Source organism: Blastococcus saxobsidens DD2 (assembly GCF_000284015.1).
GTDB classification, from domain to species: domain Bacteria; phylum Actinomycetota; class Actinomycetes; order Mycobacteriales; family Geodermatophilaceae; genus Blastococcus; species Blastococcus saxobsidens_A.
Genome location: NC_016943.1, coordinates 1,598,828 through 1,655,693, shown reverse-complemented (window position 1 = coordinate 1,655,693; position 56,866 = coordinate 1,598,828). Strand labels below are relative to the sequence as shown.

Below are 56,866 nucleotides of genomic sequence, written 5' to 3'. Positions count from 1 at the left end.
GACCGTGGCCGTCGCGGTGGCGCTGCTGCTCACCGCGCTGGTCCAGCCGATCACCCGCTGGCTGCACCGCCGAGGGCTCGGCCAGGGAGTCTCCGCCCTCCTGTCGGTGCTGCTCCTCCTCGCCGTCATGACCGGTATCGGATTCCTGTTCGGGTTCCGAGCCGCCGCGAAGCTCCGGGGCCTGACGCGCCCGCTGACCGCGGGCATCGACCGCATCCGCGTGTGGCTGACCGAGGGGCCGCTCGGTTTGGATCCCCAGCAGGTCACCGAGATCCGGAACACCGTGGTCGACCGCCTCTACGCGCTGGCCCCGCAACCGGCCGCGGCCGCCCGGATGGCCGTCTACGTGCTCGCCGCCGTGATCCTGGTGGCCTTCCTGACCTTCTTCCTGCTGAAGGACGGTGCCGCCATGTGGTCCTGGCTGCTCGGCTGGGTCCCCGGCCGGCGGAGGGAGCAGGTCGACGGGGCGGGGCACGCCGCTTGGACGGTCCTGTCGCAGTACGTGCGGGGCGTCGTCGTCGTCGCCCTGATCGATGCGGTGGGCATCGGTGCGGTGCTGCTCATCCTCGGGGTGCCGCTGTGGGTCTCGCTGACCCTCCTGACGTTCATCGGCGCCTTCATCCCGCTCTTCGGCGCGACCGTCAGCGGGGCCGTGGCGGTACTGGTCACCCTCGTGACCAACGGCCTCACCGACGCCATCATCGTGCTCGTCGCGGTCCTCGTCGTGCAGCAGGTGGAGGGCAACCTGCTGCAGCCGATCATCGTCGGCCGCACGATCCGCCTGCACCCGGTGGTCATCCTCGTCGCGGTCACGGCCGGCAGCCTGCTCTGGGGGATCGCCGGCGCCCTGCTCGCGGTGCCGCTGGTGGCGGTCACCTACCGGATCCTCGGATTCCTCAGGGAGCACCCGGTGCCCCGTGCGGCGGCTCCGGAACCCGCCGGGTCCGACTCTCTGCCCGTGCCGGAACACGCGGCCTGAGGCGCGCCGGGTAGGCAGGCCGGCCGCCCCCGAGACGTCAGTCCGCCTGGTCCTGCACGATGTCCATGCCGTCCGCCGAGATGGCGACCTCTCCCCCGAAGTCGGCGAAGAAGGCAGCGGGGTCCCCGAACAGCTGGTCCGCCGCGATGCCGAAGTCGATCTCGAAGCTGTCCTCGGCGATCCGGACGACCGTGCCCGAGACCTGGACCGCGTCGCCGGTCGCAAGCTCGGCCGGCGGCGTCGCCATGACGACCAGGACGGACTCACCGCTGTCGCCCGCGATGCGGAAGGAGGCCCCGACGTCGGCCACCGTGACCGGCTCGGTGACCTCACCGCTGACCATGACGCGCTCGCCGATCAGCCCCTCGGCGTCCCCGAGGACCCCGGTCTCGTCCTCACCGGCCAGCTCCTCCTCCGGCTCGTCACCGGCAGCGCCCTCGTCATCGGCAGCCGGCTCGTCCTCGAGGAGGCCGACCCGGTCTTCGAGCGTGGTGAGACGGTCCTCGACCCCGCCGAGACGGTCCTCGAGCGCCCGCACCTCCGTGGCCGCCGGGCCGGTTCTCGGGCCGACCGGGTCGTCGCTGCACGCAGCGAGGAGGCCCACCCCGACGGCCGTGGCGAGAACCGCGGCCGCGGCCCGCCCCGCTCGTCGGGGACCGGTCCGGGCAACTCCCCCAGCACTGGCGCTCATGGCATCTCCTCTGCTCGACGCGGGCCGCAGCCGTCGCACGCGTCGCCTGCGACGGGACCTGAGTGCCCGCGCCTGGCAACCGGATGCCTGCCCGGGCCGTTCGACACGAGGCCGCAACACCACGAGCGCGTCACCCACCCCAGGCAAAGGAGGCTATGCATACGGATCGGCGCCCGAAACCGCGTGCATAGCCTCCTATGCCGTGGTCAGCCGCGCAGCACCTGGCCGAACCGGGCGCAGCTCTCCTCGATCGCCGCCTGGGCGACCGGCGAGATCGTCCCCATGTCGAAGAAGCCGTGGATCATGCCGTCGTAGCGGCGGACGTCGGCGGACACCCCCGCGGCGCGCAGCGCCTCGCCGTAGGCTTCGCCCTCGTCGCGCAGCGGGTCGAACTCGGCCGTGACGATCACCGCCGGCGGCAGACCCGAGAGGTCCGAGCCGTGCAGGGGCGATAGTCGGGGGTCCTTCGCGTCGTCCCAGGCACCGGCGTAGTGCCCGTAGAACCAGTCCATCGTGTCCTTCTCCAGGAAGTAGCCCTTGGCGTTCTCCACGCGGGACGGGTACTCCCCCTCGGCGTCCACGGCGGGGTAGATCAGGAACTGCCCGGCCAGCGGCGTGCCGTCGGCCTGCAGGACCTGCGCCACGACGGCGGAGAGGTTGCCGCCGGCGCTGTCGCCGGCGACGCCCAGCCGCTGGTCCCCGCCGAACTCGTCGAGGTGCCCGGCGATCCAGCGGGCGGCAGCGACCGCGTCGTCGGCCGCCGCCGGAAACGGGTGCTCGGGGGCGAGCCGGTAGTCGACGGCCACGACCACCGCACCGCTCCCCCGGCAGATGTTGCGGGCCATGTTGTCGTGGGTGTCGAGGTCACCGATCACCCAGCCGCCGCCGTGGAAGAAGATGACGGTCGGGAAGGGGCCCTCGCCCTCCGGGCGGTAGACCCGCGCCCGGAGGTCTCCCCCGTCGCCGGGAACCGAGCGGTCCTCCGTGCCGGCGACCGGGACCAGCTGCTCGGAGGTCCGCGCGCCGTGCGTCAGGGCCAGGTAGAGGCCGCGTCCGGCCTCGGGGGTGCCTTCGTACATCGGCGGCATCCCCGCCTCGTCCATCATGGTCAGCATCGCGGCGATGTGCGGGTCGACGGGCACAGGTCTTCTCCTTGGTGTCTGCGGAACGGAACGGAACGGAACGGAACGGAACGGAACGGCTCGCGGCGCGCGGGCGCGCCGGTCAGCGGTAGGCGAGGGACTCCTCGTCGAGGTCGAGCGCAGGCAGCGCGGTCCGTTCCTCCGCGTACTCCAGCAGGTGCGTCCACGGCTCCCGGTCGCCCCGCTTGAACATCCGGTCCGCCGAGCGCATGACGTAGCCGGAGTTGAAGTTCTCCGGCACGGCCCACGGAAGCAGGGGCATGTCCGCATCCTGCGGGCGGAGCGTCGGGACGACCGACGTCACGCCCCGCTTCTCCATGTGTGCCAGGAGCCGGCAGACGAACTCGCTGACCAGGTCGGCGCGGAGGGTCCAGCTGGCGCGGAAGTAGCCGAACACGTAGGCCATGTTGGGCACTCCGCTCATCATGATCCCGCGCCAGGTGACCCGAGAGGTGAAGTCGACCGGCTCACCGTCGACGGTGAACGCGACGCCACCGAAGAGGCTGAGGTCGAAGCCGGTCGCCGTCACGACGATGTCGGCCGCCAGCTCCTCGTCGGAGGACGTGCGGATCCCGGTCTCGGTGAAGGTCTCGATGGTGTCGGTGACGACCGACGCCCGTCCCTCGCGGATGGCGGTGAACATGTCGCCGTCGGGTAGCAGTGCCAACCGCTGTTGCCACGGCCGGTAGCTGGGGTTGAAGTGCCGGTCGATGTCGAAGCCCTCGGGCAGCTGCGGGCGCATGGACTCGATCAGCAGCTCGCGGAGCTCGTCGGGTGACTCGAAGGACATCCGGGCGATCATGTCGCCCTCGGCGATGTAGGCCCGTCGGAGGATCTCGTGCGTCCAGTCGTCGGGCACGTCCAGGGCGCGCAGCGTCTCGGCGAGCTCGTGGGTCCTGGGCCGGGCGAAGAAGAACGTCGGGGAGCGCTGCAGCATCGTGACGTGCGCGGCGGTGTCGGCGAGCGCAGGGATCAGGGTGGCGGCGGTCGCGCCCGAACCGATGACGACGACGCGCTTGCCGGCGGTGTCCAGGTCGGCCGGCCACTGCTGCGGGTGCACGACCACGCCACCGAACCGGTCGAGCCCCTCCCACCGCGGCTGGTAGGGCTGGTCGTGGTCGTAGTAGCCCTGGCACATCCAGAGGAAGCCGGTGGTGAAGCGGACCGGTTCAGCGGTGTCCTCGCGGGCGACGTCGACGGTCCAGCGCTGCTCCGCGGACGACCAGGTGGCGCTCGAGACCCGGTGCCGGTACCGGATGCGCTCACCCAACTGGTCCTCCTCGATGACCTCGTCGAGGTAGGAGAGGATCTCCTCCGACGAGGCGATCGAGGCCCCGCGCCAGGGCTTGAACTTGTAGCCGAACGTGAACAGGTCGCTGTCGGAGCGGACACCGGGATAGCGGTGGGTCCACCACGTGCCACCACGGCTGTCGAGGGCGTCGAGGATGACGAAGGATTTCCCGGGGAACTGTTCTCGCAGGTGATGGGCGGCCCCGATGCCCGAGATCCCGGCACCGACGATGAGCACGTCGACGTGCTCGGTCTCCGTGTCGGTGGTGGTGGCGGTCGTGCGCTCCGCGGTCGACGTCATGCGTGTGTGCTCCCAGGTGTCGGCTGATTCCCTCCCTTCCGGACGCTAGAGGCGGACCCTGCTGTGAGCCATGGCACAATCGGCCGCGAGTTGATGAATTCGGCCAACCCCCTGCACGCCGCTGCCCGTGGCACGGGTAGCGCGGCGCTGATGTGCGCGCTCGCCGATGAGCACGGCCTGTCCCCGACGCGGGCGATCGCCGGCACCGGCATCGACGAGGCCGCACTGAGCGATCCCGACGCGGAGATCACGGCCGAGCAGGAGGCGCGGCTGGTCGCCACGCTCGCCGCCGAGCTCCCCGAGACGGCCGGCCTCCTGGCCGGGACCCGGTACCGGCTGGCCACGTACGGGATCTGGGGCTTCGCCCTGTTGTCCAGCCGCACCCTCCGGGAGGGCCACCAGGTCGCGATGCGCTTCGTCGACCTGACCTACGCACTCACCCGCATCAGCGCGGAGGAGACCACCGACGAGGTCTCCGTCTTCTTCGACGACCTGGACGTACCGGAGCCGGTCCGCCGCTTCGTGCTGCTGCGGGACACGGCGGCAGCACTGCAGCTCTGGCGGGAGTCGCTCGGCCAGGCCGTGGTGCCCCGGCACGTCGCGCTCAGCCTTCCCGAGCCCGCCGACCCCGAGCCGTACGAAGCGACCTTCGGGGTGCGACCCCGTTTCGCCGCACCTCGTTCGGTTCTCGCGTTCGACGCGGCGCTGCTCGACCGGCCGCTCCCCCAGGCCGCTCCGCTGACCGCTGCCCTGTGCGAGGCCCAGTGCCGGGTGCTCCTGGAGCGCCGTCAGTCCCGCCGCGGGGTCAGCGGCCAGGTACGGGACCTGCTCCTGCGCGGACCGCAGCGGATGCCCCGCCAGGAGGAGGTGGCCGTGGCGCTGCACATGAGCGTGCGGACGCTGCGCCGGCACCTGGACGGCGAGGGCACGAGCTTCCGGGCCGTCGTCGACCAGACCCGCAGGCACCTGGCCGAGGAGTTGCTGGTGACCGTGGGGCTGAGCGTCGAGCAGGTCGCGGAGCGCATCGGCTACTCCGAGGCCTCGGCCTTCGTGCACGCGTTCCAGCGTTGGAACGGCGTCAGCCCGCGGCGATGGGCCCAGTCGGCCGGTGCAGCCGAACGGGGATGACGGGGACGCCGACCGGCGTCCGGCCGCGTGCACCGCTGGTGGTCGACTTCCCGCCAGTTCATGTGTAGCAGTTTCCGCCGGCACTCATGAGGACAATTTTCTCGTTCTAAGGTCGCGGGCCTCAGATCGGAGCTGATGCCATGACCGCTCGGAGCACCGGCGCGTTCGCCCTTCCCGACCACCTCGTCGCCAAGGCCGATCCGGCGCTGATCGCCGGCGACGAGCATCACCTCACGACCATCGCCGAGAGCCTCGGGCAGTCGGTGGCCGACCTGTCCGATCGCCTCGACACCCTGCGCCGGGCATCCGGCGGAACCGGCCAGGAGGCGCTCGACCGGGACCTGGAGATCCACTACCTGACCGCGCGGCTGCGCACCCTGCACCGCTTCGGCCTGGACCTCTGCCTTGGGCGCATCGTGTACGCGGCGGATCCCGACCCCGTCTACGTCGGACGCCTCGGCCTGACCGACAGCGCAGGGCGCCGGCTGCTGGTCGACTGGCGCTCCCCGGCGGCCGAGCCGTTCTTCGCGGCGACCCACGCCGACCCGATGGGCCTGGTGAGCCGCCGCAGGTACCGCTGGACCCGCGGCCGGGTCACCGACTTCTGGGACGAGGTCTTCACCGCGGACGGGATGAAGGGACATGCCGCGCTCGACGACCAGTCAGCCTTCATCGCCAGCCTCGGCGGCAACCGCTCGGCCCGGATGCGTGACGTGCTCGGCACCATCCAGGCCGATCAGGACGCCATCATCCGCGCGGGATCCGGGGGCGCCCTCGTCGTCGACGGCGGCCCGGGGACCGGGAAGACCGTCGTCGCGTTGCACCGCACCGCCTACCTGCTCCACTCCGACTCCCGCCTCGCGCAGCGCCGGGGCGGCGCGCTCTTCGTCGGTCCGCACCGGCCATACCTGGCCTACGTCTCCGACGTCCTACCGAGCCTCGGGGAGAAGAGCGTGCGGACGTGCACGCTGCGGGACCTGGTTCCCGAAGGAACCGCGGCAGTGGCCGAGTCCGACCCGGAGGTGGCCCGGCTGAAGGCCTCCATGGACGTGGGAGCGGTGATCGAGGCGGCGGTCCGGTTCTACGAGGAGTCGCCGCGCACAGGGATCACGGTCGAGACCGACTCGGCCGACATCTGGCTGAACGCGGACGACTGGGCCGCGGCGTTCGAGGCGCCGGATCCCGGCACCCCGCACAACGAGGCGCGGGACCAGGTCTGGGACGAGCTGCTCACGATCCTGATGGACGGGTACGACGGCGAAGAGCCGGCCGAGCTGCTCCGGCAGTCGCTGTCGCAGAACGCAGGACTGCTCCGGGCTTTCGACCGGTCGTGGCCGTTGCTCGACGCGGCGGACCTCGTCGGGGACCTGTGGTCGGTACCCGCCTACCTGCGCAGGTGCGGGCCCTGGCTCGGTGCGGAGGGCATCCGGAAGCTGCAGCGCGCCGACGCCCGGGCGTGGACGGTGTCGGACCTGCCGTTCCTCGACGCGGCGCGGCAGCGACTCGGCGATCCGGAGGCGTCGCGGCGCAGGCGCCGGCAGGAGGCCGCCGTCGCCGCCGACCGCGCGCGCATGGCCGATGTCATCGACCGGCTCATCGAGGCCGACGACGACGGTGTCGGCCTGGTGCAGAGCCTGCGCCACGGGGACCTCCGGGACGCCCTCGTTGACGAGGCCGCGCAGCCCCGCACCGATCCTGACGTGCTCGCCGGCCCGTTCGCGCACGTCGTCGTCGACGAGGCCCAGGAATTGACCGACGCGGAGTGGCAGATGCTGCTGCTGCGCTGCCCGTCCCGCAGCTTCACGATCGTCGGGGACCGTGCTCAGGCACGGCACGGGTTCCCCGAGTCCTGGCGGGAACGGCTCGACCGGATCGGGCTCGACCGGGTCACCGTCGCCTCGCTGACCCTCAACTACCGGACACCGGCGGAGGTCATGGCGGCGGCCGAGCCGGTCATCCGGTCCGCGCTCCCGGACGCCAACGTGCCGACCTCCATCCGGAGCAGCGGTGTCCCCGTCGTCCACGGATCGAGCGCGGAGCTCGGTCCGGTCCTCGACACCTGGCTCGCCGAGCACGCCGAGGGGACCGCCTGCGTGATCGGCGATCCCACGTTCCGGCCGACGTCCCGCGTCCGATCGCTGACACCGGTGCTCGCGAAGGGGCTGGAGTTCGACCTGGTCGTCCTCGTCGACCCGCAGACGTTCGGCTCGGGCATCGAAGGAGCGGTCGACCGCTACGTCGCGATGACGCGGGCGACCCAGCGGCTCGTCGTCCTGACCAGTTCCTGACCGCCGGCCCCGGCGCGGGGACCGTCCGCATGGCTGCTCAGGGTCCGCGACTCAGTCGTCCCCGGGCGGCGGTGCGGCCGCGAGGACGATCAGCTGACGGAGGCACTGGTCCCGGACACGCTCCGGGAAGCCCCTCGCGAGGCGGTGTACACGATGCGCTCCTGCTCCGATAGGTCATCAGGCCTCCTCCGGTCGGAGTGGACGCGCTGATGATCTGGCTGCGGGCCTGGCTGGTGCCAGCGGGCCCGGCACCTCCGTGCGCGCGCTTCCCTCACTGCTCCGGCCCGACGGTGCCGGCCGCGCGGGCGGCGGCGAAGCCGATGACGGCGGCGAGGAGGAGCAGAACCCCGCCGAAGTAGTAGACGGCGCGAACTCCCAGCGTGTCGGCGACCAGCCCGCCGACGCCCAGGCTGACCAGGCGCCCGGCCTGCCAGAGCAGATCCATCAGTGCGAACACCCGGCCCCGGGTGCGTTCGGTGACGTGCGACTGGAGCAGGCTGTTGAACGTGACCGCGCCGGTGGAGGTGCCCAGTCCGTACACGGCGAGCGCGGCGGCGGCGACGGGCAGGGAGCGGACCGAGGCGAGCACCAGGTCGATGAGACCCCGGAGGACGTACGGGCCGAACACGAACAGCGGCCGGCGCGGATCGGGGATCAGCCGCAGCAACAGGGTGGGCCCCAGGGCGGCGCCCACCCCGATCGCTCCCACCAGGATGCCGTAGGCGTTCGGCGGCGCCCCCAGGTGTTCGGCGGCGAGGACGACCAGCAGCGCGCTGGTCGCGCCGGCCGACAGCGCGGCGAGCAGCTGCCCGATGGCCAGGGCACGCAGCAGGCGGTCGCCACCGACCAGGGCGACCCCCTCGCGGGCATCGGCCAGCAGCCGGCGGCGGCCGACCTCGCGCGGTGGCTCGGCCGGTCGCAGCCCGTGCAGCGCCAGCGCCGACACGACGAAGCTGGCGGAATTGAGGCCGAACGCCCAGCCCGGGCCGACGAGCGCGACCAGGCCCCCCGACAGCGGGGCCAGCACGATCTGCGACAGCACCGCCGCGGTCCACGTCGCACTGTTGGCCGCAACGACCTCCCGGTCGGAGACGATCGAGGGCAGCACGCTGTTGGCGGCCGGATTGAAGAACACAGCCCCGGCCGACAGACCGAACGCGACCGCGTACAGGACGAGCGGGTCGTCGTGCCAGACCACGAGCACGCCGGCGAAGAATGCGCGGACGAGGTCGGCGGCGACCATCACCTGGACGCGGGGCAGCCGGTCGACGACCACACCGGCGAGCGGGGCGAGCAGCAGGACGGGGACGATCTCGGCGACGACGACGCCCGCCACACCCAGCCCCGAGCCGGTCAGCCGGTAGATCAGGATCGCCAGCGCGACGAAGCTGAAGACATCACCCCACTGGCTGACGGTGCGCGCCGTCCACAGCCGTCGGAAGTCCGGCTGCGCCAGCACGGCACGCATCCCCGGCCGTCGTCGGCCCTCCGCCGCCACGTGCCCGCCCTTCCGGGTCAGATCTGCAGCTGCCGCTCGTCCCCGGTTCGCCATTCGAGCATGACGATGCTGGCGTCGTCCTGGAGGTGGTCGGCCTGATGGGTGAGCACGCGGCGCATCAGCCGACGCAGGGTCTCCGGTGCGGGATCGCCATCGGCACTGGCCCGGTGGATGAAGTCCGCGAGCCGCTCGTCGCCGAAGAACTCGCCGTCCGGGGAGCGGGCCTCCACGATCCCGTCGGTGTAGAGGACGACCCTGTCCCCGGCGTGCAGGGATGCCTCGCAGACATCGGGCTTCCTGGTCTGCAGCCCGAGTGGTGGATGTGGCTTGCAGGGACCCGGCCGCAGCAGCGCGCCGTCCCGGACGATCAGCGGGTCAGGATGGCCGGCGTTGACCCATCGCAGCTGGCCGGTGTCCAGATGCAGGCGCGCGATGGCGGCGGTGGCGAACCGGCTGCCGGTGAACTGACCGGCGAGAACGTCGTTCATCGCCGCCGCGATGTCGGGCAGATCCCACATGTTGCGGCGCGCGTGGCGGTAGGCGCCCACGGCCGCCGAAGCCAGCAGCGCGGCGGGAAGCCCGTGGCCGACGGCGTCGAGGACCATCAGGTCGGCCGTGGGGCCGTTGACGGCGTAGTCGAAGGTGTCACCGCCGATGTCGTAGGCCGGCTCGAGGGCGCCGGCGATCACGACCCGGTCGGAGCCGAAGCTGAGCGGGGGCAGCAGTTCCCACTGGATCTCGGCCGCCAGGCTGAGCGTCTTGCGTCGCCGGAGCTGGGCGAAGATGTCGGTGTACTGGTCGTTCACCACGAAGAGCTCGCTGGCCAGCGAGACCAAGGCGCGAAGCCGTGCCTCGAGCGTCGGGGTGAGGTCCCGGACGAGCATCTCGACCACGCCGAGCCGTTCCACCCCGTTGAGCAGCGGCATCCACAAGCGCCTGGTGCGGATGTCCACCCGGGTGGAGAGCACCTCCACCCGGCGGAACGCCCGCCCCCCGACGGACCCCTCGACGCTGAGCTCCTGCCGAGGTGGCACGCCCTCGCCACGCACGGGTTGCAGCAGGAGCTGCTCGTAGTCCGTGAGGTACACGACGGTCTCCTCGGCACCGAGCTGGCGGCCGCGGCTGGCCACCGCCGCGGACAGCCGGTCGGGGGCCAGCAGGTGCACGTCGTCCAGGAAGGCCTGCAGCGGGTCATCGTCGGTCACAGCGCACAACCCTCGCAGGTGCGACGGCGCACCACATCGTGGCGTGCGACTCAGCCGCCCATTCGCGCACCCACCTGGTCCCCGGGCGCGAGCGCCCCGAGACGGAAGAAGACGCCGGGGCCGAGCTCCGCGGAGTCGACGTGCCCGAGCAGCACGGAGGGACCGACGGCTCCCGGGGGCGGCGAGTCGCGGTACCAGCCGGCCTGGTCGACCGCCGACAGGGGCGGCACCTCCACCGTGCCGTCGTCCTGCAGGCCCAGCGAGACCGGTTCGGCCACGTCGGCGGCCGGCGGTGGAGACGCCGGGGCGGGTGCGGCGGCAAATGACCCGGCCGGTGGCCCGGACGGTGCGACGGCAGTCGACCCGGTCGGAGCGGCGGTCTGCTCCATGGCGACGACGCCCACGTCTGCGGCCGGTTGCGGAGCACTCTGCTGACCGCTCACGGCCACGACCAGGGCGACCGCGCCGACCAGTGCGAGGAGCACGGCGAGCATCGTCCAGCTGCGGGCGCTCCCGCTGCCCGATCCTCCGGCCATGGTCTGTCCTCCGAGTGGCGGGCTGAGCGGACCGCCGCGCCGCACGGGTGGTCCCGTGCGGCGCGGCGGTGTGCTCACTGCGGGTCGATCAGGCCTGGTCGGCGGCCTGACGACGGCGGTACGCAACCGCACCGGCGGCAGCCGCACCGGCGACGGCGACCGCGCCGACACCCATCGCGGCCTCGTGCTCGATGCCGGCGGTGCTGCCCGCGCCGGTCTCGGCGCCACCGGTGGGCATCTGACCCATCTGGGAGGCGGTGAAGGCACCACAGGCGGCCGGGGCGGTGGCCTCCAGCGGCAGCTCGGGGTTGAGCTCGCTCATTGCCTCACCGTCGTAGGCGCCGCTGTTGTCGGGGTCGATGCCGTGCACGACCAGGACGGCGGTGCCGGCCTCGAATGAGTCCACCACGCTCGGGTCGACGGTGAAGGTCCGCTCGTAGGTGAACGAGCCGCCCTCTGCGGTCGGGAAGCGCTCGACGGCCAGGGCGCTGTCCGCGCTGGTGTCACCCGTCGTGGTCAGCGAGGTGCCGATGGAGCCGTAGAACGGCTGCCCCTCGACGGTGCTGATGATCCCGTCGCCGTTCTCGTCCGCGGACGCCGGCGGGCACACCCCCTCCGCTCCGATGTGGAAGTGCTGCGCGTGCGGCGCACCGGCCAGCAGTCCGGAGGCCTCGACGGTGACGGTGGCCTGGTCGCCCTGGAAGGTCACCATGCCCATGCCGGTGGCGCCCGAGTCGTTCAGGGCACCGAGCTCGGCCTGGTAGCTGCCATCGGCGGCCGAGGCAGCGCTCATGGTCAGCAGCGGGAAGGCGGCGGCCGCGATCGCGACGGCGGGCATTGCGAGGGTCTTGCGCATGGAGACTCCCTTGTCTGGGGCGCCACCATCCGGGAGGACGGCGGCGTCGAAGGCGGTCGGGAACCGGCTCCGGGATGGGTGGAGGGGCGCTTGTTGCACCATCCGCTCGTTCAGGCGTGCAGCCCCAACGTGACGGGCAGGTCCCCCCGGCTGCGGATGCAGCGCCAGATCCCGCACCTCCGTCTGACGCTTGATCACATGCCCGCGTCGGTCCAGCCAGCAAACGGGCTACGACCGGATTGCCCGTTACGGTTTCATGACGGGCATGACCCTCTCCGGGCGCCTGCTCACTGCGAGTAGTCGGCCGACCCTCGCCGGCTGCCCGCAGAAGCGTGATCCGTCCTCGTTCCCCGCACGCTCCCCCATCGAATGGCCTGTGCCACGAGTGGATGTGCCGGTTCGGCGCCGTCAGTCCCGACGTCGGTCGGCCCTGGGCACGGCGCCGGTGTCGGTCAGCTCCCGTGCGATGTCGACCAGCTTGCGGTTCATCTCCTGGGAGACGCGGGTCAGGACGCCGAACGCCTGATCGGCCGTGATCCTGTGCCGCTCCATGAGGATGCCCTTCGCCTGCCCGATGACGTCCCGGTTGCTCAGCCCGGCGCGCAGGTTCGATTCGTGCTCAGCGCCGGCCAGTGCCACTGCGGCGTGGCTGGCGAAGATCAGTGCGATGTCCTGGCTGTCGTCGTCGAACGCGCCCGGCGTCCGTGCGTACAGGTTCAACGCGCCGAGCTGGTCGCCCACGACGAAGAGCTGGAAGCACATCATGCTGCCGACACCGAGGTCGGACGCCTCCCGCGCGAACTCCGGCCAGCGTTCGTCGGAAGCGACGTCGTCCACGCGGACGACCTCCTCCTCCCACACCGCGTCCAGACATGGGCCTTGCTCCAGGCGCTCCTGCAGCGAGTCCACGCCCTTGGGCAGGTCGCTGGTCCAGGCGCGCGGCTCCACCTTTTTGCGGCCGATCACGTAGGTGATCCCGCAGTCCTCCGCGTTGGGCACGGTGCCGACGGCCGCCGCAGCGATCGCCTGCAGCGTCGCCTCCACGTCGCCGTGCTCCTCCTGGAGCCGCCGCGCCACCCGGCTCATCCTCTCGCCCAGGTGGTCCGTGGTTGCGTTCCCACCCTCGTTGTCGTCCACGGCGACCGTCATGGTCCAAAACTACTGGGTCGCTCCGCTGCCACGGTGCTCGGAACTGATCCGACTCGTGGATCGAGCCGTCGCCATGCACGGTGTGCCGCCCGGGCCCTGGTATCGCCGGAGCTCCGGCGACTGCCTCAGGAGACCGTGTAGCCCTCGGGACCGACGGTGAGCTCGCCGTCGCGCGGATCGGCCGAGAAGACCAGCACCGCCTCCCGCCGGCTCTCCGGGGGGACGTACGCGATCGTCGCCGACGCCTGTTCCACCTGGCGGCCGTCCCGGACGATCTGACCGCTGACCTGCACCGCCTCGGCCGTGGTGCCACCGTCGTTGCGCACCCGGAGGCGGACCTCGTATCCGGCGCCCACCTGCTCCACCGCGGTGACCTCGACGGCCAGCTGCGGGCCGCTCTCCCGGACGGCCAGGGCCTGGTAGCCGAGGAAGGCGATCAGGAGCAGCACCAGTAGCCCGCCCAGCCCACCCACGGCGTACTCGGCCGCTGACGTACCACCGGAGCCCTGGTCCTGGCTGTCCTCGTCGGATCCAGACATGCGTGTCCCTCTCGTCACAGGATGAGCCGGGCCGCCGCAGCGCCCAGGCTCGCGGGAAGGGCCAGGACCACCGACTCGGTGACCACCATGAGCAGCCCGATGTCCTCGAAGCGGCCGAGCGTCCACAGCAGATAGGCAGCGACGCACAAGGCGAGCGCGTACCCCACGATCGTGAAGGTCGCGAAGGACTGGACCGGCCCTTCGTACTCCTCCTCCCCGCCGAAGCCGACCCCGTAGACGAAGGCGTGCATCAGCGCGAGGCTGAGGGCGACGAGGACCAGCGTGTGCCAGGGGGTCATCGTCGCCGCGAGGAGCACGATCTCCTCCGTCGGCGCCACGTTGGCCGCGAAGACCACCGCCCCGGCCACCATCAGGGAGAGCTCGTGGCCGTACCCGGACTTGCTCGGGAAGGCGCTGCCCTCCCCGAGCTGGGCCCGGGCGTAGGAAGCGCCGACGGCGGCCGGCAGCATGGCCAGCAGGAGGATGGAGACCGCGTCCCGCCAGTCCCGCAGCCAGTCGAGGACGTCGAGCGTCGTGAGGATGACCGCGGCAGCGAGGGCGGCCGCGAGGAAGGCCACCCCGGCGTCGACCAGGCTGGCCCGCCAGCCGGATCGTCCGGAGCCTCCGAGGTTGCGAGCGAGGCCGATCACCAGCAGGACCGTGCCGACGGTGAGGGCGGCCACCCGGTAGCGGTCGACGGCCAGGCCCAGCCGCCACACCTCCATCGTCATCAACAGGGGCATGGCGAAGAGCAGCGCGCCTCCGATGCCGCGACCGAAGCCCTTGACCAGTTGGCGCGCGTCGGTCGGCTGCGGCATCGCGCTCCCAGTCAGGTCAGGCAGGGTCCGCAGGGGCTGAACGCGGTCGGTCGGTCGGGGCGGTCGTCCGGCCGACACCGACCTGTCCCTATCACGGGCGAGACGCTCCCGAGAGGTCCTGGAACCCGGCGGAGGACGCTGCCATGTCCCCCGCGGCTCACCGGCGATACGACTGTGCCAGGCGTGTCCGAGGCTCGATGGAATGCTCACCAGCGCTCGCTGCGGAACGGATGCGGACGGGCCCCCGCCCATCAGCATGTGCACGGGGGCCGGCCGGGAGATCGGTGGCCGGTCAGGCCCAGCGACTGGTCAGTCGGACGCTCGCGCCGTGCTCGTCGCGACGGAGGACGACGTGGTCGCACAACTGGCGGGCCAGCCACAGGCCCATGCCGCCGCGGGAGAGATCTTCCCCGTGTGCGGGCCCGTACCCGGCGAACGGGTCCGCCCAGCCGGCTCCGGCATCCCTGATGGTGCAGACCACGGTGCCCGGAGCGGTCCACAGCGACAGCGCGACGGGTGGGGCACCGTGCCGCAGAGCGTTGGACGTCATCTCGTCCACGGCCAGGAGGAAGTCCTCCAGCAGGTCCGCCGGGCCGCCGGTCTCGGCCAAGCGCGCCTGCACGGTGTGCCGCAGCGCCACGAAGTCGGACACGTCCTCGGCGACCAGCCGCGGCGCGGTGGCCTCCAGCGGTTCGACCGGCACGGGCAGGGCGCCCAGGTAACGAGCCGGGTCCACGAAGGCGGGGTTGGCGCGACGTCCGGCCGCGTCCACCAGCTGCGGGTGGGTGTGCCGGGCGCAGCTGAGGACCGGCTCGGCGCACCGGCGGGTATCGAACACGCACAGTCCCCACAACGGGGTGGCGGCGAACGCGTGGTTGATCACCGCCTCGTACCGCTGCCACTCCAGCTGCTCGGCGGTCGTGCTCCCGAAGTCCACCTCGCCGATCACACGCAGTCGGCCGAAGCCCTCTGCGGCGCGTCGGGCCGCCAGCCGGCGCCAGCTGGCGATGGTCGCAGCTGCCCGGCTGTGGTAACTGCCGCCGCCGTCGAGGATGACGACCCGCGGATCGTCGCCGACCGCCTTCCGCAGATGGCCGGAGTTCTGCGAGCTGACCGCGATGGCGACGGCGTCGCCGGCGGCCAGGCCGTCGAGGATGAACGGCGCCGCGACGGCGACGAGCTCGTCCGGGGAGTCGAAGAACAGGCCGTCATGCACGAATCCGGACACGGCGGCGGAGCCGGCCGCGCCGTCGCTGTCCTCGCGCGTCCACGCAACCACTGCTCGCCCCCTCCTGCTCGACTCCGATGTCCCTCGCGGGCCACGACCCTCGACGGTAGACGGAGGGTCGGCATCCAGTCACTCTGCCGTCGCACAGGACACAGCCGGCGGCACCCGTGGGGTGACCACTCTGCGGCCGGCGGACAGGGGCGCGTAGCCGGGCCGGACCGGACCGCCGCGGCATCCGGCGCATACGAGAGACCGTCCCGCACACGATGGGGTCAGGCAGCGAGAGGGGAGCCTGCCGCTCGAGCAGGGGGGTCGGCATGGCAGAGCAGTTGTGGCATCCCGAGCACGAAGCGCAACCGGAGCTGGCGGCTGCCCTGGGGCGCGTGACTCAACTCGAGCAGGCCGTGCTGAGCAACCGCAGGATCGGGATGGCGATCGGCATCCTCATGGCATCCCTGAAGATCACCGAGGACCAGGCGTTCGACCTGCTCCGCACGGCGAGCAGCCGCCGGAACGAGAAGCTCCGTGACATCGCCGAGGAGGTCCTGCTGACCGGCGAGCTGGGCACCGTGCCGTCCGGCGTCTGACCGACCGGCGACGCCGAAGCCTCGATCGGCGCAGCCGCGTACCCGCGACCGCAGTGCGCCAGCCGCCACCGGGACTTCCGACGGTGGCGGTGACGTACTGTTCCAGGGTTCCGCCGGTGGCACCGTGTCACCGGACGAATCCCCGGGGGAGTCGTGGTGAGTGAGTCCGCCGCAGCCCGGCTCGGCCTGGGAACGCTGGCATCGGTCGTCGACGCCGCGCCCGACGGGGTGGCCATCTTCGACGGCGACTGGACCATCCGCTACGTCAATCCGGCCGGGGCGGAACTGCTGCAACGCAGTCCGTCAGAGCTGGTGGACCGCAACATCTGGATCGCGCTACCCGAGCTGGGCGGAACGATTTTCCACAGCTTCCTGCTGCACGCCCGCAGCGTCGACAGCTCCGTGGCGTGGCAGGGCTACTACGCGCCGGCCGACCGCTGGCTGTCGGCCACCGCGGCCCGCGATGGTGACCTGCTGCGGCTGCATTTCCGGCCGCGCACCGCCCACCTGACCGAGCTCCCCGTGGACCCGGCCGGGAACGGCGACCACCTCGAGTCGGACGACGACGTCGACCGCGACCGGCTGCGCTTCCTGGCCGAGGTCAGCGAGGCCCTGATCAGCACGCTGGACACCGGCGAGACCGCTGCCCAGCTCGCCGAGCTGGTGGTGCCGCGACTCTGCGACTGGGCGTTCGTGGCGATGCTGGGCGACGACGGCCGGCCCACCGGTGAGGAAGCTCGCGCCCACCGCGATCCGGCCTGCCACGCCGACCTGGACGCCTACCTGACCGGCCGGGTCCGCGGCACCGGAGACGACTCGCCGCTGATGGCCGCACTGCTCACCGGCGAGCCGGTGCAGCTGCCCACCATCGACCCGGAGCTCATCGACCCGTCCCTGGGCACCGAACAGGTCCGGGAGGCGTGGCGGCGGCTGGACACCACCTCCTGCACGATCGTGCCGCTGCGGGCCCGCACCGGGACGATCGGCGCCCTGGCGCTGATGAACACCGGCGACCGCCCGCCGCACACCGAGATGCTGATCGCGACCGCGGTCGAGGTCGCGCGCCGCGCGTCGCTGGCCCTGGACAACGCCCGGCTGTACGAGCGGCAGCTGAAGGTCGCCGAGACGCTCCAGCACAGCCTGCTCACCCCGCCCCCGCAGCCCGAGGACCTGCAGATCGCGGTCCGCTACCAGCCGGCCGCCAGCCACATGCACGTCGGCGGCGACTGGTACGACGCCTCCGGTCAGCCGGACGGCGCCATCCTGCTGGTCATCGGCGACGTCGTCGGTCACAACGTCGACGCCGCCGCGGCGATGGGTCAGATCCGCAGCATCCTCCGCGGCATCGCCTACGACCGCCCCGAAGGCCCCGCCGGGATCCTCGCCCGGGTCGACGACGTGCTCACCGGCCTACACGTCGGCACCCTGGCCACCGCGCTCGTCGCCCGCCTCGAGCTGCCATCCGACCAGGCCGGCGCCGGGCAACGCATCCTGCGCTGGTCCTCGGCCGGGCACCTGCCGCCGGTGCTCCTGCGCGCCGATGGTCGGGTGCAGTTGCTGCGGAGCACCCCGGAGCGGCTGCTCGGCTCCGGAACGGTCAGCCCGCGCAATGACCACGAGGCCGTGCTCGACTGCGATGACACCGTCCTCTTCTACACCGACGGCATCGTCGAGCACGGCCGCAGCGACATCGACCAGGGCATCGAGCGCCTCGTGCACGTGCTCCGGCAGGTCCACCACCTGCCGCTGGAAGAGCTCTGCGACGAGGTCCTCACCCGGATAGTCCCCGGCCGAACTGACGACGACATCGCTCTCCTCGCCGTCCGCAATCGTCCGCAGGTCAGGCAGTCGCCGGCGACCTGACCGCTGGCTGCCGAGCCCTGCTCGGCGTCCACCGGCGGCCTCGGCGCTGCGCGGGTGGGCGACGTCCCCGGTGTGGTGCCCGGGATCGCGGCCCTGCCTGCCCGGTCGAGCAGCTACGCCCCGGAGGCGTCCGGCCGGTTCGCTCTCCGCTGCCGTCGCAACGTGACCACACCCATGGCCAGATTGGCGACGGCGATGAACGTGAAGCCGACCTTCGCGACCACGCTGTCGGACACGCCCCACTGACCGACGGCGAGCACCGACCACATGGCCCCGAGGACGAAGTACCAGGTGGGGTTCGGTTGTCGTCGACGAGGCGTAGTCACCCGCCGTTGGTAGCCGACCGGTCCCCGATGGGCAAGCTCGACCACTTCCGGCCTGCACAGGGGGCACGCGTCGACTGGCGCCCTCGGCACCACGGCCACCGCTGGAACCGCCGGCTCCTCCCGATCTCCACTCCTCGTCCATCTCGAGGACGGTGGCTGGACACGGTGTCGACAGGAGGAGTCGGTGACGCTCACGGTGAACCGGCTACCTGCCGACCCGCGACTCGGGCTGACCCTCGTCGGCGGTGCTGCCGGCGCGGACCGGCCGATCACGCGGTCCCACGCCATCGAGCTCGAGGACCCCACCCCGTGGCTCAGCGGCGGTGAGCTGGTGATGACCACGGGGCCCGCGTTGTCCGCGGTCGCCGACGACCCTCCGGCCGTGGGGTCGCGACTGGCAGTGGTGGACGGCGATGCGCATCTCGGAACGCCTACTCGGGGAGCGCTATCGGGCCGAGATCGGCGAACACGTCACCGGGGCCGGGGTTGTCGGCGTGCGTTCGCCCGCCGAAGTGCCGCAGGATCCCCCAGACCGCGTTGAGGGACGTCTGCACGGCGCCTTCCACCCAGGCCGGCGTCCACGACACGTCGTCACCCGCCAGGAAGATCCCGCGCTGCTCGGGTGGGAAGTCGTCCTGCACGAAGTGCGCGTACATCCGCTGGTTGTACCGGTAGTGCCCGGGCAGGGCGCCCTTGAAGGCGCCGAGGAAGTTCTCGTCCGCCTCCCACGAGACCGTGATGGGGTCACCGATGATGTGCTGCGCGATGTCGAGGTCGGGGTAGATCTTCTTCAGTGCGCCGAGGGCGAGACGCACGCGCTGGTCCACCGGGTACGGCAGCATCTTCAGCGCGTCGCTCATCCAGGAGTACGTCAGGCAGATGACGCCGGGCCGGTCGTCGCCGTGGTCGAACAGGTAGGTGCCGCGGGTCAGCCGGTCGGTGAGCGTCATGCTCATGACGTCGCGGCCGGTCTCCGGGTTCTTGTCCTTCCAGAACGGGCGATCGACCATCACGAACGTCTTCGACGACTGCATGTACCGCGTGCGGTCCAGCGCCGTCCACATCTTCTGCGAGAACAGGTGCTCCTCGCAGTCGATCTGCGTCGTCAGCAGCCAGCTCTGGCAGGTGACGAGCACCGCGGGGTAGCGGGCGGCGTGCCCCCAGGCGTCGGTGACGGTGAAGCTGCCGTCGTCGTTCCGGGCGATGGCGGCCACACCGGCACGCGCGCCGCCGGAATGGAGCTTCGCGAGCGTCGTCCCGGCCGGCCAGTGCGCGAGCTCGGAGGGTGCGTGGTTCCACAGGCCCCACGGCACCTGCTCCACCCCGCCCACGACGAAGCGCTGGTCCTCGTCGCAGTTGGTCATCACGACCCGGAAGATCTCGAGCATCGAGTTCGGGAAGTCGGAGTCCCACCCGCCGGTGCCGAACCCGACCTGGCCGAAGACCTCCCGGTGGTGGAACGACAGCCGGGAGAACGCATCCGAGCTGGCGATGAAGTCGTAGAAGGTGCGGTCGTCCCACAGCGGGACCAGCTCGTTCCAGAGCGACTTCAGCCGCCGGACGTCGCGGGCCCGGATCACGTCCTGGATGTCGGTGAAGTGGACGGGCTCCAGGGCGGCAGCCCACGCCGCCGCGACCTCCCGGAAGAGCGGCGGCAGCGTCTCGGAGGATTCGGCGTAGTGGGTCTCGCCCTCGATGTCGATGACCGTGCTGCCGGACGCAGGAGTCAGCGGGTTGGGGAACGGCTTCGTCTCCAGGCCCAGCATGTCGACGTAGCGGTAGAAGGCGGTCGACGACACCGGGAAGCGCATGCCACCCAGCTCGGCGACGATCTCGGCAGGGGCTCCCTCGAACCGCGCCGAGCGCAACCGTCCGCCCATCTGCGAAGCCTCGTAGAGGACCGGCTTGAGTCCGAGCTTCATGAGCTCGTACGCCGCTACCAGGCCGGAGATCCCCGCCCCGACGATGGCGACCTCCGCGCCGTGCCGCTCCGGAGGGATGGCGCCGAGGCCCGACGGGTGCGTGATCCAGTCGTCGAACGCGAAGGGGAAGTCGGGACCGAAGACCGTGACCGGCGGTCGGTCCTCGTCCTGCGCGGCCTCGGAACCGGGACCGATCGTCATTCCACGTCCTTCCCCCGGACCGCTGCCCGCGCAGGAGCCCGGTGACCACCACAGCCGCCGTGTCACCGTACTGACACCGGCCGCCCGGGCCCGGACGGCCGACCGGACCTCGGCCCGCGCGGCGTCGCGACCACATCCACGGCTAGACGACGCGCCCCTGCGTCCCCGTTCGCGCCGAACCGCCATACTCGCCGGATGACCGCTCCTGGAGCACTGCTGGTGCACGGCCTGTGGCACGGCGCCTGGTGCTGGGACGCCGTCCGCACCGCGCTCGCCGCACGCGGGATCCCTGCCGCCGCCGTCGAGCTGCCGCTGACCGACCTCGCCACCGACGTGCAGGCGACGCGCGACGCACTGGACCGGTTCGGCCGGCCCGCGGTGCTCGTCGGCCACTCCTACGGAGGCGCGGTGATCACCGCGGCCGGTGACCACCCGCTCGTGCACGAACTCGTCTACCTCGCCGCGTTCCAGCTGGACGAGGGCGAGTCCGTCAGCCGCACCCGGCCCGGCCGCGACCTCCCCGACACCCGGCTGTCCGAGGCCATGCGCGCCAGCGGGAGCGAGATCGGCCTCGACCCGGAGCTGGGGCCGGCGCTGCTGTACAGCGACGCCGCTCCCGACGTCGCCGCGGCCGCCGCCGCCCGGCTGCGACCGGTGCATCGTCTCCTCTTCCGAGGCGTTCCCGAGGTCATCGCCTGGCGCGCCGTCCCCTCCACCTACGTCGTCTGCGCAGAGGACCGGGTCGTGCATCCCGACCTGCAGCGCGCCATGGCGTCCCGGGCGACCTGCACCGTCGAGTGGCCGTGCGGGCACAGTCCCGTGCTCACCCGGCCCGATGCGGTCGCCGACCTGGTCGCGGCGCGGATCCAGGAGCTGGCCACGACCTGACGGCGTCGGCGCCCAGCGCGCCTGCCCGTCCCCGAGGGTGCGGCAGGCCGTCCGGGAGAACTCAGATCGAGATGCCGACCAGCTTGGTGTCGAGGTACTCGTCGATGCCCTCGAACCCGCCCTCGCGTCCCAGGCCGCTGGCCTTGACGCCACCGAAGGGAGCGGCGGCGGACGTGGGGTTGATGTCGTTGACCCCGACCATCCCGAAGCGCAGCTTCTCGGTGACCCGGATCGCCGTCGACAGGTCGTTGGTGTAGACGTACGCGGCGAGCCCGTACTCGGTGTCGTTCGCCTTGGCGACGACCTCGTCCTCGTCGTCGAACGGAGTGACCGCAGCGATCGGCCCGAAGGTCTCCTCGGTCGAGATCAGCATGTCCGGCGTCACGTCGGCCAGCAGCGTCGGCGCGTAGAAGGTCGTGCCGTCGAGCCCGTCGACCTGCATCCGCTCACCCCCGGCCACGACCCGGGCGCCCTTGGCGCGCGCATCGTGCACCTGGGCCTCCATCTTTCCCACGGCCCGCTCGTCGATCAGCGGGCCGATGGAGACGCCCTCGTGGTCACCCTTGCCCACCCGCAGCGCCGCGATGCGCTGGTCCAGGGTCGCGACGAAGGCGTCGTAGATCGAGCGGTGGACGTAGATGCGGTTCGGGCTGATGCATGCCTGGCCGGTGTTGAGGAACTTCACCAGCGCCGCACCCTTCGCCGCACGCACCGGATCGGCGTCGGGGAAGACGATGAACGGCGCGTGGCCGCCGAGTTCCACCGAGACCCGCTTCAGCGTGGCGCCGGCCTTCGCCGCCAGCATCTTCCCGACCGCGGTCGAGCCGGTGAAGGTGAGCTTCCGGACCACGGGGGACTCCAGCAGCACGTCGCCGACCTCTGCGGCGCGCGTGGTGGTGACCAGGTTGACCACCCCGTCGGGGAGCCCGGCGTCGGCGAGCAGCTGCACCGTCGCGACCGCGCACAGGGGCGTCTGGTCGGCGGGCTTGAGCACCGAGGTGCAGCCGGCCGCGATGGCCGGGGCGAGCTTGCGGGTCAGCATGGAGATCGGGTAGTTCCACGGGGTGATGGCCGCGACCACCCCGACGGGCTGACGCATCGTCACGAACCGCTGGTCGGCCCGGGCCGAGGGGATCGTGACGCCGCCGATGCGCTTGGCCTCCTCGGCGAACCAGGCCAGGAAGTCCGCGGCGTACGCGACCTCGTTCATCGATGCCTTGAGCGGCTTGCCCTGCTCCCGGGTCATCAGCGCGGCGAGCTCCTTCCGGCGCTCCCGCATCAAGGCGTCGGCCTTCGCCAGGACGGCCGCGCGCTGGTAGGCCGTCGTGCCCGACCAGGCCGGCAGCGCACGGTCAGCGGCGGCGATCGCCGCCTCTGTGTCGGCGCGACCGCCGTCCGCGGCCTGCCCGATGACCTCGCCCGTGGCCGGGTCCGTGACGACGAAGCTCGCGCCGTCGGCAGCCGCCCGCCATTGCCCATCGATGTAGATGGTGCGTTTCGGTTCCTGCGTCATGGCACCGTCCTCACTGGCTGGTCGATCCCGGGAGTTCGACGACTGGGCCCGCACCGAACTGGCGCGCCCGCGCAGCGATGGTGCCATCCCCGGGGAATCCGCCGCCCGGACGGCACACCGATCACCGGTGACCTGCCCGGCCCGACCGGGCGGCTGCCCTGCTGGTGCCGGCGCCGTAGCCGGTGAGATCCCCGGACCCGGGCCCACGCTGCTCCGACGACAGAGGCCCCCGCCCGGCGTCTTCACCGGTCAGGGGCCTGAATGGCTCCCCCGACTGGACTTGAACCAGTAACCCTGCGATTTGATCTTGAGGCGTTTGCTCGCGCTGACCCGCGCTGAATACGCAGGTCAGAAGCGGTTCAGAGCGTTGACTGCGACGGTTACGCGCGGCTGGTTGCGGGAGTATTGGGTGCCTAAAGAGTGCCTGTTGCAGGGCCCGATGCCAGTGACGATCACCGGGCTCGGCGCCTTGGTGAGCCGCCGGGGCTCCACTCATCACCACTGACTCCCCCCCTCCCTCGACGGGCTCCTGCGGCACGCAGCGTGATACCAGCGACTGACGTCTCGTCTTTGCGACCGAGACGGATCCGGAGCCCGCGCCAGCGCTCCGCTCACGGACCACAAGGGCCTGCAGCCAACCACCCCGACCGCAGCTTCGACACACATCTGGTCGAGCGCCTGCCGCATTCAATTCTCCGCGGGGTGTCACCAAACGGCTCCGAATAACGCCTTCTCCCGGTGAGAACGATCACTCACCAGCGGGAGCAGGGATGTGCGGTCAGCCGGGACGACGGACAACGACAACCCTTGCGCCGGCACCATCCCACGTCTCCTCTGCTTGCCGCGCCGTGCTGCAGGATCTCGTCGACTGCTACGGCGGCGACACCCACCGGCTGCTCACTGACCTGGCCGACGCCATCGACGCCAGCATCGCCTACGTCGACCGGCCCACCGTCGAGGCCCACCTCGAGCGGACCTTGTCCGAGCGGGAGTGGGCCGCCACCGCCCAGCAGTTCACAGCCACGGCCTTCGACGACCACGTCGGAGACGCCGGCAGCCTCCGCACCGACTGGATCGCGGACGTCCTGGCCAGGGCCGGCGTACCCGGTCGTGGCCACACCGGTCAGCCGGTCGCCGTACCTCCGGTGGGCGGGGCATGAGCGCCACGCGGACCTGCCCGGCCTGCGGCTACAGCGGCACGTACGCCAGCGACGCCCTCGCCGACGTCAACCACGCGCGCCATTCCTGCGCCAAGCACCGGCAGTCCATCGAGAGCGCACGTCGCCGGATCCAGCGCGCTCAGGGTCGGGTGCGGCGGGACTGCACTCATCCGCGTGCTCGGCACGTGCACGGAACCCGTGCCGCCTACGTGAAGGACCGCTGCCGATGCACCGACTGCACCGCCGCCAACACCGCGGCCGGCCGTGGCGTGCACCGCGCGCAGACCTTCGGCCGATGGCGGCCTTTCGTAGACGCCGCCCCGGTGCGCGAGCACATCTGCGCGCTACGCGCCGCCGGCATCGGCGTCGAGCAGATCGCCGTGCTCGCCGGCATCGCTACCAGCCACGTCCGCGAGCTGGCTGACCCCGGGCGCAACGGCAACCCACGCATCCGGCGCGTCCGGCCCGAGACCGCCCACCAGGTTTTGCGCATCCGAATCGACCAGGCCAACCGGGCACCGCGCAGTCACCTCATCGCCACGGGCACTCGTCGCCGGCTGCAGGCCCTGATCGCCGTCGGATGGCCTCCCGACGAGCTGGCCGCAAGACTTGGCCGAAGCTCCGCCGGCCTCCGACGTAGCATGCTCAGCCACTCCATCACCGCGCAGACCGCGCGGGATGTCAGCGCCCTGTACGAACAGCTGTGGAGCCTGCGTCCACCCCAGTCCATCGACGGCCAGCGTGCCGCCGCCGACGCCGCCCGGGCCTTCGCCGCCGAGCGCGGCTGGCTTCCGCCTCTGGCCTGGGATGACATCGACACCGATCCAAACCCCCGACACCGCACTGAGATCGCAGATACAGATGACCTCGACGAGATCGCCATCGAGCGAGCCCTCGCTGGCGACGGCGTCCGCCTCGAACACTTGACCCCGGCTGAGCAGGCCGAGGTCGTCCGGCGCCTCACGGGACGGGGCAAGTCCATCCGGGACATCGCCCAACAGCTCGCCACGACCAAGCGCACGATCTCTCGCCGGCGTGCCTCCATCAAGGCCGCATGACGATGTGAGCACCCAGGTCGCCTTGGGATGCCGATGGCACGGCTGCTATAGGCGTGCTCGCACTGGCTCTGCCCGGAGTTCTCCAAACCGCTCGAGCAGCCCTGTATTTCGATGTCGAGCCGACCATCCGTCATCAGATCCGCAGCCTCTCCATGGAGGGCGACAGCGTCCATCGCCTCTGCAGGCGATGCGTCCGTGATGACCTTGAGTCGATCATCGGACCCGACCGCCTCAGCGGTGGCCCGAGCCACGCCCGCCTGTCCTTCGGGCGTGGCGACGTACCAGACGACGACCGTCATCGGCGCAGCTCCGCACCTGGAACTGGAGTCACCAGCGTGCGGTTCTCCAATGCCTGTTCCACGTTCGCGATGGCGAGTTCGGTCATTGCCGCCATGGTCTCCCGCGTACCGCTGCCGAGATGCGGGAGCAGGACGACGTTGTCCATGTCGAGCAGTTCAGCGGGAACGTTCGGCTCGCTCCCGAGTACGTCCAGGGCTGCTCCCGCGATCCTCTGGCTCTTGAGTGCCTCCACGAGTGCGGATTCGTCGATGATGGATCCGCGGGCGACGTTGACCACAAAGCCCGCTGGCCCCAGCGCATCCAGCACCGCCGCATCGACGATTCCGTTGGAGTCGGGCCCTGCGGCGGCCGTCACGATAAGCGCGTCGTTGCTTGCCGCCAGTTCTAGGACGGAACTTGCATAGCCATAGGGCACGCCCGGCACCTGCCGTCGACTGTGGTAACTGATGACCGCGTCGAACCCTTCGAGACGTCGCGCGACGGCACCACCGATCCGACCGAGACCGAAGATGCCGACTCGACTACCGCTGACCTTCTTGGTCAGGGGATAACGACCCCGTAACCAATCACCTCGTCGCACGAACCTGTCCGCAGCGGTCAACTGACGCATGACATCGATGAGGCCGCCGACCGCTACGTCTGCCACGCAGTCGGTTAGGACGTCCGGTGTATTGCTGACTCCGATCCCCCGCACGATCGCTCCGGCCACATCCGTCGCGTCATAGCCCACCCCGAGGTGCACGATGGCGACGAGATTCGGCAGCGCCGCAAGGAGGTCCGGTCCGACACCGACCATGGCGCGCGTGAAGACGACTTCTACGTCATCCCGTCGATGGTCGAGGAATTTGTCGGCCGGATCGGGCAGTACCACTGCGCCGAACCGTTGTCGGAGCGTGTCCACCAGGGCGTCTGGAAGCTGCCCGACGATCAACACGCGCCCCGAGGACCGCTCGGAGGGTGGCCTGACCGCCGAATTGTTCAGCGAGTCACTCATGTTCTTCCGATCTCCGTTCCATCGGCCACGTTCGGGTTGGGCAGCGAATGTTCGTCCCGTGCGGAACCGGGCAAGGGTGCGACCGCTCCGTCAGCACGGCTACGAGATCTTCTTCACCAGCGGCCGTAGGCCGCGATCGACCGGCCGGCCAGCAGCGCCCCGGCGTCCTCGATGGTGCGGCGGATCCCCTCCCCGCCCGGCACCTCGCCCACCCCGACCCTGCCCTCGCTGTCGGTGACGATCGCGACGTTGCGGGTGAAGAACGGTCCGTGCGCCCCGCTGAGGTTCAGCAGCATGCTGTCGTGCCCAGCGACGGGAACGACCTCGACGCCGGCGACGGTGGGGGTCCGGCCCGTCATGCGGTCCTCCTGGACTCGTTCCGAAGGTGTGAGCTCTCTGATCGTCGGCACCGTCACTGCACCATGAAGACGTCGAGAAGCACGGCGTCCGGACGGCGGGTGCCGACCCCGATGAAGAGGCGGCGGTTGAGCTCCGCCAGCCGGGGTGCCGCCGTCTCGAAGCGGGGTGCGGTGCGGAAGTAGATCCGGTCCGGATCGACGGGGAGGTCCTGGCGGAGCCGCTCGATGTCCTCCACCGTCCCCGTCCGCAAGCCCCAGTTCGTGACGTAGACCAGCTCGTCCTGATCGGTCCGGAGGACGTAACGCGCCTCCAGCTCCGTGTCGGTCGTGGAGGTGATGACCTGGAAGTCGGCTCCCCCGGGGATGATCTCTCCCTGCATGAGCGGACCGGTCACTCGTCCGCCAGTGATCGGGATGACTCGCCGGATGCCCCGGGAGGTGACGCCGACCTCCACGGGACTGCCCACCTCGATCCGGAGCGTCGCGGTATGGCTGAGTTGCGGCGTCGCAGGGGCGTGATCGGGCACAGGTTCTCCTCGGAAGTCGGCTGCGGGCACGGGGCACCGCGGATGCGTGCGGGCCCGACCGTCACCAGCGCGCGAGCGCGGGCCGGAAATCTGGCCGAAACTGCCGCATGTAACCGGTGTCGTCGCGTTCGCCGATCCCGCACCGCAGGTACTGCTCGTGCAGGTGACCCAGGGCGCCCCGATCGAGTTGGACACCGAGGCCCGGCGACACGGGAACCTCGACGGCGCCGTCGACGAACCGCAGCACGCCCGGCACGATGACGTCCTCGGCCGGGTCCTTCCACGGCCAGTGGGTGTCACAGGCGTAGTCGAGCCGCGGCGTGGCCGCGGCCAGGTGCGTCATCGCGGCCAGGCTGATGCCCAGGTGGGAGTTGGAGTGCATGGACAGGCCCACGCCGAACGTGGCGCAGATGTCGGCCAGCGACTGGGACCGGCGCAGTCCGCCCCAGAAGTGGTGGTCGGACAGCACTACCTGGACGGCATCCTCTCGGACGGCCGGCGGCAGGTCGTCGAACGCCACCACGCACATGTTCGTCGCGAGCGGCATCGGGACCTCGGGGCGACCTCGGCCATCCCCTCGATGCCAGGCGTGGGGTCCTCCACGTACTCGAGCACACCCTCCAGGCGACGTCCCACGTCGATCGAGGTCTGCACCGTCCAGGCTGCGTTCGGGTCCAGGCGCAGCGGCAGATCGGGGAACTCGGCGCGCAGGGCGAGGACGGCGGCTACTTCCGCCTGGGGAGGGAAAACCCCAGCCTTGAGCTTGATCGCGCCGAACCCGTACTCGGCCTGCATCAGCCGGGCCTGCGCGACGATCCCCTCCGCGTCCAGCGCCGCGCCCCACCGGTCGTCCTCCTCCCCCGGGTGCCCCGCCCACTTGGCGAAGAGGTACGCGCTGAAGGGCACGGATCGGCGGACGGCGCCGCCGAGGAGGTCGCTGACCGGGCGGCCCAGGAGCTTCCCCTGGGCATCGAGCGCGGCGACCTCGAACGGGGAGAACACCCGGTCGGTCGTCGTGGAGGACGTCACCATCCCGCTCATACCGTGCCCACCGATGCCCTCGTCTCCCGCGAGCGCGACATCGACCAGCCGCCACATGCCGTGCAGGTCGAAGACGTCGGTCCCGATCAGCGACCGGCTCGCACGCTCCAGCCGCCGCAGGTGGGGCCGGTCGCCGTACGTCTCTCCCAGCCCAACCAGGCCGGAGCCGGTCTCCACCTCCACCACCGCCCGCAGGGCGAAGGGCTGGTGCACGCCGACGGCGTTGAGCAGTGGCGGGTCCCGGAACGCGACCGGGGTGATCCGGACCTCCCTGATCGCCTCGCTCACTGCTGGGGGAGGTCGGGCAGGACCGGCAGGAGGACGCGACTCGCCGCCCCCGGCTCGTGGTGGATTCGCTGGCGGGCCGGCTGGCTCTCGGCGTCGACGTAGGGGTCGCGGCCGGTGTTGAGATTCGGGTCCCACCGCGGGAACGAGCTCGACGTCACCTCGACCCGCAGCCGGTGCCCGGGCAGGAACGTGCGCGCGGTCGCCCACAAGTCGATGACGTACTCGGAGACCCGGCCAGGTTCGACGGGCGTCGGTGCGGTCCGGACGACCTCACCGCCGGGCCGGAAGGTCTCGCGGGCGCTGGCGCGCACGATGCCGTCGGCCACCAGGATCTTCCGGCCGTCAGGGTGCACGTCGACCAGCCGGGCGACGAAGTCCGTGTCGACGGCGGACGTCTCCGCGAACACCCGGGCTTCCAGCCGGCCGACCAGAGTGAGTGGCTCGGTCAGCTCGGCCGACTCGAACCGAAGGATGTCGGCCCGCCCGTCCAGGACGGACTGGTCAGCCGGCCCGGCCGGGTAGGAACCGGTCAGCAGGGAGGCGCCGCCGACGGTCGGCACCGGGACCTCCGGATCGTAGACGTACTCCGAGGGCTCGGACGACGCCGGCTCGGTAGGCGCCAGCGTGCCGTCCGGCTGCAGATACCAGCTCTCGGTCGTGCTGTCGGGAGGGGGGAACGCCTCGAAGCCGACCCACCGGTTCGTGCCCATGACGAACAGGCGGACCGGGGACACCGACTCCAACGGCGCAGTCACACCCTTGAGGTGGGCGTCGAACCACCGGAGGTGCTGGCCCATCAGGTCGGCGTCGACCCCGAGCATCGTCGTCCCGCTGTGGACCCCGTAGTCCTCCTGGCGGAATCTCCCAGTGCCGTCGATGTGCGTCCAGGGCCCGACGAGCAGGTGCGGGGGTTCACTACCCCGCTCGAGTGCGGCGGCCCGCATGCCCTCGTACTGGCTGAGGGTGGATCCGAGGAAGATGTCGTACCACCCGGCGACCAGGAACGCGGTGACGTCGAGGTCGCCGTAGATCCCGCGGGTCTCCACCGCCTCGTAGCCGCGGTCGTCCACCGGCAGGCCGAAGCTCCGGCACGCCGACACGGTCAACGGCGGCGCCTCCTGGAACCGGTTCAGCGGCCGGCGCAGGAAGATCCGACCGGACGTCACCTCGCTGTCGTGAGCCTCGTACTCGTCGAGAAGCTTGGCGAAGCGGTCGTTGTCCTCACCGCCGGCCAGTCGTCGGATCGTGTCGAGCGCATGCCGGTGCGACCAGTACACGCGGGAACCGAACTCGTGGGCGCCGCCGCGGTTCATGAACCCGGTGAGCATGGAGTCCCCTGGTGAGAACCCGGGTGCGATCGTGCGCAGGGCCGCTGGGCGGTTCCGGGCGGCGGCCCACTGGGTCAGGGCGTGGTACGAGCGCCCGAACATGCCGACGACACCGCTACTCCCGGGCAGCTGTGCGGCCCACTCGACGGCGTCGTAGCCGTCGTCGGCCTCCTGGAACTCCGACCTGAACTCGCCGTCGGAGGCGTAGCGTCCGCGCACGTCCTGGATGACGACGATGTAGCCCTGCGCGGCGACCCGGATGTGGTCGAAATACGGCTTGTCCATCGTGTGCGCGTTCTTGCCGTACGGGTGCCGGGTCAGCAGGACCGGCACCTCCTCGTCGGTAACCGGCCGATAAACGTCGCTGCGCAGCACGACGCCGTCACGCAGGGTGCACGGCCGGTCGAGCTCGACGACGACCTCTAGTGCGTTTCCTGTGGGCACATCAGCTCCTGATCTGGGGTGGACGAGATGCGGGCGAGGCGCTGCTCGCGACGCATGCGCTGCAGGACCGGGTCAGGCACGGGAGCAGCGGCCACCAGCCGCTGCGTGTAGGGGTGAGCGGGCTGGTCGCAGACCTCCGCCGTGGGGCCGTCCTCCACGATGCGCCCGCCTTCCAGGACGAGGACGCGCGCCGCGAAGTGGCGGACGACGGCCAGGTCGTGGGTGATGAACAGGTAGGAGGTGCCGGTGCGGGACTGCAGCTCCTGCAGCAGTTCCAGGACGGCGGCCTGGGTGGTCACGTCGAGCGCGCTGGTCGGCTCGTCGCACACGATCAGCCGCGGTTCCAGTGCCAGCGCCCGCGCGATGGCGATGCGCTGCCGTTGACCGCCGCTGAAGTGGCTGGGATACCGCGACATGCTGTCCACGGGCATGTGCACGCTGTCCAGCAGCTCCTCGATCCGCCGGCGGGCGTCACTGCGGCTCAGCTGACCGGCGGCGAACAGCGGCTCGGCGAGGATCTGCCCGACCGTCCGGGCCGGGTTGAGGGACCCGTACGGGTTCTGGAAGACGACCTGCATGTCCCCCGACAGGGCCCGCCGCTGGCGACGGCGGAGCCGCGAGATCTCCCGACCGTCAAGCCGGACGCTGCCGCCGGTGACGGGCGCCAGGCCGAGCAGCGCCTTACCTATCGTCGACTTCCCGGAGCCGGACTCCCCCACCAGCGCAAGGGTCTCGCCCGCGGCGAGTGCGAAGGAGGCCCCGGAGATGACTCGCCGGGGCGGCTTCCGAAACCCGGGCGCGGGGTAGTCGACGACCAGGTCGTCGACGGCCAGCAGCGGGTGGCTCGTGCTCATGGTCTCCCCCGTGGTGCGGTAGCCGGCCGGACGGTTCGTGGTCGTGAGCCCGGCGGTCACGGCGCCGCCACCAGGTTGGGTGTGCTATCGATGAGCCGCCGGGTGTACTGCTCCCGAGGGGCGTAGAAGAGGTCGTCCACTGCTGCGACCTCCACCACCTCTCCGCGGGACATCACCACCGCCCGGTCGCAGACATCCGCCACGACGCCGAGGTCGTGGGTCACCAGCAGCACCGCCTTCCCCGAACGGGCCCGTAGGTCGCGCAGCAGGTCGAGAATCTCGGCCTGCACGGTGACATCGAGCGCCGTGGTCGGCTCGTCGGCGATGAGCAGATCCGGATCACCGGCCAGCGCGATCGCGATCACCACCCGCTGCGCCATGCCGCCGGAGAGCTGGTGCGGATACATCTCGAGCACCGCCTCGACGTCGGGCAGCCGAACCCGCTCGAGCAACCGCACGCACTCGGCCCGCAGCGCCTGTCTGGGGAGCGAGGTGACGTTCCGCAGCACCTCGGTGAGCTGCGACCGCACCGTGAACATCGGATCGAGCGCCACCATGGGTTCCTGCGACACCAGGCCGATCCGACGACCGCGGATGCTCCGGTACGCCTGCTCGTCCAAGCCGCAGGTGGACCGGCCGTGCAGCCGGAGGTCTCCGCTGGTCACCCGGCCGTTGCCCGGGAGTAGACCCAGGACGGACAGCGCCGTGACGGTCTTCCCGCTTCCGGACTCGCCCACCAGGCCGAGGATCTCTCCGGGCTGGATGGCGAAGCTGACGCCCTTGACGACTTCGACCGTGCTGTGGCCGTTGTCGAAGCCGATGGAGTAGTTCTCCACCTCGAGCAGGGGCACCCCGTCCACCGGCGGCTTCTCGATCTCCGCCGCAGTGGCCGCCGCGGCCGCACGGTCGGCCCTGCGACGGCGCGCCGGGCGGGATCGCGCCGTCTTGCGGCTCTCGGCGGTCACGTCACGGACGCCGTCGCTGAACAGACCCAGGGCGATGATGAGGAGGGCGATCACACCGCCGGTGATGAACAGCATCGAGCCTTGCGTCGTCATGATGCCGGCCGCCTCGCCCACCATGGCGCCCCAGGTGGGGGCCGGGGGCAAGGAGCCTAGGCCCAGGAATCCGAGGCCGGTCTGCACGGCGAGTGCGACACCCGAGAAGAGCGACAGCTGAATGACGATGGGGCCGATCAGGCCCGGCAAAATGTGCCTGGCCATGATCCGCAGGTCCGACAGTCCGGAGACCCGTGCCGCCGCGACGAAGAGCTCCTCGCGCAGCGACAGGCACGAGCTCCGGATGATGCGGATGAGAACGCCCGAGGCGAGGAAGCCGAAGACCGCCATGGCGATGGTGATCTCCTGGTTGAAGATCGCCAGCACGGCGAGGACGAGGATCACCCCCGGCACCGAGATCAGGGCATCGGCGACCGCGCTGACCACCCGGTCGGTCCAGCCGCCGAAGTAGCCGGCCAGCACACCCAGCACCACGCCGGTCACGAGGAAGGTGGCCACGCCGGCCACGACCCCCAGGAGCGCCGGGCGGCCGCCGTACAGCAGCCGGCTCAGCACGTCCCTGCCCAGGGAGTCGGTGCCCAGGAGGTGGGCGGAGGACGGACCGGCGAGCGTGTTCTGGAGGTCCTGGTCCAACGGCCCGTACGGGGCGAGCAGGTCCGCGAAGAGCACCGCCAGGACCATCAGGGCGATCACGAGCAGGGCCAGCATCGGCACCGGCTTGCGGACGAAACGGGCGACGGCACCCCGCGTGGGCCGGGGAGCGGCGACGGGGGCCTCAGGGAGGGGCGCCACGGCGACGGAGGTCATGCCACACGAACCTTCGGGTCGAGGACGCCGTAGAGCACGTCCGTGATGAGGTTGATGAGGATCACGAGGGCGGTCACCACGAGCGTGACGCCCTGCACCACCGGGATGTCCTGCTTGTTGGTGGCGTCCACGACGAGGGAGCCCAGGCCCGGCAGGGCGAAGACGCTCTCCACGAGGATCGTGCCGCCCACGAAGTTCGCGCAGGTCAGGCCGACCATGGTGGCGATCGGGAGGCTGCTGTTGCGCAGCGCGTGCTTCCACACCAGTGACCGTTCGGGGACCCCGGCGGCGCGCAGCGTGCGGCTGAAGTCGAGATCCAGGGCAGTCAGCATGCCGTCGCGGGTCACCTTGGCGATCGCCGCGATGCCGGCCAGGGCGAGCGCCACGATGGGCAGGACGAGGAAGGTCAGCCACTGCCCCGGCGCCTCGGCGAAGGGCACGTAGCCGGTGGCGGGGAACCAGCCGAGCGTGATGGCGAACACGCTCATCAGCACGAGGCCCAGCCAGAAGCTGGGCAGCGCCGACCCGAGCAGCGACACCACGTCGACAGTCCGGCTCGTCACCCGGCCGCGGGTGGCGCTGAGTACACCGAGCAGGACCCCGATGAGCGTGGCCAGCAGCGCGGCCCCCAGCATCAGTGCCAGCGTGACCGGCAGCCGGTCGGCGATGGCCGTGCCGACGTCCTCGTTGGTGAAGATGGACCGGCCGAGGTCGCCGTCGAACAGGCCGGCCACGTACCGCCCGTATTGCACGAACAGCGGGTCGTCGAGGTGCATGGTCTCGCGGAGGGCCTCGTACTGCTCCTCCGTCGCGTTCACGCCGAGCAGGGTCCGGGCCGGGTCACCGGGCACCAGGGACTGGAAGACGAACGTGGCGATGGAGACGACGAACAGGAGCGGGATCGAGACGAGCAGTCGCCGCCGGACGATCGCGAGCATCAGGGTTCCTTCCGGCCGGTGCTGCGGGGCCCGTCCGGACCCCGCAGCACCGGACTGATCAGCAGGCGGGGGTCCAGGTGTCCATCTGCGACAGCGTGGGCGTGTCACCCAAGAACTCGACGCCGGCGACCTTCTCGTCGCTGTAGGCGAAGATGTCGTCGACCGCGACGACCGGTGCCATCAGCGCCTGGTCGACTGCCGTCTGGATGGCCTGCGTCGCGGCCTCCGGCACGTCCTCGGGTGCTGCGGTCTGGAGCTCCTGGTATGCCGCGGTGACCTCGGCGTTCGAGGCGTTGAAGGGGTTCATGATCCCGCCGGGCATGAAGAGGTACGGGATCTGCATGATCGCCGGCTTGCCGCTGGTCACCTGCGCGGTCATCGGGTACTGGCCGGAGACCAGGTCGTCGACCCAGGCGCCGGTGTTCTGGGCGGGCTTCAGGGAGAGCGTGACGCCGACCTCTGCGAGCTGCGAGGCGACCGCCTGCATCATCTTCGCCTCCGCGGCGAAGTTGGCGCGGACGAGGCTGGTGATCTCGAAGCCTTCGGGGTAGCCCGCGTCGGCGAGCATCTGCCGGGCCTTCTCCGGGTCGTAGTCGTAGGTGGAGTTGGCCTCCTCCGAGTAGCCGAAGGTGGGGTCACCAGGCACCGTGGGCTGCTGCACGGGGATCCCGTACTCGCCGTAGATCGCCTCGACGATGGACTCCCGGTCGATGGCGTGATTCAGCGCCTGCCGGACCTGCAGGCTCGCGAGCGGCTCGGCCACGGTGCCCTCCCAGTCGAGGAAGTACAGCCCGTCCACGCTCACCGGCGCACTGACGACCGACACCCCGTCCGCCTCCTCGAGTGAGGCCGCGGTCGCCGGCTCGGACTCGACCACGTCGACCTGGCCGCTGCGCAGGGCCTGCGCCATCGAGTTGGCGTCCGGGATGACCTTCACCACGATCTCGTCGTACTGGATGGCGTCCTGGTCGTAGTAGTTCTCGTTGGGCGTGTAGACGTAGCTGTCCCCGCTGACGGTCTGTTGCTCGTCGAGGACGTAGGGACCGGCTCCGAAGGTGTCGCTGGCCAGCTGGGACGGGTCCGCGAGTCCGGCCGGGCTGATGACGCTGCCGCCCATCCACTTGGCGGTGAGCAGGAGCGGGATGGACGGGTCGGGCTCCGTGCTGGTGATGACGACCTTGTCCTCGCCCTCCGCCGTCGCGGTGAGATTGCGGAAGAAGCCGCTACCGGGACCGCTCCCCGTCTTGAAGTACTCGATGGAGTTGGCGACGTCCTGCGCGGTCAGCGGCGTGCCGTCGGCGAATTTCAGGTCCGGCCGCAGGGTCAGCTCGAAGGTCTTGTTTTCGTCGCCGACGTAGCCCCACTCCTCGGCGAGGCCGGGGACGAGCTCAGCGTTCTCGCCGGTACGGATCAGCGGCGCGTAGGCCGGCGTGATGTACCACTGCGAGTTGTTGCCGTTCGCCGCGGCGGAGGGGTCGAGGCTGAGGGGAGCCGACGTCAGGCCCAGGGTCAGGGCGCCGGAACCCCCGCACGCGCCGGTGGCCGTGCCTCCGTCGGAGCTGTCTGCTCCTCCGCAGGCTGCGAGCAGGACACTGGCGGTGGCGACGAGTGCCGTCGCGGCGGGCGCTCTCGAGCGCATGATGAGCTCCTTCGGTACGCAACAACGTTGCGGGAGTGGCCGGGATCACGAACGTGGCGAGGGCCACGCTAGGAGGCTCGTCCGATGCGCGTCCAAGCCTAAATCTGCATTGTCTGATACTCGCCTAGCATCGGAGCCGGTCTCCGCCGAAGACGCCCCGCTTCGCCGTCGAACCTCGCTCCCCGGTGGACGGAAGTGGTTCGGGACGGGCAGGCGGCGCCGACAGCTCACCGGGTAGCGAGCCGCGCCGCGTCCCCGCCGGGCCCCTCGCTCACCCGGTAGACGTCGCGAGGGCCGTGCACCCTCACATGCGCGGGTGACGACCTTCGGCGAACGGCCAGCCCAGGGACAGCACCGCCCGGAGGGCCGGGTTCCGGTTGCCCGTCCGCCAGACCGCGTGCAAGCGCACCGGCGTGGGGTCGGCCGTCCGCAGGGGACGCACCACGACGCCGCCGTAGCGCGCTCCGACGGCCGACTCCGGCACCAGACCCAGCCCGACTCCCGCCTCGACCAGTGCGAGAATGCTGTGCACCTGGCTCAGGTGCTGGCTGTAGCGCACGGCGATGCCCGCGCTGCGGAACAGGCTGATCAGGAGCTCGAAGAAGAACCGGGCCTCGTTCGGCGCCGGCATGACGACCTCCTCACCGTCGAGATCGGCGACGTCGATGATCTCCCGTTCGGTCAGCAGGTGCCCGTAGGGGAGCGCGACGACCAGCGGCTCCCGCAGGACCTCCCGCGACGAGAGCTCTGTTCGGGTCACTGGCGGACGGACGAGCCCGAGATCGAGCGAGCCTCCGGACAGCGCGTCCAACTGCTCACTGGTCACGAGTTCTCGCAGCACGATGTCCACGCTGGGCAGGTCCCGGCGCATCTGCGCCAGCAGTGGACCGAGCAGCCCGGGCGCCGACGCGGCCGTGAAGCCGAGAGCCACCGTGCCCGATTCCCCGGTGGGCACGCGGCGGACCGCGAGCACCGCCCCCTCGGCGTCGCGCAGCAGTCGCCGCGCGTCGGAAAGAAACGCGCGGCCGGCAGGACTGAGGCGCACAGCGCGACCGCTCCGGTCGAACAGCTCGACCCCGAGCTCGCGCTCGAGCCCCTGCACCTGCCGCGTGAGGGGCGGCTGGGTCATGTGCAGCCGCTTCGCAGCGTGACCGAAGTGCAATTCTTCGGCCACTGCCACGAAACCGGTGAGCTGAGCGAGGGTGAACATGGTATCGGGAACGTATCAACACCTGCCGAGAGGCCTTCGGCCGAAGGGAACCCGTCCCGCTGGGGTTCGCTCGTCGCGCACGACCGGCGCAGTCGCCCACGACCATCCGCGCGCGGCTCCGAGCAGCCCGGCTCAACGCCCCAGCGAGGCGCCACCCCGGATGAGGAGCCGGCGCGCTACTGGTCGGGCGCGTCCGGTGGCGGGGGTTGGTGGGTCAGTTGCGCGTCGACCGAGGAGACGCCCTCGCCCCCCCGAAGGACGTCGAGGGCGTCGTCGGGCGCCGAGCCGGTGACGACCCCAGCGTGCCGAGCACCTGTTCGACCTCCAGCCCGGAGGCGCGCAGGTTCTCGACGACGCCGTCCAGGCTGTCGCGGTGACCGTCACCGACCATCACGCTCACGTGGGTCATGGCGCGCAACCTACGCCCGCGACCTGCGTCACTGCGGCGGTCAGGCACAGTCCGCAGCCCGCGTCGACCGACGGCATCATCAACCGCTCGCTCTACTGGCAGAGCGTCGCCCAGAGCGCCAGCCCACGACGCCCGGTCTCCTCGGCCCACAACGCCGCGATGCCGGCGACGAGCGGAGTGGCCATGCTCGTCCCGCTGATCGAGCGGTAGCGCGTCGGCATCGGCCAGGACGAGAGGACGACCTGGAACCCCGGCCCGGCGACGTCGACCTGGCCACCGCGGGCCGGCAGGCTGCAGGCCGAGAAGAAGGCCATCCCGAACTCCTGGTCCAGCGCGCCGACGGCCATGATCTCGGGACTGTTCGCCGGAGCGCCCACGAAGCCGGCTCGCCGCTGCACCAGCGGTAGGCCCGGGCGTATTCGAGCACGTCCTGCAGGACGTGGTGCACCAGCTCCGGGGAGACCGAGAGCACCCGACGGCCCGAGGCGTCCACAGACTGGAGCATGGACACCCGGGTGGGGTCGGCGGACACGACCGCGATGTCGAGCTGGCCGAAGACCGTGGCCTGCGCGTCGTGGACGGTCTCCGACGGCAGGCCGCCGGTCTCGAAGTTGCGGGAGTCGGCGACCTCGGAGATGCCGGCGAGGCCCCAGTCCACCCCCGGGGCGTCCTCCTCGTCGGCGAAGACGACGATCTGGCGGCCGGTGCTCTCGGGCTGGATCACCGCCCCCCGCGGCCGTCGACCGGAGAGTCTGACTCTGCCGAGAAGCGCGGATCGATCACTGTTCCCCCTCAGACCCCGGATGAGACCGACCGCGGGAACGAGCGGCTCCGCTCCCCTTTCCGCCGACAGGACCGCTCGGCAGGAGGAAGAGTTCTCGCCACCACCGACAGGTTCAGAGAGGCGCGTGCAGGCGCCCCGCCATGCAGCGTTCGACGGCCTCCGTCACCCGGAGAAGTCGCGCGATCGCCCACCGCACCATCTCCGTGACGGTGCGGTGACGGATCGCTGGCGCTCCGGACCGCCGGACGTCCGCTACCAGGCCGGGAGGACCTTGCCGGGATTCATTAAACCGCGCGGGTCGAGGAGGTGTTTGAGGCTGCGCATCAGCTCCAATTCGAGACCGTCCTTGTAGTCGGCGATGACGTCGCGCTTGCTCTGCCCCAGGCCGTGCTCGGCGCTGATGCTCCCTCCGAAGCTGCTGGTGGCGTCGTAGACCATCCGGGCGAGCTCCTCGGCCAGGTTCCGGAAGGTGTCGTCGTCGGAGTCCACCGGCTTGCTCAGGTTGTAGTGCAGGTTGCCGTCGCCGATGTGCCCGTAGGTGACGATCCGGATGCCGGGCAGGGCCGCCCGCAAGGCCTTGTCGGTCCGCTCGACGAAGGCCGGGATGCTGCTGATTGGCACCGTCACGTCGTGCTTCAGGCTCGGTCCCTCGAAGTTCTGTGCCTCCGAGATGCCTTCGCGCAGTGCCCACAGGGCGGCGACCTGCGCGGAGCCGGACGCCACGACGGCGTCCCCGGCCACGTCCCGGTCGAACGCCTCGGCGAGCGCGGCCTCGAGCAGCCCGTCGAGGCGGGCGTCGGGCAGGGTGTCGCTCAGCTCCACGAGCACGTACCAGAAGTGGACGGAGCCGAAGAGGTCGCGCGCGCCGGTGCCGTGCCGGAGCACGAAGTCGACGCTCTGGCGCGACATGATCTCGAACGCGGTCAGCCGGTCGCCGCACAGAGCTCGCACGATGCCGAACAGGTCGACCGCCGCCTGGGCGGACCCCACGGCCACCCACGCCGTCGCCCGGCTGCGGACGGCGGGGAACAGTTTCAGCACCGCGGCGGTGACCAACCCGAGGGTGCCCTCGGCCCCGATGAACAGGTGCTTGAGGTCGTAGCCGGTGTTGTCCTTCCGCAGGCCGCGCAGGCCGTTCCAGATCCGGCCGTCGGGCAGGACGACCTCGAGCCCGAGCGTGAGGTCGCGCATGGTGCCGTAGCGGAGCACCCCGGTGCCGCCGGCGTTGGTCGACAGGTTGCCGCCGATGGTGCAGCTGCCCTCCGAGCCGAGGGAGAGGGGGAACAGGCAGCCCTCGGCGGCGGCCGCCTCCTGTACCGCCTGCAGGACGACGCCCGCCTCCACCGTGATGGTTTGGTTCACCGGGTCGACGGCGCGCAGGCGCCGCATGCGATCGAGCGAGAGGACCACCTGTCGGCCGGACGTGTCCGGCACCGCTCCTCCGCAGAGGCCGGTGTTGCCGCCCTGCGGGACGACGGCCACCCCCTCCTTGCGGCAGGCGCGCACGATCGCGGCGACCTCGTCGGTGCTGACCGGCCGGACGACGGCCGCGGCCGTCCCCGAGTAGGCATTGCGCCAGTCGCTCAGGTAGCCGCCCATCCGTGCCGGGTCGGTGACCAGGCCGGCCTCCCCCACCGCCGCGCGGAGCCGTCCGGGAAGCCCGGGGTCGGTCATGCGAGATCCTTCCGTCGGTCGTCGTGTGCCGGATCGAGCCCCAGCACCCGGCGCGCCGCGCGCGCACGTGCCAGGAGTGCCGCCGCGTCCGGACGTTCCCCGCTGGCCACCGACGGCGCGATCTCGTGCAGCCGAGGAGCCCACTGCGCCATGCGGCCGGGAAAGCTCGCCGCGAGCACGTCGACCATCGTCGCGGCCGCGGTGGACGCGCCGGGTGATGCCCCGAGCAGGGCACCGAGCGACCCCGCGGCCGAGGTCACCACCTCGGTGCCAAAGCCCACCATCGCGCCCTGACCGCCCGACATCTTCAGGATCTGCACCCTCTGCCCGGCGGTGACCAGTTCCCAGTCGTCGGCACGGACGTCCGGGACGAACGTCCGCAGCGCGTCGAGCCGGCCGCGGGATGTCTGGGCGACCTGCCGGAGCAGGTAGGCCATGAGCGACCGGTTGTCCCGCGCCGACGCGGCGAGGACCGGCAGGTTGCCCGACCGCACCGACCGGAGGAGATCGGTGCGTCGTCCCGAACGGAGGAAGCGCGGGGAGAACGCCGCGAACGGGCCGAAGAAGAGGTGCTCGCGGCCATCCACCGTGCGGTGGTCCAGGTGCGGGACCGAGATGCTCGGGGCCCCGGGCGCGGCGTGCCCGTAGACCTTGCCGCGGTGGGCGGCCACCAGGTCGGCGCGGGCCGTGCGGAGGAACTGGCCGCTGATCGGGAAGGCGCCGTACCGGCGCACCTCCGGGACCCCTGCCCTCTGCAGCAACGGCAGCGTCCCACCACCCGCACCGACGAAGACGTAGGGCGCGCGCAGCCGGTACGCCACCCGGGTCTCCCGGTCGCGGACGCCGACGTGCCAGGTCCCGTCGGTCCGTTCGAGCCCGGTCACCTCGTGCCCGAGCCGGATCGATCCGCCCCGGGACCGCAGGGCCGAGAGGAGCTGCCGGGTGAGCACACCGAAGTCGACGTCGGTCCCCGAGGCCGACCGGGTGACGGCGACGGGGCCGTCATCGGGCCGGTCGCCGAACATCAACGGCAATCACGTCCCGAGCACCGTCCGGTCGTCGCTGTACTCCGTGTCGGCGAACAGTGGATGCCCGCGAAGCGTCTCCCACCGGGCCCGCAGGTGCGCCACGCCGTCCGGTCCGCGACCGAACCCGAGGTGCGCCACCGGGCGGATGAAGTCCTGCGGCGGGCCGATCAGGCCGCGCGAGACAAGGTGCGCCCAGAACACCAGGGACGCGCTGAACTGCTCACCGATCTCGACCGCCCGAGAGACGTCGACCGATCCGCCCGGCAGACGCGGCGTGTAGTTGAACTCGCACAGCCCCGCGTGGCCGGTACCGGCGTTGTTCCAGGCGCTCGAGCTCTCCAGCCCCGCCTCGCCGAGTCGTTCGACCATGCCGATCCGCCAGCCGGGCTCGAGCTCGCCGAGCAGCACACCGAGCGTCGCGCCCATCACGCCACCGCCCACGAGGACGGCGTCGAACTCCTCCACCGGCACGGTCGTTCCCCTCATCCGAGCAGCACCGCTATGCCGACGAGCACGGGAACCGACAGCACGGTGCTGAGCAGGATCACGTCACGGGCCAGCAGGGTTCCGCCGTCGTACGCCGCGGCGTAGACGAAGACGTTCTGGGCGGTCGGCAGCGCGGACGTCACCGTGACCGCCAGCAGCGCGATGCCGTCGAGGCCGGCGACCCAGCGTCCGAGGGCGTAGGCGATGGCCGGCATCACCAGGTTCTTGAGGACGACGGCCATCCACACCTGCCCGGCCAGCGCGCCGGCGGCCGGACGGGGCGCGCCGTGCAGGGTCATCCCGTAGGCCAGCAGCGCGGCGGGCACCGCCAGGGCCGCGATCAGTTCGACCGGCTCCAGCACGAGCGCCGGGAGGTCCAGGCCGCTGGCCGCGAGGAGGAGGCCCAGCGCGCAACCGATGACGACCGGCGTCCGCAGCGGTTGCAGCAGGAGTTGCCGCCAGGTCGGCGCCGCCTCCACACCGGTCCGCGAACCGGCCAGCACCGCGAGTCCCACCGGTGCCATGACCAGCACCTGGAAGAGGAGGACCGGGGCCACGTAGGAGGCGTTCCCCAGGATGTACACCGCCACCGGGATACCCAGATTGCCGGCGTTGACGTAGGACGACGACAGTGCACCGGTCGCGAGCTGCGCGGCCGGGAGCCGCCACCGCCACCGGGCCAGCCCCACATAGAGGAGGGCGGTCACTGCCGCGCTGCCGGCCGTGCCGATCAGCGCCAGCGAGGCGACCGTGGCGGTGTCGGCCCGGCCCAGGGTGAGGAAGAGGAGCGCCGGGGTGGCCACGAAGAAGGACAGCCGCGACAGGATGCCCGGCGCGTCCTTGCCCAGGATGCCGGTCCGGCCGACCGCCCACCCGACGGCGATCACCGCGGCCAGGGCGGCGAAGCCACCCAGCACCCCGCTCACTGCTGGAGTTCCGCCTCCACCGCACGGGCCAGGGTCGCGGCACCCTCGGGGGCCTGGGGCAGGAACAGACTGGGCTCGGAGAGTTCCAACTCCAGGACCACCGGACGGGCGGCCTCGTCGTGCACCAGGTCGATCCGCGCGTAGAGCGGTGCCGGCGCTCCGGGGACGAGGTCGTGGATGGCAGCGAACACGGCGCCGGCGACGTCCCGCTGCTCTGCCGTGGGCATCACGCGGCTCAGATCGCCCCGGCTGTTCCGATCCTGCCGAACACCCTCCCCCGGCTCGAGCAGCGCACCCTTGCGGACGGCGTGGGAGAAGCGCCCACCGATGAACAGCATCGCGGTCTCCCCGCGGTCGTCGACGCTCGACAGGTACGGCTGCACCATCGCCGTCCGCCCCGCCGCTGCGAGCTGCGCCGCGTGGACCAGCGCCGCCGACGCATCGCTCCACCGGGCGGTGTCACGGGAACCGGCCGACACCGACGGCTTCACCACCCACTCCTCCGCCTCGGGCAGATCCGCCGGACCCAGCGGGTTCCACACCGTGCGCACCACCGGGAGGCCGGCCCGCTCCAGGTCGCGCAGGTAGGTCTTGTCGGTGTTCCAGCGCAGCACTTCCACGCCGTTGCGGAGTTTCGGGACCGTCTCCGCCCAGGCGAGGAACTCCGCCAGGCGCCAGGCGTAGTCCCAGCACGACCGGACGACGGCGAGGTCGAAGCGCGACCAGTCGGCGGCCGCGTCGTCCCAGCGGACGAGGTCGACCTCGTACCCGGCGTCCCCGAGCGCGGCCACCGCGAGTGGCAGATCGGGGTCGACCCGGAGCCCTCGTTCGGAGCTGACCAGCGCTATCCGCCTGCTCATGGCCGTTCAGTCACGGGGCAGCTGCAGCTTCCCGTCGATGCGCCGCGGGATGCCCTGGTAGTCGTCGGTCAGCTCCTCGGGCAGCACCTCCTGCGGCGCCCCCTGCCAGGTCACCGGCCGCAGGAACCGGCGGATGGCGGTGGTCCCGACCGACGTGTGCTGGGAGTTCGTCGAGGGCCAGGGTCCGCCGTGGTGCTGGGCCCACGAGACCGCGACACCCGTCGGGTAGGCGTCGTAGACCAATCGGCCGGCGCGGGTGCGCAGCTCCTGGGAGACCGCCAGCGGCAGCTCGGTCTCGCGGTCGCCGCGGAGGATCGTCGCGGTGAGGGACGACGGCATGGCCTCGAGCGCTGAGAACAGGGCCTTCTCGCCGTCGTACCGGGCGACGACGGCCACCGGGCCGAAGCACTCCTCGGTGACCTCGTGCGGCAGGTCGGCGGCGTCGGTGCTGAGCAGCAACGGTCGCGCCTGGAATCCCGGTCCCTGCGGCTCGCCCCCGGTCGCGACCGTCGAGACGCCGGGGAGATCGGCCAGCGAGGAGGAGATCCGTCCGTAGGAGCCGGCGATGCCCTCGTTGAGCAGCGTCGGCGCGGCGGTCTCCCGGACGGCGTCGGCCATCGCCGCGACGACGGCGTCGCCCTCCGCCCCGCTCGGGACGAACGCCAGGCCGGGCTTGGTGCAGAACTGGCCCGCTCCGAGGGTGAAGGAACCCACCAGCTCGCGGCCGAGCTGCTCGCCGCGCTCGGCTGCGGCCTGCGGCGTGACGACGAGCGGGTTCAGGCTGCTCAGCTCGCCGTAGAACGGGATGGGGTCGGGCCGGCGCTCGATGATGTCGATCAGCGCCTTGCCGCCGTTCACGGACCCGGTGAAGCCGACGGCACGGATCGCGGGATGGGCCACCAGGTCGGCGCCGGCCTGCAGGCCGTGGACGATGCCCAGGGTCCCGTCCGGAGCACCGGCCTCGCGGGCGGCCGCCGACATGATCTCGAAGCACAGCTGCGAGGTCGCCGGGTGCGAGCCGTGCGCCTTGACGATCACCGGGGACCCGGCCGCGAGCGCCGATGCGGTGTCGCCGCCCGGTACGGAGAAGGCCAAGGGGAAGTTGCTCGCCCCGAAGACCGCGACCGGGCCGATCGGGACGAGCATGCGCCGCAAATCCGGGCGGGGTCCCATGGGAGTGTCGCCGGCGTGGTCGATGCCCGCCTCGAGGTAGCTGCCCTCGAGCAGCACCTCGCCGAACAGCCGCAGCTGATAGCAGGTGCGGGTGAGCTCGCCGTTCAGGCGGGTGAAGCCCAGGCCGGTCTCGCGGTCGGCCACGGCGACGACGTCCTCGCGTCGTCCCTCGAGGGCGTCGGCCAGGGCCTGCAGCAGGGCGGCCCGGCCGGTACGGCCCAGGTCGTCCAACGCCGGTGCGGCGGCGAGGGCCGCCGCGCAGAGGCGCTCGACCTCCGCGGTCGTCGTCTCCTGGGCGACCACCTCGACGGTCTCTCCGGTGCGGGGGTCGATGCTGACGACGTCGCTCATGACGGGGCTCCTTCTGAGATGTGGGATCGAGCGGGTCAGCGGGGCGCGTCGACGTGAACGCGGTCCACTGTCCAGGCGCGCGCCTGCTCGGTCAGGGTGACGCCGAGACCCGGGCGGTCGGACAGGCGCATCCGACCGTCGCGTGTCTCGAGCCGCTCGTTGAACAGCGGGTGCAGCCAGTCGAAGTGCTCCACCCAGGGCTCGATCGGGTACGCGGCCGCGAGGTGGACGTGGATCTCCATCGCGAAGTGCGGCGCAAGCCCGAGGTTGCGGTGCTCGGCCAGAGTGGCCAGCTTCAGGAACTGGGTGATCCCGCCGACGCGGGGGGCGTCGGGCTGGAGGATGTCCACCGCACCCTGCCGGATCAGCTCGTAGTGCTCGGCGACACTGGTGAGCATCTCCCCCGTGGCGATCGCCGTGTCCAGGGACCGGGCGAGCTGGGCGTGACCCTCGGCGTCGTAGGCGTCGAGCGGCTCCTCGATCCACACCAGGTCGAACTCCTCCAGCCGCCGGCTGACCCGCATGGCCGTCGACCGGTCCCACTGCTGGTTGGCGTCCACCATGAACGGCACGCCGTCGCCCAGGTGCTCGCGCACCGCGCGGACCCGGCGCAGGTCCTCCGCCGAGTCCGGCAGTCCGACCTTGATCTTGATGCCCCCGACGCCGCTCTCCAGGGTGCGGGTGGCGTTGTCCTTGACCTGCTCGATCGACTCGTGCAGGAAGCCGCCCGAGGTGTTGTAGCAGCGCACGGAGTCGCGGTGGGCGCCGAGCAGCTTGGCCAGGGGCAGACCGGCGCGCTTGGCCTTGAGGTCCCACAGCGCGACGTCGAGGGCCGCGATGGCCTGCGTCGAGGCACCGCTGCGGCCCACGGACGCGCCGGCCCAGACCAGCTTGGTCCAGAGGCGGGCGATGTCGTTCGGGTCCTCGCCGATCAGGTCGGGCGCGACCTCCCGGGCGTGCGCGAACTGCGCCGGGCCACCGGCCCGCTTGGAGTAGCTGAAGCCGACGCCCTCGAGACCGGCCTCGGTACGGATCTCGGCGAAGAGGAAGGCGACCTCGGTCATCGGCCGCTGCCGGCCGGTGAAGACCTTGGCGTCGCTGATCGGGTTCGGCAGCGGCAGGGTGATCGACGACAGCGTCACCGACTCGATCCGGTCGAGGACGGCGCGGCTGCTGGTGCGGGCGGTCTCGGTGACGGTCACGGGTTCTCCAGGATCAGCGGACGAGGCAGGGACGCTTGGGGTCGAACGTCCAGCCGGGCACCAGGTACTGCATGGCGACGGCGTCGTCCCGGGCGCCCAGCCCGTGCTCGAGGTAGAGCTGGTGGGCGGCGTCGACGGCGTCCCGGTCGAGCTCGACACCGAGCCCGGGTGTGGTGGGTACGGCGATCGCGCCGTCCTCGATCTGCAGCGGCGAGCGGGTGAGCGGCTGCCCGTCCTGCCAGATCCAGTGCGTGTCCAGGGCGGTGATCTTCCCCGGGGCCGCTGCGCCGACCTGGGTGAACATCGCCAGAGAGATGTCGAAGTGGTTGTTCGAGTGCGAGCCCCACGTCAGGCCGAAGTCGGCGCACAGCTGGGCGACGCGGACCGAGCCCCGCATGGTCCAGAAGTGCGGGTCGGCCAGCGGGATGTCGACGGCGTTCGATCGGACGGCGTGGGCCATCTGCCGCCAGTCGGTGGCGATCATGTTGGTCGCCGTCGGCAGGCCGGTGGCGCGGCGGAACTCGGCCATGGTCTCCCGGCCGGAGAAGCCCGCCTCGGGCCCGACCGGGTCCTCGGCATAGGCGAGGACGTCACCGAGGTCGCGGCAGAGCTCGATGGCGTCGGCGAGCAGCCAACCGCCGTTCGGGTCGAGGGTGATGCGGGCGTCCGGGAAGCGCTCCGCCAGTGCCCGGACGGCGGCCACCTCCTCCGTGCCGGAGAGGACGCCGCCCTTGAGCTTGAAGTCGGTGAACCCGTAGCGGGCCCGGGCGGCCTCGGCGAGCGCGACGACGGCCTCGGGAGTGAGGGCGGGCTCGCGGCGCAGCCGCTCCCAGTCGTCAGCGGGGTCGGGCTCGGCGAGATAGGGCAGGTCGCAGGCGGACCGGTCACCGACGTAGAAGAGGTAGCCGAGCATGGGCACGCTGTCGCGCTGCTGACCGTCCCCGAGCAGCTCGGCGACCGGCACCCCGAGGTGCTGGCCCAGCAGGTCGAGCAGCGCCGACTCCAGCGCGGTCACCGCGTGGATCGTCGTCCGAAGATCGAAGGTCTGCTGGCCGCGTCCGCCCGAGTCCCGGTCGGCGAAGGTGGCCCCGACCTCGCGCAGGAGGCGGCCGTAGGCCGCGATCGACCGGCCGACGAGCAGGGTGCCGGCGTCCTCGATGGTGCGGCGGATCGTCTCACCGCCCGGCACCTCGCCCACCCCGACCCTGCCCTCGCTGTCGGTGACGATCGCGATGTTGCGGGTGAAGAACGGTCCGTGCGCCCCGCTGAGGTTCAGCAGCATGCTGTCGTGCCCAGCGACGGGAACGACCTCGACGGTGGCGACGGTGGGGGTCCGGCCGGTCATGCAGTCCTCCAGGTGGGGGCGCGTCGCTGGGTCAGGAGGCGGCGGTCAGGAGATCTTGCCGACCAGCGCGCTGAGCTCGGCGCGCTCGGCCTCGGTGAGATCGGTCAGCGGCGGGCGCACCCGGCCCCCGTCCCGGCCCACGGCGGTCAGCCCGGCCTTGACGATGGAGACGGCGTAGCCCTTGGTGCGGTCGCGGATGTCGATGTAGGGCAGCACGAAGTCGTTGAGCATGGAGTAGACCGCGACCCGGTCCTGGGCGCGCACGGCGGCGTAGAAGCGCAGCGCGAACTCGGGCAGGAAGTTGTAGAGCGCCGAGGAGTAGGTGCTCACGCCGAGCTGCAGCAGCGGCAGCGCGAACGTCTCGGCCGTGGGCAGGCCACCCACGTAGATGAGCCGGTCGCCGACCTTGGCGTAGGTGCGGGTCATCTGCTCGATGTCGCCGATGCCGTCCTTGAGTCCGATCAGGTTCGGGTTGCGGTCGGCCACCTCGGCCACCGTGACGTCGGCGAGGATCGCATTGGCCCGGCTGTAGACGATGACGCCGAGGTCGGTCGCCCGGCACACGGCGCCGATGTGCTCGACGAGACCGGCCTGGCTGGCCTCGGTGAGGTACGGCGGGAACAGCAGGAGACCGGACGCGCCGGCCTCCTGCGCGGCCTGCGCCTGGGCGATGGCCTGCGCGGTGCTCCCGGTCGCCGGCGCGAGCACCGGCACGCTGCTGCCGGCCTCCTCGACGGCGATCCGGACGACGCGGTCGATTTCCTCCGAGGTCATGGAGAAGCCCTCCCCCGTGCCGCCGGCGGCGAACAGCCCGGCGACGTCGAAGCTGGACTGCCAGGCCAGGTGCTCGCGGTAGCGCGCCTCGTCGACGCGGAGGTCGGCGTCGAAGTGGGTCACCGGGAAGGAGAGCAGGCCGGACTTGAGACGGTCGGCGAGAGCATCGGGGGGCAGCAGCGTCACGGAGATCAGGTCCTCGGGTTCCGACGGGTCCGCGGTGTCCGACGGCAGGACGTCGGTGGACACGAGCGGTGGTCGGCGCAACCGTAGGGAGGATCGACGATGCCTGTCCAAGAGTTGTTTCGCATCGAACGATGCGCTGTGTGCATCGCCCGGGAGATCAGAAGGCCGGTTCGGCCTGCTCCAGCAGGTCGAGCACCCGCCGCAGCGCAGGATTGCGCGATTGCCGCACCCAGAGCAGGTGCAGCTCCACGGGTTCCAGCACCGGCGTCTCGAGTCGCACGAACTCGACACCCTCGATGGGCAGCCGCGACGCCGACGCCGGCACGAACGCGATCCCGCGGCCCGCGGCGACCAGCCAGAGCATCGTCAGGACCTGGCTAACCATGTGGACGGCATTGCCGGACGCCGCCGGCACCATGCTCACGACCAGGTCGTAGAAGTAGCGTGCCCGGGTCGGCGAGTGCATGACCACAGGCTCGGCCGCCAGGTCGTCGGCCACCACGTCCCGACCCAGCTCCAGCAGCCGGTGCCCGACGGGGACGGCGACCAGCAGCGCCTCGCGGTGCAGGAGACGGGAGCCGAAGGTGTCGGCGTCGAACGGAGGGCGCGCCAGCCCGAGGTCCACCTCCTCGTTGAGCAGCGCGGCGATCTGCTCCCGGGTGACCATCTCCTGCAGGTCCAGTCCGATGTGCGGCAGCCCGCGGTCGAGCGCGTCGAGCAACCGGCCGAGCGTCCCGTAGGTGGAGGCGGCGGTGAACCCGATGCGCACCACGCCGTGCGACCCCGACGACACCCGGCGGGCGAGCTCCGGCGCGGTGTCGGCGAGGGAGAGCAGCCTCCGCGCTTCGGCGAGGAAGACCTCACCGGCGGCGGTGAGGGCGACCTTCCGGTTGTCGCGTTCGAGCAGCTGGGCCCCGACGGTCCGCTCCAGCTTCTGGATCTGCCGGCTCAACGGCGGTTGAGTCATCTTCAGCCGTTCGGCCGCGCGCCCGAAGTGCAACTCCTCGGCCACGGCCAGAAATCCGCGGAGTTGCTCCAGGGTGAATGCCATGCACCGAAGGTATCAACCAATGCCTCATTGATCTTGGACAGGCATCCATTGCCCTCCATACGCTCCGCAGCGTCCGGGTCGAGTGACGCCACTCACAGGCGGAACGACAGCCCCCACACAGCCGAAGAGCTGCTCGTAGAGGAGATCGACATGACCACCAACCACCGTGCGCGCCGCCTGGCGACGACCGGTGCCGGACTCGCTCTGGCCCTCTCGCTCGCCGCGTGCGGCGGCAACGTCGGCGGCGGGTCGAGCGCGGAGGGCGAGGAGTTCCCCGGCGGCGACCCGATCACCATGCTCGTGGGGCAGGACCCCGGCGGCAGCACCGACCTGATCGCCCGCGCGGCCGCCGACATCCTCTCCGACGAGCTCGGCGTCGCCGTCACCGTCGAGAACCAGCCCGGCGCCAACGGTGCGCTGGCCGCCCAGTCCCTGGCCGGCGAGGAGCCGGACGGCCACACCCTGATGGTCTACAACGGCAGCCTCGCGTACATCACCCCGCTCGCCACCGAGGATGCCCCCGACATCGCCGACTACGACATCGTCACCGGCCTCTCGCTCGACGACTACGTCCTGGTCACCTCCCCCGACTCCGGCTTCCAGACCGTGGAGGACCTGGCCGCCGCCGGCCGGCCCATCACCTTCGGCACCACCGGCGTGGGCACCGGCAGCCAGCTCTCCCAGGAGCTGCTCTTCGCCCAGGCCGACATCGACGCCACCGCCGTCCCTTTCGACGGCGGCTCCCCCACGCTGACCGCCGTGCTGGGTGGCCAGGTCGACGTCGGCTCCATCCAGCTCGGTGAGGCCATCGAGCAGATCGAGGCCGGCGAGCTCACCCCGATCGTGACCTTCGCGGAGGAGCGCCCGAGCTACCTCCCCGACACCCCGACCGCCGTCGAGGCCGGCTACGACGTCCCGGTCCAGCAGTCGCGCGCCGTCTTCGCCCCGCAGGGTGTGCCGGACGACGTCATGCAGACCCTCCGCGACGCCTTCCAGACGGCCTTCGAGGACGAGGGCTACCAGCAGTTCAACGAGGACAACCTGCTCACCCCGAACGAGCTCGACGGTGACGAGATCCAGGAGCGCTGGACCGAAAACCTTGACAACTACCGTTCCGTCGTCGAGGAGTACGGCATCGACCTCGGCGGCGAGTAGTCCCCGAGTTCCGACGTCACCCACGGACGCAGCACTCGAGTCATGAGTGCGCCGAGCGCCAGCGAGGAGTGCTCATGACCTCCGACCACGACGGGGAACACACCCCGGGGAGCCCCGGCGGCCGCACGGCCGCCGGGGCTACCCCCCAGGGAGGTGCCGCACCCGCGTCCCCTGCCGGTCCCGCGAGGGACGGCGACCGCACGCCCTCGACGTTGCACGACCTCGAGGACGCGGTCCACGAGGTGGAGCACGACGCCGAGCACCGGCCGCCGCCCGCGGGCATGACCACGAACCTGGTCGTCGCCCTGCTGGTTGTGGCCCTGGGCGCCGCTGCACTGGTCGGCGCGCTGTCGCTGGGCGCCGGCAGCGCCGGCAACCCCGGCTCGGGCACCTGGCCGATGATCCTGAGCCTCCTTCTCGTCGTCCTGGGCATCGCGCTGGCGGCCACCGCCCGCGGCACCAACGACACCGAGCGCTTCTCCCGCGCCTCCTGGCTCGTCCTGGCGGGCCTCGCGACGATGGTCGTGTTCGTCGCCGTCATCGAGGTCATCGGCTTCGAGATCCCCGCGGGCCTGCTCGCCTTCGTCTGGCTGCGTTTCCTGGGCGGCGAGGGCTGGCGCACGTCGGTCGTCACCAGCATCGGCGTGGTGATCGCGTTCTACCTCATCTTCGTGGCGGCCCTATCGGTCCCCATCCCGCACCTGTTCTGAGGAAGCCATGGACCTGGCCCCGGTGCTCGACGGCTTCACCGTCGTCCTGGAACCCACCAACCTGCTCTACTGCCTGATCGGCGTCGTCGTCGGCATGCTGGTCGGCGTGCTGCCGGGCCTGGGCCCCGCCGCCACGATCGCGATCCTGCTGCCGATCACCATCGGCCTGGAGCCGGTGACCTCGATCATCATGCTGGCCGGGATCTTCTACGGTGCCCAGTACGGCGGCACGATCACCTCGGTACTGCTCAAACTGCCCGGCGAGGCATCCTCGGTGGTGACGGTGTTCGACGGCCACGCCCTGGCCCGCCAGGGCAAGGCCGGCACCGCCCTGGGCATCGCCGCGATCGGCTCGTTCGTCGGCGGCACGATCTCGATCGTCGCCCTGTCGTTCCTCGCCCCGGTCGTCGCCGGGTTCGCCCTCGACTTCGGGCCGCCGGAGTACACCGCGCTCGCGCTGCTCGGCATCCTCCTGGTCGCGACGGTGAGCGGCGGCAGCCGGCTCAAGGCGATCGTCGCCGCCGTGATCGGCCTGCTCCTCGCCACCGTCGGCCGGGACGCCTTCACCGGCGGCGAACGGTTCACCTTCGGCAACCTCAACCTGGCCGACGGCCTGGACTTCGTGCCGATCGCCATGGGCCTGTTCGGCCTCGGCGAGATCCTCTACAACCTCGAGCAGCGGCACACCGTCGCCCAGGCGCCGGCGAAGGTGGCCAACGTCTGGCCCTCGCGCAAGGACCTGCGCCAGTCGTCGGGCGCGATCGGCCGCGGCTCGGTACTCGGCTTCGTTCTCGGCATCCTGCCCGGAGGTGGCGCGACCCTCTCCTCGCTGGCCGCCTACGCGGTGGAGAAGAAGCGGTCGAAGACTCCCGAGCGGTTCGGCAAGGGCGCGGTCGAGGGAGTGGCCGGCCCGGAGACGGCGAACAACGCCGCGGCGACCTCGTCGTTCATCCCGCTGCTCACCCTGGGCATCCCGGCCAACGCCACCATGGCGGTGATCTTCGGTGCCCTGCTGATCCAGGGTGTCCCGCCGGGCCCCCGGCTGGTCACCGACGAGCCGGAGCTCTTCTGGGGCGTGGTCAACTCGATGTACATCGGCAACATCCTGTTGCTGATCATGAGCATCCCGCTGGTCGGCCTCTTCGTGAAGATCCTCCGGGTGCGCCCTGCGATCCTGGCGCCGATCACGGTCCTGATCACGCTGATCGGCGTCTACACCGTCAACAACAGCGCGTTCGACATCGTGCTGGTCATCGTGTTCGGCCTGCTCGGCTACCTGATGAAGAAGGTCGGCTTCGACCCGGGCCCCCTGCTGCTGGCCTTCGTCCTCGGCACCCTGCTCGAGGACTCGCTGCGCCGGTCGCTGCTGATCTTCGACGGCGATGCCGTCGGCTTCTTCACCCGGCCCATCTCCGGCACCCTGCTGGTGGTCTTCCTGCTGGTGATCGTCGTCCCGATGATCCGCAGCGCCCTCTCCCGCCGGCGCCCCGCCGACCACCCGAGCGACACCAAGGAGCTGGTATGACCGTCCTCGTCGGTTACGTGCCCACGCCGGAAGGCGATGCCGCGTTCGGCGCCGCCCTCGCGGAAGCGCGGCGCCGGAGCGAACCGCTGGTCGTCCTGAACTCCCCGCGCGGCGGTGCCCCGGTCAGCACCGACGTCGCTCCCGAGAACGCGGTCCGCCGGATGCGCGAGCGGGCCGTGGAGTACGGCGTCGCCCTGGATCTGCGGCAGCACACCCACTCGGGAGATGCCGCTGACGAGGTGCTGCGGGTGGCTGAGGAGGTCGACGCCTCGGTGATCGTCATTGGACTGCGCAAGCGCTCCGCCGTGGGCAAACTGCTCATGGGCAGCAGCGCCCAGCGGATCCTCCTCGACGCCGACCGGCCCGTGCTCGCCGTCAAGCCCTGAGTGGCCGGCTGCGGATAGGCCAGGACCAGGCGGCACGCCACTGGCCCCCTGGAACCCCGCGCCGACCGCTGCGACAGCTGTGCTCGAAGGTCCCCCGGTCAGGATGCAGGCAGGAGCAGCAGAGCGGTCGGCACCAGCAGGAGCAGGGCGGCCGAGCCGAGCGCGGCGGCCCGGCCGACGGCGGGTAGTGGGGCGAGCGGGCCGAGCAGCCTGACCACAAGCGTCCAGCTCTGCGGGATGTCGACGTCGGCGTACAGGACTGAAGGCATCGACCGTCACCTCACCGACGGTGAGGCCGTCATCGAGCGCCTCGCCACGCGGCCTGGAAAGGCACACCGGCGTGGCGTCATCCCGGTCAGCCTCTCGTCGGCCACGGTGGACTGTCCTGGTATCGAACAGCGCGACGCGCATGGCGACCAGCTCCCGCGGGCGGGCCACTGTCGCAAAGTCGCCCCCACAAGCTCCCGCGGGGCAGACTAACGATCATGCCTCGCTTCACTGTCGACGCTCCTGATGCTCCCGCTCCGGTCGGCCCCTACGCACACGCCGCGGGCCACGACCAACACGGGATGCTCTACCTCTCAGGTCAGACACCGATCGATCCCGCGACGAACGCCCTCGTCGACGGCGACGTCGCAGAGCAGGCGCACCGCGTCTTCACAAATCTCGGCCAGGTGCTCGCAGCCGCCGGCCGGACTCTCTCGGATGTCGTGAAGGTGAATGTCTACCTGGTCGACATGGCTGATTTCGCGGCCGTCAACGAAGTCTACGCAAGAGCATTCGACCAGCCGTATCCGGCGCGGACCACCGTAGCGGTCGCAGGCTTGCCTCTCGGGGCGCGCGTCGAAATCGAATTGGTCGCGGGACCGGGCACGATGCGCACGTAGTGTGCATGCACCCACCAACGGCGAGCAGTGGCACCACGCCTGCGGCCAATACTGCACCCGCCTCGGCATCGGCGGGCACAGCCCACACTGCGAGGGCCCGTCGCCGGCCGGCTCATTAAGGCTCACGCCGACCTCGGTCTCGAGCGGGGACAGCTGCTGGGACACGGTCGAGGGGCTGTAGTTCAGAGCCACAGAGACGGCGGCGCTGGTGCCGCGCTGATGCAGTTCCCTCAGCAGGCGCAATCGCGGAAGCTCCCACATGTCGCCACCTCCAAGAGCATCGGAGACATCGAACACTGATGTTCGCGAATCGTCACTTCACGACAGCAGCGTGGGTGAGAGACCGTAGACGAGTGACAACGACTCCCTCCCCTACGTCTTCTCCGGCGGCCATCGCCGCCGGGTCCTGGCTCGCGCACCCCGACGCACGGGCGTGGACCTGCCCGCCCGCTCCCGCTGACATCCGTGTATTCCACGAGGGCTTGCCGGGCTACGCGCCCACGCCGGCTGTCGACCTACCGGCCGTTGCCGAGCTGCTTTGCGTCGCGCGCGTGGTGGTCAAGGACGAGTCCTCGCGTCTGGGCCTGCCGGCCTTCAAGGCCCTGGGGGTGTCGTATGCCATGTACCGCGTCATCTGCGAGCGCGCCGGTCGGACCATTACCCCCACGGACTGGGACAGCCTCCGCGGGGTCGTAGCGACCCTTGGGCCGCTGCAGTTCGTGGCTGCCACGGACGGCAACCACGGCCGCGCGGTCGCCCGGTTCTCCCGCCTGCTCGGCGTTCCGGCCCACATCTTCGTCCCCGACGTGGTCACCCCCTCCTCGATCCGCGCCATCCAGGCCGAGGGTGCCCACGTATCCGTGCTTTCCGAGGACTACGACAAGACCGTCCAGCTGGCCGCCGACGAGGCCGAACGGCAGCCCAACGCGGTGCTCATCCAGGACACCGCCTGGCCCGGCTATGAGGACATCCCGCAGTGGATCGTGGACGGCTACTCGACCCTGTTCGCCGAACTCGACGACCAGCTCGCCCTCGGTGATCCCACTGAGCACGGCAGCGCCCTGGTCGTGACCCCGATGGGCGTCGGGTCACTGGCGCAGGCTGCGGTCGTGCACTACCGCAGCCACCCGAACTCCGCCTCCATCGCCGTCCTCGGCGTCGAACCCGACTCCGCGGCCTGCATTCAGGTCAGCATGCGCGCCGGTCGCGCCACCTCGATCGCCACTGCCTCCACCATCATGGACGGCCTCAACTGCGGCACACCCTCGTCCCTGGCGTGGCCCTACCTGCGTGACGGCATGGACGGCGTCGTAGCAGTTTCCGACGAGCAGGCGGCGGACGCCGTCAACACGCTCAACGCACTCGCCGTTGAAGCCGGCCCGTGCGGCGCCGCGACCATGGCCGCCGCGCGCATCGCCGCATCCGCCCCCGAGCTGCGCGAAAGCCTCGGCCTGACCAGCGAGAGCACCATCGTGCTGCTCAACACCGAAGGCCCCCGCCCCGCCGCCGCCCAGGACGTTACCGCCGCCCGGGCCGAGGACGCCCGATGACCAAGCTCCCGGACACCGCAGGGCTATCCCCGACCACACAGCCGGTCGACGGCGACCCCGAGGTCATCCGACTACTCAAGGAACTCGTGACCATCGAGTCGGTCAACCCGGCGCTGGACCCCACCGGTGCCGGCGAAGGCCCGCTGGCCGCCTACATCCACCAGTGGGCGACCGAGCGCGGCCTGACCGCCCGCGTCGAGGACGACGGATCGGGCCGGCCGAACGTCATCGTCGAGTCCCGACCCCCAGCCCCTGGCATCCCGACCCTGCTGTTGTGCGGGCACCTCGACACCGTGAGCCTGGCGAGCGTCACCGACCCGCTGCTGCCGCGCGTCGAGGGAGACCGCCTCTACGGACGCGGCACCTACGACATGAAGGCCGGCCTGGCCGCCAGCCTGGTGGCCTGCCAGCGCGCCCACGAAGCCGACCTTCCCGTCTCCGTCGTCGTGGCCGGCGTCGCCGATGAGGAACACGCGAGCCTCGGAGCCCAGCGGCTCGTGGAGAACCTCCAGGCCGACGCCGCCATCGTCTGTGAGCCGACCGAGATGACGGTTGGCATCGCTCACAAAGGGTTCGTGTGGACCGACATCGAGGTCCACGGCCTCGCCGCCCACGGGTCCCGGCCCGAGCTCGGTGTGGACGCCATCGTCAAGACCGGTCCGATCCTGGTCGAGCTCGAGCGCCTCACGGAGTCGTTGAAGTCCCGCGTGCACCCGCTTCTTGGTCCTGCGTCGGTGCACGCCTCCGTCATCAGCGGCGGCGTGGAGGCCTCGACCATTCCCGACCGTTGCCTCCTGACCATCGAGCGCCGCACGCTGCCGGATGAGTCCGTCGCAGACGTCGAAGCGGAGCTTGCGGCGCTGCTGCAGGCCTGCCGCGACGCCGACTCCCAGCTCAACGTCACCGCACGCACCGTGCTGCACCGCCCGCCGATGCAGACTTCCCCGGACGAGCACCTGGTCGCGGTCGTCGGCGACGCCATCCGCGATGCCCTCGGCGTCGAGGCTGAGGTCGTCGGAATGAGCTACTGGGCCGACTCGGCGTTCATTTCCGCGCTTGGCATCCCGACCGTGCTTCTTGGCCCGTCCGGTGAGGGTGCGCACGCCGAGGTCGAGTGGGTCAGCATCTCCGAGACCATCGCATGCGCAGACGTCCTCTACACGGCCGCAGAGGCGCTGGCAGCGGCCTGACCCACCGGGCTGGTGAACCATCCGACGGGTGGACAAGGCCGGGCCGGCCGGCCAGCAGCCATCTAGGTCCGTAGACCATCCGCACGGCGCCATTGGCACCACCGGTGCCGGAGAGGCGAGCGGCTGCCCGGCCTCAGGCTTCCGCGTCAGTGCTCGACCCCGTGTCGGTGCGCACGTCAGCAAGGCAGTGGAACTCGGCGGCGAGGTGCCGCGCCAGACGGCCCAGGCGCACTGACGAGTAGGGGCGCTAGTTCCGCGGTAGCGCTCCGGTTTCCCGCGCTCGCGCTGCCACCGCTCGTG

Annotated in this window: 50 protein-coding genes and 3 pseudogenes (1 of these 53 only partly in view); 16 read left to right on the top strand and 37 right to left on the bottom strand. The window is 71.2% G+C overall.

Going from position 1 to position 56,866, the window contains the following annotated elements; genetic code table 11:
* A protein-coding gene (locus tag BLASA_RS07770) for an AI-2E family transporter (RefSeq protein ID WP_014375536.1) crosses the window boundary here: on the top strand, positions 1-979 show its 3' portion. 107 nt of this gene lie to the left of the window's left edge; only the last 979 of its 1,086 coding nucleotides appear in the window; its start codon lies off the left edge, out of view; it ends in the stop codon at positions 977-979.
* Between the two features lie 37 nt (positions 980-1,016).
* Here the strand turns inward: BLASA_RS07770 and BLASA_RS07765 are convergent, their stop codons facing one another.
* The 3 genes from BLASA_RS07765 to BLASA_RS07755 all read right to left on the bottom strand — a co-directional run bounded on the left by BLASA_RS07765 (position 1,017) and on the right by BLASA_RS07755 (position 4,403).
* Positions 1,017-1,670, bottom strand: coding sequence for a hypothetical protein (locus BLASA_RS07765; RefSeq protein ID WP_014375535.1), 654 nt, complete (start codon positions 1,668-1,670; stop codon positions 1,017-1,019).
* Positions 1,671-1,876: 206 nt separating this feature from the next.
* Positions 1,877-2,812, bottom strand: a complete 936-nt coding sequence (locus tag BLASA_RS07760; RefSeq protein WP_014375534.1) for an alpha/beta hydrolase — start codon at positions 2,810-2,812, stop codon at positions 1,877-1,879.
* Positions 2,813-2,894: 82 nt separating this feature from the next.
* On the bottom strand, positions 2,895-4,403 hold the full coding sequence (locus BLASA_RS07755; protein ID WP_014375533.1) for a flavin-containing monooxygenase: 1,509 nt from the start codon (positions 4,401-4,403) through the stop codon (positions 2,895-2,897).
* Between the two features lie 93 nt (positions 4,404-4,496).
* Between BLASA_RS07755 and BLASA_RS07750 the strand changes: the two genes are divergently transcribed.
* Together BLASA_RS07750 and helR are read left to right on the top strand one after the other, a co-directional pair.
* Entirely contained in the window at positions 4,497-5,531 is a 1,035-nt protein-coding gene (locus tag BLASA_RS07750) for an AraC family transcriptional regulator (protein ID WP_197536275.1), read from the top strand.
* A 140-nt stretch (positions 5,532-5,671) separates the two neighbouring features.
* Positions 5,672-7,819: an RNA polymerase recycling motor ATPase HelR gene (helR, locus tag BLASA_RS07745; RefSeq protein ID WP_014375531.1), complete on the top strand. Its 2,148-nt coding sequence runs from the start codon at positions 5,672-5,674 to the stop codon at positions 7,817-7,819.
* A gap of 271 nt (positions 7,820-8,090) precedes the next feature.
* Here the strand turns inward: helR and BLASA_RS07740 are convergent, their stop codons facing one another.
* From BLASA_RS07740 to BLASA_RS07705, 8 genes are all read right to left on the bottom strand, one after another.
* A complete protein-coding gene (locus tag BLASA_RS07740) occupies positions 8,091-9,287 on the bottom strand; it encodes an MFS transporter (RefSeq protein WP_014375530.1) in 1,197 nt (398 codons plus the stop codon).
* A 47-nt stretch (positions 9,288-9,334) separates the two neighbouring features.
* The gene (locus BLASA_RS07735) at positions 9,335-10,522 is read right to left on the bottom strand and encodes a PP2C family protein-serine/threonine phosphatase (RefSeq protein WP_014375529.1); all 1,188 of its coding nucleotides are present in this window, start codon (positions 10,520-10,522) and stop codon (positions 9,335-9,337) included.
* 50 nt (positions 10,523-10,572) lie between these two features.
* Entirely contained in the window at positions 10,573-11,058 is a 486-nt protein-coding gene (locus BLASA_RS07730; RefSeq protein ID WP_014375528.1) for a sortase domain-bontaining protein, read from the bottom strand.
* 88 nt (positions 11,059-11,146) lie between these two features.
* Positions 11,147-11,914, bottom strand: coding sequence for a hypothetical protein (locus BLASA_RS07725; RefSeq protein WP_014375527.1), 768 nt, complete (start codon positions 11,912-11,914; stop codon positions 11,147-11,149).
* A 408-nt stretch (positions 11,915-12,322) separates the two neighbouring features.
* On the bottom strand, positions 12,323-13,063 hold the full coding sequence (locus tag BLASA_RS07720) for a GAF and ANTAR domain-containing protein (protein WP_014375526.1): 741 nt from the start codon (positions 13,061-13,063) through the stop codon (positions 12,323-12,325).
* Positions 13,064-13,188: 125 nt separating this feature from the next.
* Complete coding sequence (locus BLASA_RS07715; RefSeq protein ID WP_014375525.1) at positions 13,189-13,602, bottom strand: hypothetical protein; 414 nt, start codon at positions 13,600-13,602, stop codon at positions 13,189-13,191.
* A 14-nt stretch (positions 13,603-13,616) separates the two neighbouring features.
* Complete coding sequence (locus BLASA_RS07710) at positions 13,617-14,420, bottom strand: TIGR02587 family membrane protein (protein WP_014375524.1); 804 nt, start codon at positions 14,418-14,420, stop codon at positions 13,617-13,619.
* Positions 14,421-14,712: 292 nt separating this feature from the next.
* On the bottom strand, positions 14,713-15,699 hold the full coding sequence (locus BLASA_RS07705; protein ID WP_014375523.1) for a sensor histidine kinase: 987 nt from the start codon (positions 15,697-15,699) through the stop codon (positions 14,713-14,715).
* Positions 15,700-15,965: 266 nt separating this feature from the next.
* On the opposite strand from BLASA_RS07705, the gene BLASA_RS07700 reads away from it, so the two are divergent.
* A complete protein-coding gene (locus tag BLASA_RS07700; protein ID WP_014375522.1) occupies positions 15,966-16,235 on the top strand; it encodes an ANTAR domain-containing protein in 270 nt (89 codons plus the stop codon).
* Between the two features lie 156 nt (positions 16,236-16,391).
* Positions 16,392-18,098, top strand: a complete 1,707-nt coding sequence (locus BLASA_RS07695; RefSeq protein WP_014375521.1) for a PP2C family protein-serine/threonine phosphatase — start codon at positions 16,392-16,394, stop codon at positions 18,096-18,098.
* A gap of 113 nt (positions 18,099-18,211) precedes the next feature.
* Here the strand turns inward: BLASA_RS07695 and BLASA_RS24920 are convergent, their stop codons facing one another.
* Entirely contained in the window at positions 18,212-18,424 is a 213-nt protein-coding gene (locus tag BLASA_RS24920) for a hypothetical protein (protein ID WP_166486505.1), read from the bottom strand.
* A 184-nt stretch (positions 18,425-18,608) separates the two neighbouring features.
* Between BLASA_RS24920 and BLASA_RS26565 the strand changes: the two genes are divergently transcribed.
* Complete coding sequence (locus BLASA_RS26565) at positions 18,609-18,965, top strand: PucR family transcriptional regulator ligand-binding domain-containing protein (RefSeq protein WP_083877963.1); 357 nt, start codon at positions 18,609-18,611, stop codon at positions 18,963-18,965.
* On the opposite strand, the gene BLASA_RS07690 is transcribed toward BLASA_RS26565, so the two are convergent.
* Positions 18,856-20,547 carry a flavin monoamine oxidase family protein gene (locus tag BLASA_RS07690; protein WP_014375519.1) on the bottom strand — a complete coding sequence of 564 codons (1,692 nt, stop codon included), beginning with the start codon at positions 20,545-20,547 and terminating at the stop codon, positions 18,856-18,858. The two genes, BLASA_RS26565 and BLASA_RS07690, sit on opposite strands and share 110 nt — an antisense overlap.
* 195 nt (positions 20,548-20,742) lie before the next feature.
* Between BLASA_RS07690 and BLASA_RS07685 the strand changes: the two genes are divergently transcribed.
* Positions 20,743-21,435: an alpha/beta fold hydrolase gene (locus BLASA_RS07685; protein ID WP_014375518.1), complete on the top strand. Its 693-nt coding sequence runs from the start codon at positions 20,743-20,745 to the stop codon at positions 21,433-21,435.
* 61 nt (positions 21,436-21,496) lie between these two features.
* Here the strand turns inward: BLASA_RS07685 and BLASA_RS07680 are convergent, their stop codons facing one another.
* Positions 21,497-22,948: an NAD-dependent succinate-semialdehyde dehydrogenase gene (locus tag BLASA_RS07680; protein WP_014375517.1), complete on the bottom strand. Its 1,452-nt coding sequence runs from the start codon at positions 22,946-22,948 to the stop codon at positions 21,497-21,499.
* A gap of 848 nt (positions 22,949-23,796) precedes the next feature.
* Between BLASA_RS07680 and BLASA_RS07675 the strand changes: the two genes are divergently transcribed.
* Together BLASA_RS07675 and BLASA_RS07670 are read left to right on the top strand one after the other, a co-directional pair.
* Positions 23,797-24,108, top strand: a complete 312-nt coding sequence (locus tag BLASA_RS07675; RefSeq protein ID WP_014375514.1) for a hypothetical protein — start codon at positions 23,797-23,799, stop codon at positions 24,106-24,108.
* Positions 24,109-24,431: 323 nt separating this feature from the next.
* Entirely contained in the window at positions 24,432-25,166 is a 735-nt protein-coding gene (locus BLASA_RS07670; protein WP_231839573.1) for a hypothetical protein, read from the top strand.
* A 295-nt stretch (positions 25,167-25,461) separates the two neighbouring features.
* Here BLASA_RS07670 and BLASA_RS07665 read toward each other — a convergent pair whose 3' ends face one another.
* From BLASA_RS07665 to BLASA_RS07565, 21 genes and pseudogenes are all read right to left on the bottom strand, one after another.
* Positions 25,462-26,460 (bottom strand): 2-hydroxyacid dehydrogenase, encoded by a 999-nt coding sequence (locus BLASA_RS07665; protein ID WP_014375512.1) that lies wholly within the window; start codon positions 26,458-26,460, stop codon positions 25,462-25,464.
* Between the two features lie 113 nt (positions 26,461-26,573).
* Positions 26,574-26,819, bottom strand: coding sequence for a hypothetical protein (locus BLASA_RS07660; protein WP_041775668.1), 246 nt, complete (start codon positions 26,817-26,819; stop codon positions 26,574-26,576).
* A 53-nt stretch (positions 26,820-26,872) separates the two neighbouring features.
* Positions 26,873-27,346, bottom strand: coding sequence for a DUF3237 domain-containing protein (locus tag BLASA_RS07655; RefSeq protein ID WP_014375511.1), 474 nt, complete (start codon positions 27,344-27,346; stop codon positions 26,873-26,875).
* Between the two features lie 61 nt (positions 27,347-27,407).
* Positions 27,408-28,675: pseudogene (locus BLASA_RS26225) on the bottom strand (glucarate dehydratase family protein).
* A complete protein-coding gene (locus tag BLASA_RS07645) occupies positions 28,672-30,447 on the bottom strand; it encodes a CocE/NonD family hydrolase (protein ID WP_041775667.1) in 1,776 nt (591 codons plus the stop codon). Before BLASA_RS07645 ends, BLASA_RS26225 begins: the two are co-directional and overlap by 4 nt.
* Positions 30,426-31,361, bottom strand: coding sequence for an ABC transporter ATP-binding protein (locus BLASA_RS07640; protein ID WP_014375508.1), 936 nt, complete (start codon positions 31,359-31,361; stop codon positions 30,426-30,428). Before BLASA_RS07640 ends, BLASA_RS07645 begins: the two co-directional genes overlap by 22 nt.
* Complete coding sequence (locus tag BLASA_RS07635) at positions 31,358-33,127, bottom strand: dipeptide/oligopeptide/nickel ABC transporter permease/ATP-binding protein (RefSeq protein ID WP_014375507.1); 1,770 nt, start codon at positions 33,125-33,127, stop codon at positions 31,358-31,360. The genes BLASA_RS07640 and BLASA_RS07635 overlap by 4 nt, the downstream gene beginning before the upstream one ends.
* The gene (locus tag BLASA_RS07630; protein WP_014375506.1) at positions 33,124-34,065 is read right to left on the bottom strand and encodes an ABC transporter permease; all 942 of its coding nucleotides are present in this window, start codon (positions 34,063-34,065) and stop codon (positions 33,124-33,126) included. Before BLASA_RS07630 ends, BLASA_RS07635 begins: the two co-directional genes overlap by 4 nt.
* A 58-nt stretch (positions 34,066-34,123) precedes the next feature.
* A complete protein-coding gene (locus tag BLASA_RS07625; protein ID WP_014375505.1) occupies positions 34,124-35,704 on the bottom strand; it encodes an ABC transporter substrate-binding protein in 1,581 nt (526 codons plus the stop codon).
* Between the two features lie 304 nt (positions 35,705-36,008).
* The gene (locus BLASA_RS07620; protein ID WP_014375504.1) at positions 36,009-36,914 is read right to left on the bottom strand and encodes a LysR family transcriptional regulator; all 906 of its coding nucleotides are present in this window, start codon (positions 36,912-36,914) and stop codon (positions 36,009-36,011) included.
* Between the two features lie 214 nt (positions 36,915-37,128).
* Entirely contained in the window at positions 37,129-37,323 is a 195-nt protein-coding gene (locus BLASA_RS07615; RefSeq protein WP_014375503.1) for a hypothetical protein, read from the bottom strand.
* A 92-nt stretch (positions 37,324-37,415) separates the two neighbouring features.
* Entirely contained in the window at positions 37,416-37,721 is a 306-nt protein-coding gene (locus BLASA_RS25535; RefSeq protein WP_041775666.1) for a S8 family serine peptidase, read from the bottom strand.
* 638 nt (positions 37,722-38,359) lie between these two features.
* A complete protein-coding gene (locus BLASA_RS07605) occupies positions 38,360-39,781 on the bottom strand; it encodes an FAD-binding oxidoreductase (protein WP_014375500.1) in 1,422 nt (473 codons plus the stop codon).
* Positions 39,778-41,295 (bottom strand): annotated as a pseudogene (mqo, locus tag BLASA_RS07600) (malate dehydrogenase (quinone)). The gene BLASA_RS07605 and the pseudogene mqo overlap by 4 nt, the downstream one beginning before the upstream one ends.
* Positions 41,292-42,221 (bottom strand): AEC family transporter, encoded by a 930-nt coding sequence (locus BLASA_RS07595; protein WP_014375497.1) that lies wholly within the window; start codon positions 42,219-42,221, stop codon positions 41,292-41,294. The pseudogene mqo and the gene BLASA_RS07595 overlap by 4 nt, the downstream one beginning before the upstream one ends.
* Positions 42,218-43,081 carry an ATP-grasp domain-containing protein gene (locus BLASA_RS07590; protein WP_014375496.1) on the bottom strand — a complete coding sequence of 288 codons (864 nt, stop codon included), beginning with the start codon at positions 43,079-43,081 and terminating at the stop codon, positions 42,218-42,220. The genes BLASA_RS07595 and BLASA_RS07590 overlap by 4 nt, the downstream gene beginning before the upstream one ends.
* Before the next feature lie 6 nt (positions 43,082-43,087).
* Positions 43,088-44,605, bottom strand: coding sequence for an aldehyde dehydrogenase (NADP(+)) (locus BLASA_RS07585; RefSeq protein WP_014375495.1), 1,518 nt, complete (start codon positions 44,603-44,605; stop codon positions 43,088-43,090).
* A gap of 35 nt (positions 44,606-44,640) precedes the next feature.
* Complete coding sequence (locus tag BLASA_RS07580; RefSeq protein WP_014375494.1) at positions 44,641-45,807, bottom strand: L-talarate/galactarate dehydratase; 1,167 nt, start codon at positions 45,805-45,807, stop codon at positions 44,641-44,643.
* Positions 45,808-45,820: 13 nt separating this feature from the next.
* On the bottom strand, positions 45,821-47,152 hold the full coding sequence (locus BLASA_RS07575; protein ID WP_014375493.1) for an enolase C-terminal domain-like protein: 1,332 nt from the start codon (positions 47,150-47,152) through the stop codon (positions 45,821-45,823).
* A gap of 45 nt (positions 47,153-47,197) precedes the next feature.
* Positions 47,198-48,175, bottom strand: a complete 978-nt coding sequence (gene kdgD / locus BLASA_RS07570; protein WP_014375492.1) for a 5-dehydro-4-deoxyglucarate dehydratase — start codon at positions 48,173-48,175, stop codon at positions 47,198-47,200.
* A 94-nt stretch (positions 48,176-48,269) separates the two neighbouring features.
* Positions 48,270-49,163, bottom strand: coding sequence for a LysR substrate-binding domain-containing protein (locus tag BLASA_RS07565; RefSeq protein WP_014375491.1), 894 nt, complete (start codon positions 49,161-49,163; stop codon positions 48,270-48,272).
* 150 nt (positions 49,164-49,313) lie between these two features.
* Between BLASA_RS07565 and BLASA_RS07560 the strand changes: the two genes are divergently transcribed.
* From BLASA_RS07560 to BLASA_RS07545, 4 genes are all read left to right on the top strand, one after another.
* A complete protein-coding gene (locus BLASA_RS07560; protein ID WP_014375490.1) occupies positions 49,314-50,318 on the top strand; it encodes a tripartite tricarboxylate transporter substrate binding protein in 1,005 nt (334 codons plus the stop codon).
* A 74-nt stretch (positions 50,319-50,392) separates the two neighbouring features.
* The gene (locus BLASA_RS07555; RefSeq protein WP_014375489.1) at positions 50,393-51,028 is read left to right on the top strand and encodes a tripartite tricarboxylate transporter TctB family protein; all 636 of its coding nucleotides are present in this window, start codon (positions 50,393-50,395) and stop codon (positions 51,026-51,028) included.
* Between the two features lie 7 nt (positions 51,029-51,035).
* Entirely contained in the window at positions 51,036-52,553 is a 1,518-nt protein-coding gene (locus BLASA_RS07550; RefSeq protein ID WP_014375488.1) for a tripartite tricarboxylate transporter permease, read from the top strand.
* Complete coding sequence (locus BLASA_RS07545; RefSeq protein WP_014375487.1) at positions 52,550-52,939, top strand: universal stress protein; 390 nt, start codon at positions 52,550-52,552, stop codon at positions 52,937-52,939. Before BLASA_RS07550 ends, BLASA_RS07545 begins: the two co-directional genes overlap by 4 nt.
* 98 nt (positions 52,940-53,037) lie before the next feature.
* On the opposite strand, the gene BLASA_RS24915 is transcribed toward BLASA_RS07545, so the two are convergent.
* On the bottom strand, positions 53,038-53,208 hold the full coding sequence (locus tag BLASA_RS24915; protein ID WP_014375486.1) for a hypothetical protein: 171 nt from the start codon (positions 53,206-53,208) through the stop codon (positions 53,038-53,040).
* 216 nt (positions 53,209-53,424) lie between these two features.
* Here BLASA_RS24915 and BLASA_RS07540 point away from each other — a divergent pair, with 216 nt between their 5' ends.
* Entirely contained in the window at positions 53,425-53,826 is a 402-nt protein-coding gene (locus BLASA_RS07540) for a Rid family detoxifying hydrolase (protein ID WP_014375485.1), read from the top strand.
* A gap of 126 nt (positions 53,827-53,952) precedes the next feature.
* On the opposite strand, the pseudogene BLASA_RS26560 reads toward BLASA_RS07540, so the two are convergent.
* Positions 53,953-54,087, bottom strand: a pseudogene (locus BLASA_RS26560) (LysR family transcriptional regulator); the annotation flags it as partial.
* A 38-nt stretch (positions 54,088-54,125) separates the two neighbouring features.
* On the opposite strand from BLASA_RS26560, the gene BLASA_RS07535 reads away from it, so the two are divergent.
* Both BLASA_RS07535 and BLASA_RS07530 read left to right on the top strand, forming a co-directional pair.
* Entirely contained in the window at positions 54,126-55,376 is a 1,251-nt protein-coding gene (locus BLASA_RS07535; protein ID WP_166486504.1) for a diaminopropionate ammonia-lyase, read from the top strand.
* Entirely contained in the window at positions 55,373-56,566 is a 1,194-nt protein-coding gene (locus BLASA_RS07530) for a M20/M25/M40 family metallo-hydrolase (RefSeq protein ID WP_014375482.1), read from the top strand. Before BLASA_RS07535 ends, BLASA_RS07530 begins: the two co-directional genes overlap by 4 nt.
* The last annotated feature ends 300 nt before the right edge of the window (positions 56,567-56,866 follow it).

Coding starts and splice junctions, on each gene's coding strand:
- BLASA_RS07765 (WP_014375535.1), bottom strand. CDS start 1,670: ATGAGCGCCAGTGCTGGGGGAGTTGCCCGGACCGGTCCCCGACGAGCG.
- BLASA_RS07755 (WP_014375533.1), bottom strand. CDS start 4,403: ATGACGTCGACCGCGGAGCGCACGACCGCCACCACCACCGACACGGAG.
- BLASA_RS07750 (WP_197536275.1), top strand. CDS start 4,497: ATGAATTCGGCCAACCCCCTGCACGCCGCTGCCCGTGGCACGGGTAGC.
- helR (WP_014375531.1), top strand. CDS start 5,672: ATGACCGCTCGGAGCACCGGCGCGTTCGCCCTTCCCGACCACCTCGTC.
- BLASA_RS07740 (WP_014375530.1), bottom strand. CDS start 9,287: ATGCGTGCCGTGCTGGCGCAGCCGGACTTCCGACGGCTGTGGACGGCG.
- BLASA_RS07730 (WP_014375528.1), bottom strand. CDS start 11,058: ATGGCCGGAGGATCGGGCAGCGGGAGCGCCCGCAGCTGGACGATGCTC.
- BLASA_RS07725 (WP_014375527.1), bottom strand. CDS start 11,914: ATGCGCAAGACCCTCGCAATGCCCGCCGTCGCGATCGCGGCCGCCGCC.
- BLASA_RS07720 (WP_014375526.1), bottom strand. CDS start 13,063: ATGACGGTCGCCGTGGACGACAACGAGGGTGGGAACGCAACCACGGAC.
- BLASA_RS07715 (WP_014375525.1), bottom strand. CDS start 13,602: ATGTCTGGATCCGACGAGGACAGCCAGGACCAGGGCTCCGGTGGTACG.
- BLASA_RS07710 (WP_014375524.1), bottom strand. CDS start 14,420: ATGCCGCAGCCGACCGACGCGCGCCAACTGGTCAAGGGCTTCGGTCGC.
- BLASA_RS07700 (WP_014375522.1), top strand. CDS start 15,966: ATGGCAGAGCAGTTGTGGCATCCCGAGCACGAAGCGCAACCGGAGCTG.
- BLASA_RS07690 (WP_014375519.1), bottom strand. CDS start 20,547: ATGACGATCGGTCCCGGTTCCGAGGCCGCGCAGGACGAGGACCGACCG.
- BLASA_RS07685 (WP_014375518.1), top strand. CDS start 20,743: ATGACCGCTCCTGGAGCACTGCTGGTGCACGGCCTGTGGCACGGCGCC.
- BLASA_RS07680 (WP_014375517.1), bottom strand. CDS start 22,948: ATGACGCAGGAACCGAAACGCACCATCTACATCGATGGGCAATGGCGG.
- BLASA_RS07665 (WP_014375512.1), bottom strand. CDS start 26,460: ATGAGTGACTCGCTGAACAATTCGGCGGTCAGGCCACCCTCCGAGCGG.
- BLASA_RS07660 (WP_041775668.1), bottom strand. CDS start 26,819: ATGACGGGCCGGACCCCCACCGTCGCCGGCGTCGAGGTCGTTCCCGTC.
- BLASA_RS07635 (WP_014375507.1), bottom strand. CDS start 33,127: ATGACCTCCGTCGCCGTGGCGCCCCTCCCTGAGGCCCCCGTCGCCGCT.
- BLASA_RS07630 (WP_014375506.1), bottom strand. CDS start 34,065: ATGCTCGCGATCGTCCGGCGGCGACTGCTCGTCTCGATCCCGCTCCTG.
- BLASA_RS07625 (WP_014375505.1), bottom strand. CDS start 35,704: ATGCGCTCGAGAGCGCCCGCCGCGACGGCACTCGTCGCCACCGCCAGT.
- BLASA_RS07620 (WP_014375504.1), bottom strand. CDS start 36,914: ATGTTCACCCTCGCTCAGCTCACCGGTTTCGTGGCAGTGGCCGAAGAA.
- BLASA_RS07615 (WP_014375503.1), bottom strand. CDS start 37,323: ATGACCCACGTGAGCGTGATGGTCGGTGACGGTCACCGCGACAGCCTG.
- BLASA_RS07605 (WP_014375500.1), bottom strand. CDS start 39,781: ATGACCGACCCCGGGCTTCCCGGACGGCTCCGCGCGGCGGTGGGGGAG.
- BLASA_RS07590 (WP_014375496.1), bottom strand. CDS start 43,081: ATGAGCAGGCGGATAGCGCTGGTCAGCTCCGAACGAGGGCTCCGGGTC.
- BLASA_RS07585 (WP_014375495.1), bottom strand. CDS start 44,605: ATGAGCGACGTCGTCAGCATCGACCCCCGCACCGGAGAGACCGTCGAG.
- BLASA_RS07575 (WP_014375493.1), bottom strand. CDS start 47,152: ATGACCGGCCGGACCCCCACCGTCGCCACCGTCGAGGTCGTTCCCGTC.
- BLASA_RS07565 (WP_014375491.1), bottom strand. CDS start 49,163: ATGGCATTCACCCTGGAGCAACTCCGCGGATTTCTGGCCGTGGCCGAG.
- BLASA_RS07560 (WP_014375490.1), top strand. CDS start 49,314: ATGACCACCAACCACCGTGCGCGCCGCCTGGCGACGACCGGTGCCGGA.
- BLASA_RS07555 (WP_014375489.1), top strand. CDS start 50,393: ATGACCTCCGACCACGACGGGGAACACACCCCGGGGAGCCCCGGCGGC.
- BLASA_RS07550 (WP_014375488.1), top strand. CDS start 51,036: ATGGACCTGGCCCCGGTGCTCGACGGCTTCACCGTCGTCCTGGAACCC.
- BLASA_RS07545 (WP_014375487.1), top strand. CDS start 52,550: ATGACCGTCCTCGTCGGTTACGTGCCCACGCCGGAAGGCGATGCCGCG.
- BLASA_RS24915 (WP_014375486.1), bottom strand. CDS start 53,208: ATGCCTTCAGTCCTGTACGCCGACGTCGACATCCCGCAGAGCTGGACG.
- BLASA_RS07540 (WP_014375485.1), top strand. CDS start 53,425: ATGCCTCGCTTCACTGTCGACGCTCCTGATGCTCCCGCTCCGGTCGGC.
- BLASA_RS07535 (WP_166486504.1), top strand. CDS start 54,126: ATGTTCGCGAATCGTCACTTCACGACAGCAGCGTGGGTGAGAGACCGT.
- BLASA_RS07530 (WP_014375482.1), top strand. CDS start 55,373: ATGACCAAGCTCCCGGACACCGCAGGGCTATCCCCGACCACACAGCCG.